This window comes from Enterococcus sp. DIV1307a (assembly GCF_050537425.1).
Classification (GTDB): domain Bacteria; phylum Bacillota; class Bacilli; order Lactobacillales; family Enterococcaceae; genus Enterococcus; species Enterococcus faecalis.
This window is the reverse complement of sequence record NZ_CP172914.1, coordinates 2465344-2523014: the sequence shown is the minus strand read 5'-3', so window position 1 is coordinate 2523014 and position 57671 is coordinate 2465344. Positions and strand designations below refer to the sequence as shown.

Below are 57671 nucleotides of genomic sequence, written 5' to 3'. Positions count from 1 at the left end.
GTGTATATGTGTATAAGTATGTGGAAACGTTGTGGAAAGTAGCCAAACTTCGTGCTAAAATAAGAAAGAAGAGAAAACGAGAAAGTAGTGGAATAGGTGAAAATTAAACTAGTAACAGTCGGAAAACTGAAAGAAAAATACCTGATTCAAGGCATTAATGAATATCTGAAACGTTTAAATAGCTATGCCAAGATGGAAATCATTGAAGTACCAGATGAAAAAGCCCCAGAAAAACTCAGTGACGCTGAAATGCTTCAAGTCAAAGAAAAAGAAGGCCAACGTATTTTGGGGAAAATTAATGACAACGAATACGTCTTTGTTTTAGCCATTAATGGCAAACAATTATCTAGTGAAGAATTTTCAAAAGAAATTGAACAATTAGGGATTAGTGGCAAAAGTAATCTAACCTTTGTCATTGGTGGCTCCTTAGGTCTCAGTGATTCAGTCCTTCAGCGAAGTAACCAACAAATTTCTTTTGGCCGCTTAACTTATCCACATCAGTTAATGCGTTTGGTATTAGTTGAACAAATTTATCGTGGTTTTCGGATTATGAAAGGGGAACCGTATCATAAATAGGAAGTAGGCTGGTTGCTCAGTAATTTCTATGAATCAAGTCATTGCTTGAAAAATATATGAAGTAAAATATCTTTAGTCTGTTTGTCTGATAGAAAATAAAAAAATTCAATCAAACTGGTTTGAGAGCAACGTTACCGTTCAAACAATAAATAAAAATGAGAGGAATGGCAAAAAACAATGGTCATTCCTCTCGTTTTTTTTAAAATTGTCCGATTGTTGTGCCTCAGAAACAGGTTCAGCACCCATGATTATTATTTTAAAATGAGAAAAATTAAGGGATTATCATAAAAATCAATATTTTTAACGAGAAAAGTTGAATAAGCTCTTGAATGAAGAAAACGCTATTGACAGTAACCAAAAATTACCTTAAAGTGAAAGCGTAAACATGTATAATATTTCATGTGACTAGGGAAAACTAGGCATGAAAAGTCTGTCTGAAGTAATTACTTTAGGTTGTCTTTTCATGCCTAATTTTTATATAGAATACTTAGTAGAGGAGGAAGTTGATTAAATTATCAGAAAAAAGTGTTTGGAAAAGTCGGATTGGTTGCTTAAAAATAGAAAGATATGGGGAAAAATATGATTAAAAAAATAATAGTCGTTGTTGCTTTCATGCTTACAGGCTTCTCGCTAACTGCGATGAGTGCATCTGCAGAAGAAATAACTGATTTATTTTTACAAAAAGAAGTGACATATTCTGGTGTGGAAGGAGGAAAAATTGGAGAGAATTGGAAATACCCTCAATTTGTTGGCGAAAAAGCTGTCGATGGCGATGAAACAACACGCTGGTCCGCTGATAAGCAAGAAGAACAATGGTTAATTGTTGATTTGGGTGAAGTAAAAAACATTGGCGAACTCGTTTTACAGTTGCATGCAGAAAGTCCTGTGTATGAAATCTTAGTTTCAACAGATGGTGAAAGCTATCAATCTATCTTTAAAGAAGAGAATGGGCAAGGTGGCCAACCTACTAAAAAATATATTGATGGCAATAATGTACAAGCACGTTTTGTAAAATATCAGCAGATGAAAATGTGGCAACACACAAATAAGCAATTTTACAGTTCAAGTATTATTTCGTTTGAAGCATATGAAAAAAAACGACTGCCAGAAGCGATTAAACTTTTAACAGAGAACCTGACTATTAGTGAAAAAAGAAAGCAACAGCTAGCCTTTGAAGTGTCACCAGCTGGAGTAGATATTACAGAAGATCAGATTGAGTGGTCAAGTAGTGATCCTACTATTGTGACGGTTGACCAAACGGGTAATTTAACAGCAGTTAAGAGTGGTGAAGCGAAGGTAACAGTCAAAATTAAAGGAACAGAAATTAGTGATACAATTCCTGTGACTGTTGTAGCAGAAAATAAACAATATGCGGAAATGCGAGCAAAATGGAAAATGCGATTGTTGGGTACAACGCAGTATGATAACGATGCAGATGTGCAACAGTATCGTGCCCAGATTGCTACGGAGAGTTTAGCATTGTGGCAAACGCTTAATCAAGCAGCAGATCGTGGGTATCTGTGGGAACGAAAACCATCGGATACAGTGTCTGCTGATTACACGACTCAATTTACCAATATTAAAAAATTAGCGTTAGGCTACTATGAACCATCAAGTGAGCTTTTTGAAAAACCGGAAGTTTATGATGCGATTGTTAAAGGCATTGAATTTATGATTGATACAAAAAAATACAATGGAACGTATTACACAGGTAACTGGTGGGATTGGCAAATTGGTTCCGCGCAGCCGCTAACAGATACATTGATTTTATTACATGATGACCTATTGAATACAGATGCAGAAAAATTAAATAAATTTACTGCTCCGCTGATGCTGTATGCAAAAGATCCAAACATACAATGGCCAATTTATCGTGCAACAGGGGCTAACTTAACAGATATTTCAATCACCGTTTTAGGTACTGGACTTTTGTTAGAAGATAATCAACGCCTAGTACAAGTACAAGAAGCTGTTCCGTCCGTTTTAAAAAGTGTTTCCTCTGGTGATGGCTTATATCCTGATGGTTCCTTGATTCAACATGGTTATTTTCCGTACAACGGCAGTTACGGGAATGAGTTGCTAAAAGGGTTTGGACGAATTCAGACTATTTTACAAGGTTCCGACTGGGAGATGAATGACCCTAACATTAGTAATTTATTTAATGTTGTTGATAAAGGTTACTTACAATTGATGGTAAATGGAAAAATGCCATCGATGGTTTCTGGTAGAAGTATTTCCAGAGCGCCAGAAACGAATCCTTTTACTACAGAGTTTGAATCGGGTAAAGAAACAATAGCTAATTTAACCTTAATTGCAAAATTTGCCCCAGAAAATTTAAGAAATGACATTTATACATCTATCCAAACGTGGCTTCAACAAAGTGGGTCATACTATCATTTCTTTAAAAAACCAAGAGATTTTGAAGCGTTAATTGACTTGAAAAATGTGGTGAATAGTGCGTCACCTGCCCAAGCGACACCAATGCAATCTTTAAATGTATATGGTTCGATGGATCGAGTCCTACAGAAAAATAACGAATATGCGGTGGGTATCAGTATGTATTCACAACGTGTCGGAAACTATGAATTTGGGAATACGGAAAATAAAAAAGGCTGGCATACAGCAGACGGCATGCTTTATTTATACAATCAAGACTTTGCTCAGTTTGATGAAGGATACTGGGCAACGATCGATCCATATCGATTACCAGGAACGACAGTTGACACAAGAGAATTGGTAAATGGTGCTTATACAGGGAAACGCAGTCCCCAGTCATGGGTAGGTGGCTCAAATAATGGACAGGTTGCCTCTATAGGAATGTTTTTAGATAAAAATAATGAAGGAATGAACTTAGTTGCTAAAAAATCTTGGTTCTTATTAGATGGTCAAATCATTAATTTGGGAAGTGGCATTACTGGTACGACAGATGCTTCGATTGAAACAATCCTCGATAATCGGATGATTCATCCACAGGAAGTGAAGCTTGACCAAGGTTCAGACAAAGATAATTCTTGGATTAGTTTAAGCGCAGCGAATCCATTGAATAACATTGGCTATGTTTTTCCTAATTCAATGAATACGCTTGATGTTCAAATAGAAGAACGCTCTGGTCGCTACGGAGATATTAACGAATACTTTGTTAATGATAAAACCTATACAAATACATTTGCTAAAATTAGTAAAAATTATGGCAAGACTGTTGAAAATGGTACTTACGAATATTTAACAGTGGTTGGGAAAACGAATGAAGAAATCGCAGCTCTTTCTAAAAACAAAGGCTATACTGTTCTAGAAAATACAGCAAGCTTACAAGCCATTGAAGCAGGTAATTATGTCATGATGAATACATGGAATAATGACCAAGAAATTGCAGGACTGTATGCGTATGATCCAATGTCGATTATTTCAGAAAAAATTGATAACGGTGTTTATCGCTTAACTCTTGCGAATCCTTTACAAAATAATGCATCCGTTTCTATTGAATTTGATAAGGGCATTCTTGAAGTAGTCGCAGCGGACCCAGAAATTTCTGTTGACCAAAATATTATCACTTTAAATAGTGCGGGGTTAAATGGCAGCTCGCGTTCAATCACAGTTAAAACAACTCCTGAAGTAACGAAAGAAGCGTTAGAAAAATTAATTCAGGAACAAAAAGAACACCAAGAAAAAGACTACACCGCAAGTAGCTGGAAAGCCTACAGCGAAGCATTGAAACAAGCACAAACTGTGGTAGATCAAGCAACAGCAACGCAAGCAGAAGTAGACCAAGCAGAAGCAAAACTACGCTCGGCAGTGAAGCAATTGGTAAAAGTGCCAACTAAAGAAGTAGATAAAACCAACTTGTTGAAAATCATCAAAGAAAACGAGAAACACCAAGAAAAAGACTACACCGCAAGCAGCTGGAAAGTCTACAGCGAAGCATTGAAACAAGCACAAACTGTGGCAGATCAAACAACAGCAACGCAAGCAGAAGTAGACCAAGCAGAAGCAAAACTACGTTCGGCAGTGAAGCGATTAACATTGAAAAATAGTGGGGAAAATAAAAAGGAACAAAAAAATGGGGGGAATAATGGACACTTAAATACTAGTGCGGGAGTTGATCAAACTGGTACGAAACAAGTTAAGCCATCAAGCCAAGGTGGTTTCAGAAAAGCTAGCCAATTTTTACCGAGCACAGGAGAAAAGAAATCAATCGCGCTTGTGATTATTGGCCTTCTAGTTATCGCCAGTGGGTGTCTTTTAGTTTTTCGTAAAAGTAAATCGAAGAAGTAAAAAATTACGGATTCACTAAAAACATAATAAAAAAGCAGACTTCCATACAAGAAGTCTGCTTTTTCATTAATTACTCCGCTTCCGCATTTTGCAAGTCAGCGACATCAGTCAGATAAGTGGCCTCATCCAACAAATCTTCCGAATGTGCAACATAAATCGCAGTGGCGCTATCACCAACCACGTTTAGGCTAGTAACGAGCATTTCGATTGGACGATTAATGGCTAAAATCAATGAATACGTCGCAATCGCAATCTCATTGTTATAGTTTAAACCAGTTAAAATAGTGAAAAGGATAATTCCGCCAGCGCCAGGTGCCGCCGGTGTACCAATAGATGACATTAAAGCTAAAATGGCAATCAAGGCAATATTAGCTGGTGTCACTTCATAACCAGCTACGCCCGCCACAAAAATAGCCGCAATTACTTGCATAATCGCTGTGCCGTTCATATTAATAGTCATTCCTAACGGCAAGACAAAGGCGGCAACATCGCTGTCGACACCTAACTCTTCAACCGTTGTTTTTGTATTTAACGGTAAAGTGGCTGCCGAAGAAGAAGTAGAAAATCCAAAGACCACAACTTTCATAATCTTTTTAATAAAAGGAACAGGATTTAATTTTGTCGCAAATAAGATAAATAATGGGTAACCGATCATCAAAAAGGCTAAGAGCGTCGCTGTCGTTGTTATGACGTAGACTAACGCTGGTTTTAAATAATCAATCCCGTAGGAAGCAAACGTCCGAACTAACAACATAAAGACGGCGATAGGAGCAAATTTAGTAATTACAAAGGTTAAAAATAACGTGACCATCGCATTGACTTCTTCAATTAATTTTTTGAAAACACGAATTTTATCCCCTAATGCATTAATACATAAACCAGTAATCACTGCCAACACAACAACGGCTAAAATTGCACCATTGTCGCTAAATGCAGAACCGATATTTTTCGTGACAGCATTGACAATCACCATTAATGGGTTGCCGCTCGTACTTACTTCGACAGGAGCTAGCGTTTCAGATAACGACACATTAAAAGCGCCAGTTAAATATACGCTATAGCCCACAATTCCTGCTGTTAGTAGAGCAATCAGTGACATCGATAAAAAGCCAAAAATCGTTTTATAGGAAATTCGTCCTAATTTTTGCGTATCGGTAATATGACAAATGGCTAAAGTAATTGAAGTAAAGACCATCGGCACAATCACTAATTGTAGGCCGTTGATAAATAGTTGACCAATAATATAGAAAAGCCCAATCGCAGATTGTCCTTTTTCAGGATCTGAAATATCTTGGAAAAGAATCTGATTGATTGTCTGCCACACAGCGCCTTGATTGCTGCGAATAAGGTACTCTCTTAAAAATAAAAAGCCGAGCCCAACGATTAACCCTCCCACCAATGAAATCACCATTTTTTTGGTAAATGAGATACCTTTCACTTCACGTTTTTTCTTTTCCACTTTGTTGCCTCCCAAATAAATTGATTAAGCACCGCGCAAAAAAAGCCTTGCACACAAAAAAAGGGCAAGACATCTCGTATCATTCACTATACAAAAATACAGAATTTTACAGAACTTTGCCTTGTTAGCCTCTCGGACTATCTTAAAGGTACTTTTCCACATACTAAGGGAAACTACGAGAATTGTCAATTCTTTTTTACTTAGGGGGGTGTTATTTTTGAAGAAAGAAAGTGATCTTTACCCTTTCCGCAGATACCGCAGCCAAAAAAGAACTACAACGGATTCTTTTGCAGTATAATAGAAAATAGAAACGAAAGAACAGGCACCAACACAAAGGAGGTATTTTTATGAAAGTCACTCAACTTTCTAGTGAAACCCTTGACCGAGCGCACGAACGTTTTGAAGAAACACTTGCGCAAATGACCGTTGCCGAAGCAAACACGATGCCCGCACCATTAATTAAGTCTGTTACTTGGCTAATGTGGCACACAGCCAGAGAATTAGACCTACAAATTTCCGCACTTAATCATAGTGAGCCGTTATGGCTTAGCCAACACTGGACAGAAAAATTTGCCTTGGATTTGCCAGATGAAACAGAAGACTGGCATCACACACCAGAAGAAGCGGCGAAAGTCGTGGTGGCAGAAAAGCAATTGCTTAGTGACTATTTGGCTGCCAGTGTGGCACTTACCAAAAGCTATTTAGACCAAGTCAAAGAAGAACAATTGTCAGACGTGATTGATAAAAATTGGACCCCGCCGGTGACTAGACAAGTGCGTTTAGTTTCAGCGATTGATGATGCAGTGATGCATTCTGGGCAAGCCGTTTATACACGAAGATTAGTCATTGGAAAATGATAAATAAGAAAAAACAAAAAATGCTTCTGCCTAAGCAGGAGTATTTTTTATTGAGAGAAAAAATACATAAAAATAATGAACGAAGGACTGTCCACTTTTTCCCTAGTTGAAACGTTGTATAAGTGAAAGGAGAAATCAGATGAAAAAGGAGGCAAATTTTGACGAAGTACTATTTTCTTTGGGGCAAGAAGTCATCCAAGTCTTGATTCGCCGAGGAGCAAGTCTTGAAGATGCACAAGATGCAGTGTCGCAAACATATACAACGATTTTTTCAATATTACCTGAAATTACATCAGAAAATCTACGCCCGTGGTTTTTCCGAGTAACATTTAATTACTACATTACGATGTATCGAAAAAAGAAACGAGAACGCACTTTTGTGGCAAACAGTCATCCTGTGCAATCAATAGAAAAAATGGAGGGGCAAGAGTTATTATTATTGATCGATTCCTTAAAAGATGAGGAACAAGAACTATTGCTTTTGAAATATTATTATCAATTATCGTATGCCGAGATTGCGTTGATTTTAGAATTATCTGTTGAAAATGTTCGCAAAAAATTGTATCGCACACGTCAAAAATTAAAAAAAGAACTGGAGGAATAGAAGTGGATTTAAAAAAAAGTATTCGTAAAGCGAAAAGAAAACAATTTATCGTGATTGGTGCCATAACCGTTGTTAGTTTTGCTGTATTGTTTGTCGGTTTTTTTGTGGGAATGGATAAACTTTCGACGAAAAACTATCATACCCTACTAGAAGTAATTAATGATCAAGAAATGATTGCTTCACCAAACACTCAATTAGATTCCCAAGTAATTGCTAATAGTTCGCCTTTTGGGGGCGAAGTTGTAACTAATCGTTCAAAAAATATTGATGGTTACACGGTGGAGTGGAGTAATTTACGTAGCAGATATAGCTTTTTCAGAAATTCGATTGACTGGAATGAAGTCTATCCTGGTAGCTATTATTCTTCTAAGAATTTTTATGAATACAACCGACAAACCAAGCAGAAAGTAGCATCTTTTTATAACCCAGCGATTACCAATTACTATGGTGGTATCAAAAACGAATTAAGTGAATTAGATAAGATGGAAAACCAAGTAGCGGAAGTGGCGATTTCTTTTGATAAACCTTATCCATATGAAGAAGTCCGCAAAATGTTACCGAGCAATATCAACTTAGTTTGGCTCTATGTTTACTCCGAAACGGTTAATGAAGCAGAAGGTCCTTCTGGTACGCTGCCTTATGGTTTTCAATTAAGCATGGACGATCACAACGAAATATTTGATCCTGAAAACGACAAGCAACACTTTTTTGAAACCTTAGAAAAATCCCCGTTGTTTGCTGACAACCAAGAAGGCCAAAAGTTTATCCAACAAAATAAAAATAAAAAAGTCGAAAAATTACCTATTTGGGGAGTCATGCTTACCGGACAAACTAAAAATTTCAAAGCCTTACAAAATGAACCTTTTGTTCGTGGGGCTTCAATTGGCGTGACCGCACCTATCGTTCCTTATATTCAGCCAGAGAAATAAACGTTCTTCAGAACTCTAAGCCTTCCGACTGATTTTGCTTCAACGATATTGTCAGTAAAAATAGAAAACGTTATAATAGAATGGATCACAGGAAGTGCTTCTACAATGCGTGGGAGCACTTTTTTTACTTATCTATGAGGAGGGCAAGTGAATGTTTTTTAATTTTATTGGGTTAACGTTATTTTTTGGTATCGGGATCTTAGTTGCGAATGGCGCCAAAATTGTAGCGAATAAAGGGAAAAAGAGTAAGGGGACCATTCTATTAATGGTGATGGAATTGCTCTTGTTAGGTATCTTTTTATTTGTGACTTTGCCAAGTAAAAATCTTTCAACCGTGTTATGGATTAATCTGATTGGCGCAGTGATTGCTAGTGGGGTGTTATTAAGTACACGCTTAGCTAGTAAAGTCGAAGTTCCTGGTATCCCAAAGGGCCGCAAAGAAGTAGGGAAGAATACCAACAAAACGGCTAACAAAGACTGGTCTGGCAAAATTTTGGGTGTTGCCGTTTTGGCAATGATTTTGTTGACTATTGTCAGTAGTATTACCAGAATCTCTTCTATTGATGAAATTTATCAAACGATTCCTTTAAAAACGGAAGAAAAAGCTGAAGTTTTAACTTCGGCGAAAGAAACACCCATTGCGATTGCACCACAAACGGCGAAACGAAAAATGTTACAGAAATTTTCTGTCATTCCCAATTCCAATATGTTTACTTTGGATGGTATAACGGCACAAGTTGTCAATGGCGAGTATGTTTATGTAGCAACAGTCGAATTTAATGGCTTCTTTAAATGGCTAAAACTGGGGGAGGTACCTGGCTATTTTATCATTAGTGCGACAGATATCAACGCACAGCCAGAATTTGTAGAAAAACCAATTGTTTATACTCCTTCAGCTTACTTTGGCAAAGATGCCGCACGAAAAATTTATTCCGCTTATCCAGGTTATGCAGCAACTGGCACAATCAATTTAGAGTTGGACGACCAAGGAAATCCTTACTATATTCAAACGCTTTACAAAGAGTATGGGGTTTCTGGTCGCATGCACTATAATGAATTTAAAACGGCAGTATTAAATGCTACAACAGGAGAAGTTAACGTTTATGACAGTCAAAAAGCCCCAAGTTTCGTTGATGCGCCGATTACTAGCTCAGCGGCGAATAGCTTAAATGAATTCTTTGGTCGTTACAGTCAAGGCTGGTGGAACCAGACAATGTTTGGTGCCAAAAAAGATGTCAAAATTCCAACTGAAAATGGTATTTATGCATCAGGACAAATTACGCCGATGATGAACAAGGAAGGGAACCAGTTGCTTTATTTTACGGACTTTACAAGTAGTGAAAAAGACCAAGATTCCGCTTTAGGTTACTCCTTAATCAATGCCCGAACAGGTCAAGTTACGTATTATCGTGATACTAAAGTCGGCATTATGGATAGTGATGGCGCCATTTCTATCGCTTCAAAAATTTATCCAGAAAAGAAATGGAAAGCTAGTATGCCAGTCCTTTATAACATTGATGGCGTGCCAACGTGGATTGTTTCGTTAATGGACAGTAAAGGGATTTTCAAAAAATATGTCTATATAAATGCTGTAGATAATGATATTGTAATTGATGCAGACACGGCACAAGGCGCACTAGACGCTTATCGAATTGAGTTAGTAACCAAAGGAAGTAACAATGAAAATACAGACAAAGCCAACTTGAAAACGATGCAAGGTAAAGTAGCTCGTGTCTCAGTAGTAGCTGGGGAAGCGCAAACGGTAGTTTCATTTTTACTAGAAGATGAAAAAACCATTTTTAGCGTAACGACTAATAACAGTCCGCTGGCGCTATTCTTAAAAGAGGGCGACCAAGTGACATTTAAAGCCGTAGTGACTGAAAATGCTAAAGCAGCGAATGTTGAAGAATTGAAAATTGCAGGATTAAACTAAATAAAACACCTCTTTTCTATAGAAAAGAGGTGTTTTATTCTTGGAAAAGAAGAAAAATCCACTTATTTCTGCTATGATAAGAGAGAAAAAGAATACGAAGGAGCTTCGCCCATGCGCAACATAAAATTAACCATTGAATATGATGGTAAAAGATACTCAGGTTGGCAACGACTAGGCAATTCAGAGAAAACGATTCAAGGGAAAATTGAAAGTATTTTAACACAAATGACGGGTGAACCGATTGAAATTATTGGCTCAGGCAGAACGGATGCCGGCACACATGCACGTGGTCAAGTAGCGAATTTTAAAACGACTAGTTCACTAACAACAACCGAAATGTTATCCTTTTTAAATCGATATTTACCTGGCGATATTGTTGTTAAAGAAGTTACAGAAATGCCTGAACGTTTTCATGCACGGTATAACGCCACAGGCAAACAATACAGCTACTATGTTTGGAATAGCCCAATTCCTAATGCCTTTGAACGGTATCATAGTTTTCACTTTCCCAAAGCGTTGGATCAAGAAAAAATGGAACAAGCTTGCCAAAAATTAATAGGGACCCATGATTTTATTGGCTTTTCAGCATTGAAAAAAACCAAAAAATCGACTACTCGAACGATTGAAAAGATTACGATTGAAAGAAACGGCGAAATGTTACAGTTCACTTTTGTGGGCAATGGTTTCTTGCATAAAATGGTCCGCATCCTCGTTGGGACACTTTTAGAAATTGGTGCAGGCACCAAAGAATTAGCGATAATTGATGAATTGTTCGCAACAAAAGTCCGAGAAGGCGCAGGTGAAACGGCTCCTGCACAAGGATTGTTTTTAGATGAAGTGTATTATAAATAAACAACTTTAGAGGTGGGGGAAAAGTGAATAAAGATTGGAAAAAACTAAAAGCGTCTAATGAAGGTATTCCAACATTTGAATCATTAATGCCATATACTTTAGAAGTTTTGAAAGATGGAGATGTACTGAACAGAAAGATCATTTTAAAGCGTATTATTCAGTTCTTAGATATTCCGGATGAAATTGCCTCAATGATGTATCCAAACTACCCTCAAGGAGATGGGATTTTAGCAAATCGTTTCAGCTTTGCTATCAGCGATTTGTATAAAGCTAGAGCTGTTGAACGGATTAAACGAGGTATGTATCAAATAACAGAACTAGGTTTGGATTTATTAAATAATTATGGTGAAAAAATCAATAGAAAACTTTTGGAACAACAACCTGCATATCAAAAATATATGCAAGAATTAGTCGAACGGAATAATCGTGTTGGAACGACTACTATCGAAGCAAGCGCACCAATTGAAAGTGCTAAAATAGACATTGAGGATATGATCAACAATCAAAATAATCAAATTGCGATTGAACTATTAAACAAAGTTCGACAAGTGGAGCCAGTATTTTTTGAAAAGTTAGTTATACATTTATTGGAGACAATGGGATATAGTGGAAAACACGGAACGGCAGTTGTTACATCCAAATCAAATGATGGTGGAATAGATGGCATCATCAATCAGGATCCATTAGGAACTAGTACTGTTTATGTTCAAGCAAAGCGATATCACGAAACTAATACCATTGGTCGCCCTGCTATACAAGGATTTTATGGCGCTTTAGCTGCTGTAAATGCAGATAGAGGAGTTTTTATAACAACTTCTAGTTTTAGTGCTAATGCGCACGAATTTGCCAAAAATCAAGGGATAGTTTTAATAGATGGTATTAAATTAACAGAGCTCATGTTAGAGTTTGGTGTTGGTGTAGAAATAGCCAAGACGTACAAGCTATTTAGAATTGATAATGATTACTTTGAAGATGAGCTTTAGCTTATTATAAATAACAAAAAAATAAATTTTCTTTAACCACACCAATTAAAAAGTTGAACTTCATCTAAAAAGTGCTAACGTTAAGAAGAGATTAACAATAGAAAGAGGTCATTTTTTTGCTATCTTTACTTATTTCTGTCAAAAAATTATTTTCATCTTTTTTAGGTATCTTAAAAAAAGAAGACACTCGTGCCTTGTTCTTTTTACTGGCAACCACGTTGTTGAGTGGGACTATTTTTTATTCAACAGTGGAAAAATTGTCGCCATTAGATTCGTTATATTTAAGTTTCATGACGTTAACCACGATTGGTTATGGAGATGTGCATCCAGTTACTGACTTGGGAAAAATTTTCACCATGATTTATGCTACAGTAGGCTTGGGGATTATGGCTATGTTTATTTCGGTCGTAGCAAAATCCTACTTGTATTCTAAACAAAGTCATCACCACCATCACCATAAAAACAAAGAACATTCAGCGGAAAAGTCTTCAGAAAAATAGACGAAATTGATGAGTTGACCAAGTGTTTCTCGAAAAATGAAAGTTTTTTGAGAAACACTCTTTTTTTATCTTAATAATTATGGTAGTATGTCCCAAACTGTATTTTATTTTAAAGGAGCGTGAAGTGAATGGTCAAAGCGATTCGGAAATTATCGTTAATTCAAAAAATCATGATAGGGATTGTGATTGGAACCACCTTGGGTTTCTTGGTGCCGGAATGGACCTTCATCAGCGTTCTTGGTGAATTGTTTGTGGGCGCCTTAAAAGCAATTGCGCCGATTTTAGTTTTTGTCTTAATTATTGCGTCGCTAGCCCAACAAAAGGCTGGGGCGAAAACATATGTTGGATCAATTTTAGTTGTGTATCTGTTAGCGACATTTTTGGCAGCTGTTGTTGCCGTGACGGCAAGCTATCTGTTTCCCGTTAAGATTGTCTTGGAGGCGGCGCAGGAAGCGCAAGCAGCCCCAACGCAACTTAGTGATGTTTTAAGCAATGTGTTAACAAGCGTTGTCCAAAATCCGATTCAAGCGATGATTGAAGGCAATTATTTATCTGTTTTATTTTGGTCCTCATTAATCGGTATTGGGTTACGTCAAAGTTCGGTCGCTACCAAGGATGTGATTGCCAATCTTTCAACAGGGATTACCACGGTCGTTCAAATGATTATCGGCATTGCGCCAATTGGAATTCTAGGTTTGGTGTTTCATTCGGTGGCAACAACAGGCATTGCAGGGTTAGCCAAGTATGGTCAGTTACTATTATTGTTAATTGGTACGATGGCCGTGGTTGCTTTAGTCGTTTATCCAGCGATTGTTTTTTGGAATATTCGGCAAAATCCGTATCCGTTAGTCTTTTTTGTATTAAAGGAAAGTGCGATTCCCGCATTCTTTACACGCAGTTCTGCGGCCAATATTCCCATTAATATGGAATTGGCGAAAGCAATGGATTTAAATGAAGAATCTTATGCGGTCTCTATTCCGCTAGGCGCAACGATTAATATGGGCGGCGCAGCCATTACGATTACCATTATGACATTGGCGGCAGTCCACACATTAGGCATGTCCGTACCAATCTATTTAGCATTATTGTTGAGCATCATCGCCGCTGTTTCTGCTTGTGGGGCTTCAGGAATTGCTGGCGGCTCCTTGTTGTTAATTCCGCTTGCATGTAGTTTGTTTGGCATTTCCAATGACATTGCCATGCAAGTCGTCGGCGTTGGCTTTATCGTCGGCGTAGTCCAAGATTCCATTGAAACAGCGTTGAACTCTTCTAGTGACTTGTTGTTTACCACCTCAGTTGAGTTAGCAGACCGACGTAAAAATGGTGAAATTATTGATGTCAAAGCATTAATTGGCAAAAGTCAATTGGTGGTCGAACAAGAAAATATTTAAAAGAAAGGAACAACCCGCTAAAATGCTGGTTGTTCTTTTCTTTAATAATCTCGGCCCCATTTTTTTCAGGGGCCACTGAAATTATCGACCATTTTGTGAAGAAAATCCTCTCTATAATAAAGGTATCAAGTAAATAGGAGGTACACGAAATGAAATGGTATCAACTTTCCTCAACAAAAGTAATCGAGCAGACTAAGACGAAGCAAACGGGTCTTTCTAGCGAAGAACGTCAGCAACGTTTACAAACGAATGGTCCAAATAAAATTGAAGAAAAACAACAACTGAAAACGTGGCAAAAGCTAGCCAAACATTTTACAGATTTACTAATGATGGTCTTACTCGCTGCCGCAATTCTAAAATTTGCCACAGGCGAAGTGGTCGAAGGAAGTATCATTTTTCTAGTGGTGCTTGTCAATGGCTTTGTCGGTTATTGGCAAGAGCGTAAAGCAGAAGAATCATTAGACGGCCTTAAACAGATGATGGGCCAAGAGGCAGTCGTTCTAATTGATGGACAAAAAACAACCGTTTCTTCTGAAACATTGGTTCTGGGAGATGTAGTCACGTTACAAGCTGGTGATGTAGTCCCAGCAGATTTGCGCTTATTTGATGTTCATAATCTGATGATTGAAGAATCAATTTTGACAGGTGAATCAGAAGCCGTGGAGAAAATTACCAGTTCCTTGAATGAAGAATTGCCAACAGGCGATCAAAAGAATTTGGCTTTTTCAGGAACACTTGTCCAAGCAGGTTCGGCCTTAGGTGTTGTAGTAGAAACAGGAGATTCCACTGAAGTTGGAAAAATTAATCACGCGTTGCAGTCAGTAGATCAAAAAACAACGCCGCTCGTACGGAAAATGCACCAATTAAACAAGCAAATTTTCCAAGGGATTATGGTCTTGATCGTGTTTCTGATTTTCTTTACCACTTTTCGTCATGGCATGGAATGGAGCCTCTTATTTTCTGCGATGATTGCATTAATTGTAGCAATGATCCCAGAAGGCTTACCTGCTGTGTTAACGATGATTTTATCGATGGGTGTTCATGAGATGGCTAGAGAAAATGCGATTATTAAAGGCATGCCTTCCGTTGAAACATTAGGTTCAATGACAGTTATCTGTTCAGACAAAACAGGAACACTAACTAAAAATGAAATGACGGTAATGGATGTAGTGACTGAAGAAATGACCATTGTCAAAGAGATTATGGCCAACTGTCAAGAATTGAAATTACAAGACCAACAAAAAATCGCCGACTTGCAAGGGAATCCTACCGAGTTAGCTTTACTACAATATGTTGATCAGGATCAACTGTCTTTACGCCCTGTAGAAAAGAAAATTCCGTTTAGTTCAAGTTACAAATACATGGCCACTCGCCATCCGCAAGCAGAAGGTTCAATTATTTATGTCAAAGGTGCGCCAGAAGTATTGTTACAACTTTCTACGTTATCTGATAATCAAAAAGGTGCTTGGCAAGCACAAGCTGCGCAATTAGCGCAAAAAGGACAACGGGTATTAGGTTTCGCTTATAAGGCAGTTACGTCACAACAGGAACTGACACATGAAACATTGTCAGGATTGACGTTTGCTGGACTGGCAGGCATCATCGATCCGCCAAAAGAAAGTGCCATTCAAGCCGTCAAAGAATCTCAAGAAGCAGGTATTTCCGTCAAAATGATTACCGGAGACCATAAAGATACAGCGCAAGCCATTGGCGAGCAAGTTGGTTTAAAGCATACGAAAAAAGTCCTTGAAGGATTAGAAATTGATGCTATGTCAGATGAAGAATTAGCTCAGCATGTTCAAAAAGTCGATGTATTTGCACGAACGACGCCAGAACATAAATTACGAATTGTCACGGCGTTACAAAACAATGGCGAAATTGTCGGAATGACCGGCGATGGCGTGAACGATGCGCCAGCACTAAAGAAAGCCGATGTCGGAATTGCCATGGGAATTAAAGGAAGTGAAGTAACCAAACAAGCCGCAGATATGGTTTTGGCAGATGATAATTTCCATACGATTGCTAAAGCCGTGAAAGAAGGACGCCGCATTTTTGATAACTTGAAAAAGACGATTACCTTCTTCTTGCCAACTTCTTTGGCACAAGGCTTAATTGTTGTCTGGGCGCTTTTAATGAATCATCCTCTACCGTTGACACCTGTCCAGATATTATGGGTAAACATGGTAACTACGATTACTTTGTCTTATGCATTAGGTTTTGAAAAAGCGAGTGCTGATACCATGAAACGACCACCAAGAGATGTCAACGAAGGCATTTTAACAAAGTACAGTATTTTTAGAATCGTCTATGTGTCGGTACTCATTATGGTACCAGGTTACCTTATGGCATTACAATTTGAGGGCCAAGCCTTACAGCAAACGTTCCTCTTACAAAGTATCGTCTTAGCGCAAGCAGCGTATATGATCAACTGTCGTAAGTTGGTTGATCCATCGTTAAGCACAGGCTTTTTCCAAAATAAAGTGTTGTTTGCTTCATTAGGAATCCTCTTTTTACTGCAAGCGCTAGTAGTTTACTGGCCAGTAGCGCAGCAATTAATTGGTACAACTTCTTTAAATGGCCTTCAATTAGCAATGATTTTCGTCCATGTTGTGAGTCTGTTTTTCCTTGTTGAAGGGGAAAAATATATAACCAAACGATTCATGACGAAAGAAAGCCAAAAAACTAGCGAATGTCCTCGCTAGTTCCTTTAAAAATAAGAATGAAGAGTGAGCTCTGCTAGTCGGCGGAGTTCATTTTTTGTTGGAATTAAAGAGAGATAAAAGACAGGAAAATCAAGATGATCCAAGGGGAAATTGGAAATAATTATGTCGGCTTCATTTAACGTCAACTGGCTTAGTTCCACATATTCAATGGCTTGTAATTTCACACGAGTACCTAAATAAGCAGCTAATTCTTGTTGCAAAAAAGCTTTCCAAGCAGGTTCCCCTTGAAAGAGGAAATAGGCGGTCATCGTTTGCGCCTGAATAGAATAACTGGCTTGTTTTTCTAACAAAGAAGCCAAACTAAGAAAATAAGTTGGTTCTTCAATCGTGGTGTAGCGAGATAAAATCTCCAAAAGTTCTTGGTTGCTCTTTGATAACGCAAGGTCCTCCGCGGCTTGTTCGGTCATTAATTCTTGATATTCCAATTGAAATTGCTCAGAAAGTGTTGGGGACTCGGTATATTTAATGAATAACAATAACAGATTATCCAATAAATTTGTTTGGATTAAATCTGGCCGGGCTTCTTCAGTGGACAAATTAGTGACAAACTGCTGTAACGACTTTCGCAGTTGACTGTAATGAGTGTGGAGCGCAGAAGCCAACGTTTCGCCATAGACATTATCGTAATTCCAACTTTCTAAGAAACAAAAGAAGGCGAAAAAACTTTCTTCTCCTTGCAAATAGATGCCTTCAGAAGCATAAAGTTTTGCCAAGGACGGTTGATAAAGTTGAAACAAGACATCTTTTGAGTCAAAAGAAAATTGACTCACTCGGCAATTGGCTTTGTTGCGAATCGTGTTAATAAAAAACCAACAAGCGCCAAAAATTTCTTCCGTTTCCACCGTCAACTCACTACTGTAAACTTGTTTCAAAAATTGAAAATAATGCTCCTCATGAATAGAATAATCGTCAAAAAAATAATTATTATGAGTAAAAGGCACCAACAAACGGTGATAAAAAATCCGAATATTGCTTTCTGCCCCGATTAGCTGAATGGTCGTTGTGGTTAATTGAATCGTTAAATGAAAATCACGTAAGGCCTGATTCATTTTTTTGATATGTCGCTTCAAAGTTTCATAAGAAACACCACTAGTGCTCAAAAAAGAAGTTGTCACTAACTCTTTCGTAAATAGTAGCTCTTTTAATAGCTGAATACTAATGGATTGAGGTAAAAATAATGACCAAAGCTCATTGGTTTGCGCATTCCCCTGATTGCGTAACCGAATACCACTGCTATCGGTTTCAATGGACCAGTCGGCGGGTAATTGACTGCGAATATACTGTAAATCCGAAAAAACGGTTCGCTCTGTCGTTTGGATTTGCGCGGCTAAACGCTTGGCTGTCAGCTGGGGAACATTTAACAACTGTTCCAACAAACGAATTTGCCGAAGCAAATCTTTTTCCGTTATCACACGTTTTAACATGGAGTACATGGCAAAACCTCCTTTTGCTTAAGAATACGGATAAAAAGGGGATTGGTCAATTAAAAAAAGAAGCGAATCGTCATTCGCTTCTTTTTATCCACTATACAAAAATATCAAATGTATGCAAAACGGCTGACAATAAAATGGTTACAACAGCCATTCCTGATACAAAGCCGACAGCACCAGGAACAAACGGAGGTAATCGTTTAGCAATATAGCTACCGACAGGGGCCGCACTGATTCCTGCTAAAACGGCGATGGTCAGGGAAAGCCAAAAGCCACCACCCATCATTAAAATCACACCAGGAACAATGCTGACCAGTGGCATAAACGTTGGATACCAACCTTCTTCAGCGAAATGTTTTCGATAAAGAAAAACACCAACAGCCGAAGCAATCATTTGTCCCATTAAAATGTCAGGAACCAAGCCAGAACCATTTGTAATATGATTAATATTGACAAACCAATCTGTTAAAACGCCTAGAATTACCAAACCTCCAACTAACTCATTTCCATAAAACCAAGCTTCGGAGAAGTCAGCAAAAGTGCGTCGTATTGACCATTGAAAGGTTTGCGTATTTTCAATTTTAGGTTGTTTTTGCCGCTTCTGAGCGATTGGTGCAACAGAAGGAACCATCCAAGGAAGTTGATGACAGATGGCTGAAACAATCCAGCCAACAAAAGTCATTGTGGTAACGTTGGAAACTGTCCCAGGTACATTTAAAAGGGGCATCAATTGCGCATTCAGCCAATTGGCAAACGGAAAGGTGAAAAGCGCACTCAACAGAGAAATCGTTCCTAATTTTTTCCAGCCAGGACCATAAACGAGCGTTAAAGCTGGCGGCGTGCCGACAACCACAATAAACGTTGGTAACCACAACACTTCTTTTGTAAAAAAGCGTGTAAAATCAAAAACATAAATAGTTAAAAAGAGGGAAAGTAGCTGAGAAGCAAGTACCCAAGGCCAAGCACCAGAGCCACCAGCAATTGCAAATCCCTGCCATTTTGAATTTTTTCGATAAAGTTGCCAAGCAATCAGACCGCCGATTAGTAAGAAAAGCGTTGTAAAAAGTCCACCGTAAAATTCCCCTTCCGTGAAGTTCATAACAAAATAGATAAATTTGTAAAATCCCTGCTGATTCACTTTGGTAACTACGTCATTGTAAGGAAAAAAGTTAGACACATGTCGAAAGCCATTCATGATCCAATACAGGAACATTCCCAAAAAAATTTTTACAACAAGAGCTAAAACGGCTTCGTAATTGATCGATTTATTTTTCATATGATCGCTCCAAAAAAAATGACATTTTACTAAGTTTTTGAAATTAGTTTATTTTAGCTACTAAAGCTTTTAGTGCTTCGTTAAAGACATTTGCTGGCGGATTAGTCAATCCAGCGCCAATCATACCAATCCCCGGTTCTTTATGAGCAATAGCAGTATTAATGACAGGCAGCATCCCTGTTTCTAAGACTTTTAAGACATCGATGCCTGAAGGAATCCCCATAAAATCTAAAACAGGAATCGTGACATTGGGATTTTCTTTCGTAGTAATTTCCAGCATTTCTTTTGAATAATTCAATGCTTCTGCCACTGTTCCGCCAACTAATGGGACAATTGCTGGTGCAGCTGCCATAGCAAATCCGCCAACACCATACGTTTCTGTAATAGCACTATCGCCCATATCCAAACCAGCATCTTCTTGTGTGTAACCAGCAAACATCGGACCAATCACCCGTTGGGCAGGCCCTGTAAACCAGTGATTTCCGCCAATCCCACTGACACGAATCCCAAATTCGACCCCGTTGCGACACATGGTGGTGACAATTGTACTATTCTCCACATTATGCCCAGCATCTAACGCACATTTAGCGGCGCCCATCCAAGTCGGACCAGAAAAATAGTCAGAACTGCCAAGAAATTCAAATACTTCTTTTAATTGTTCACGAGAAAAATCAGTTTGAACCATGTAAGGTGTTAATGCTTGGACTAACAACGTACTTCCGGCTACATTGCGATTATGGCACTCATCGCCCATATGCAAGGCTTGCGAAAGCATTAAGCGTAAATCAATGCCTTCTGGACAAAAAGTCATGGCATCATGAAGTAATGGACCTAAAACATCGCGCATCCAAATCAGGCGATCCACGACGGATTGATCATTTGCACCAAATCGTAAAACTTTCGCCAATTGTTCACTTAAATTAGTAAAAGCCGTGTTGCCGTACGTTTCATTTTTGATAATATGAACGTACATATTCGGAGAAGTCACGCCAGCCATAGAACCAACGGCATCATGTTCATGACAAGGAGAAAACGTAATCGCGCCAGAACGAGCAACCCGATCGGCATCAACTAGATCTTTTGCTAATCCTTCAAAAACAAGCGCTCCTTGAACGGCACCTTTCATCGGTCCGCACATATTTTCATAAGTAATGGGTGGCCCAGCATGTAAAATGGTCGTTTCAGTCATATCGGGCATGACATTAATTGCTTTATCAAATCCCACTAAAATAGGTTTTGATTGAATAATGCGGGTAACCGCTTCTTCGTTGGCTTGTTGGATTTTTTCATAAAGTGTTGGATTTTTTAATTGATCCAATAATTTCAATAGCTCTGGGTCACCATTGGCTGGCGGTGCCCAATTTACTTGATGTGAAGGAATCCCTTGTTTTTTCATATCTTCATGTATAAAGTCAATGCCTACATTGATCGTATCTAAAGGCTGCTTAAAAAGATCATTTCTGCTCATGTTCGTTCGCTCCTTTTACAAAAGTTTTGGTGGCTTCGCAAAGTTGATGACTGCTGTCGACAACGAGAATCTCTAAATCTTCTAAAATTTTCCGCTGTTCATGAATATCTTGTGGATCTTCTTCGGTCCCTAAAACATAGCCAATAATGGCTAACTCACGACCATCTGCTTTCGCTATTGCTTTGGCTTCTTTTAACGCCTCTGCTAACACGCCAACAGGATTTTCGTGAGAACCATAACCTAATTCAAAATCTAACGCTAAAACTGCCACTTCAGGATCTTTGGCTTCTTGAAGAATGCGAGTAATCCGAGAAGTCGGATCGATCATTGGATGTGGGCGGCCTTCTGTGAAACGATCATCACCAAAATCAATCAATGTATGTGCTTGGCTGTGGTCAGGATTTGCTAATTGTCGTTCAGGAATTTTATGAATATTACTATAAACATCATCAGAGACTTCTGTTAAAGCATATAAAAGTTCATCACAAAGAGTGCCACCACAGAACAACCCACGAACAAATTTTTGAGAAGGGGCTTGTTGCTGTTGGATGGCTGTTAACGTTGCGCCTGTCGGATTTTGATAGAGGCTGGTTTCCGCTTCCTGTGTTTGACTAAATTGAATCACCTTTTGAACTGCATCCAGAGAAGAAGTAGCAAAAGTGACGTTGTCTATTTTTCGTTCCGTTTGTTCACTGCCGATAAAATAAATAACAACTGGTTTAGTTGAAACAGCTAATTTTTTTAAAATTTTCTCTGTTACTTCTGGAGCAGGCGGTTTAGAAATAAGCAAAATTGCCTTAGTTTGTTCGTCAACCATTAAAGCATCCAGCCCGTCAAGCATCATCAGCCCACCAATTTCAGCAGACAAATCACGGCCGCCAGTACCAATTAATTGTGAAATCCCATAACCATATTTATGGATTTGGACACTAACTTCTTGGCTACCTGTACCAGAAGCGCCGACAATTCCAATATCTCCTGAACGTACCTCGTTAGCAAAACATAACCCGACGCCATTAATAATCGCTGTTCCACAATCAGGGCCCATCACAAACAGTTCTTTTTCGTGTGCTTTTTGTTTTAACGCTAATTCCTCGTCAACCGTCACGTTATCACTAAAGAGCATGACGTGTTTTTGCTGATCTAAAGCTTTATGCGCTTCTCGTGCGGCAAATTTTCCATTGACAGAAATTACAACTAAGTTGGCATCAGGCTCTTCATGAAGGGCTGAATCTAACGTCTTATAGGTTACTTCAGAAGAAGCGGTTTTCTTTTTCTTCGTAAATAACTCGTCGACTTGCTGTAAAATTTCTTCTGAGTTCGCTTGGTCATCAAGATCTAAAACAATTAATAAATCGCCCGTTGTAACATGATCCAAGGCGGGTGTATATAAACCAACATTCCGAATCACTTCAAGATTCATGTCGGTTCCCATCCCAATCATTGCGGTTTTAACTCCAGCCAGTTCATTGGCTCGTGTTGAAATGGTCATTAAAGTAACTGAATCAAAATAGGCGTTCTCTTTAATTACTGTTTGAATTGTCATGATTATTCTCCTCACAAAATAGTTTTAAACCAAAAATAATGCCGCAAAGTATGTCGCTTCCTGAAGTTGAGCCCACCTCCTCTAAAGCTGAAACCGCTTGAGCCATTTCGTTTGTATTTCCACTTTCAATTGATAAAAAAACACGCTGAACTAGCTGAGAAAATCGTTCGTTCACTGCTTCATGGATTTCCGCATAACTGACCGCATTCGTTCGTTCCTTGGCTAGCACAGCCAGCTGTTGGAAATTCGAGGGAAGTTGCTGTAATGCAGAAAAACTAGCAAGTAATCCTGTGATAAAATCATCGCCAGTGGGAGTTAAACCAATCCCCAATCCCAAAATCTTCGTTAAACAATCAAGAGCTATTTTAAAAGATTTTTGCGCCCAAGCCTGTTGAAAATGAATCATTTCTTTTTGAATCTGGGTCCGACTATAAGAATCAAAAAGAAAGGTTGACGACGAAGCAGGAAAAAGCGTTTGCCAAGGATTGAAACGAGTTTGCTGAATATACGTTAAAAAAATAGCTATTTTTGTTTTACTGGGTGTTAAATAAAGTGGCGTTGGTTGCCAAATTTGGGCATCGGCTAGGGTTAAGTGTCGTCGGCCTAACCGGATAAACAGGGGCTCAATTTGGACAGGTAAATCAGCGAAATGGCTAAGTTTTTTTTCATCGAGTATAATCGTGTTAGGTGCTATATGTTCGGGATGCGTTGAAATGGTCAAGAGAATTTCTTGGGTGTCTACATGACCATAATTAATAGCGTGCGTAAAACATTGCAAACTAGTCAATGTTTGATGAGGGAGTTTCGATAAAATCGTTTGGTCATAAGCTAAAATTTTTGTCATTCCAACGACCTCCTTTTTAATAGCGCTTTCACGACTTCATAATAAAAGAATCTAGCACGCTAAACAATTGCTAAAAATGACATTGATTTACAAGTTTGAATGGACAATTTGTACATTGGGAGGATAAATGATGTTAAAAGTGAGTGATTTATTAACGTTAGAAGAATTGCCTGGCATTACCTTAGTGGCAGGACATAAAAATCAGGACCAACCGATTTTAAAAGTCAATATTTTAGAAAATCCTGATATTTTAGATTGGTTAACAGCAGGTGAGCTGCTGTTAACGACAGGGTACATATTTAAAGATGATCGGAAATTACAGAAAAATTTTTTGAAAGAACTAGCCAAACACCATTGTGCTGCCTTAGGATTTAAAACCCAACGTTATTTTGAAGAAGTTCCACCAGACCTAATCAAATTAGCAGATGAAATGAACGTTCCTATTTTAGCAATTCCTTACAATTACACCTTTTCGCAAATTGCTGACGTGTTGAAAAGTCGTGTCACGTTAGAACAATTTGACATGAATGCGCAAGAAACCGCATTGCATAATAAAATTTACCAAATCTTAGAAACGGGAAGTAGCAGTTTTCATTTGCTGCAGGATCTAGCAGAAACCATTCAAAATCCTGTCTTGTTATTGAATGACCACTTTGAAGGAGTTAATTTTTTTGACTTGCCTAAAAATCCAATTCGTATTTCTAGCATTTTAGAAGATAGACAAGAAACCTCAGAGTTCCAAAAACAATTGCTGGAACAAAGTCATCCATTATTACGCTTTTATCAAGAACCGATTCATTTACAGTTGAAACTCCAGAACCAAGTGGTGCCAATTGAAATTTATCCAATTAAAAAGAAAAATGTTATTTTATATTATTTGCTCGTCTGGAACACCTTGGCCCCATTACGACCAGTCGACGTGGCTCATTTTAAAATCACAGCTCATTACTTACTTTTACAATTGCAATTGGAATACTCACGGAAATTTGAAGAATACCAACAACGAAACGAATTATTTTTTAAGCTGATTGCGCATGAAAAGAGGGATCAAGCTGTTTTCCAACAATTTCAACAATATTATCGCTTGGCAATAGATAAGCCCTATGCGATTTTGCTAATTTCATTAACCTTAAATGAACGCCAAAGGCAAGAAAGAATGTCTATTTTAGGCAACCAGCTAAACCAAGTTATCTTAGGGGACAAACAAAAAATTGTTTGTATTGAAATTGACAGTTCCTTTGTCTTATTAGTTGAAAATCCACCTGAAAAAGAAGGCGATTATCTGAAAATGATGCAACGCCTAGCAAAAAGTAGCATAAATCAGTTAATGAAAGTACAAGAAGATGTGGAACTTTTCCTAACAATAGGACCTAAGATTCAAGGTCTGACCCAGATTCATGAATCGTATCAACAAGCGATTGACGTTTTAGCCTTTCAACGCCAATTCATTGCAGAAAAACCTGAAATGAGGATTGCTTCCTACGCGAATTTTCATCTTAGACAGACACTACAACGTTATTTTTTAGAAGAAGGACAAGCAACCCTCAGAAACAAATATCTCCAACCATTGCAGAAAAGTGATCAACAGCAACATACCGACTTTGTCCATACACTGAATGTCTATTTTCAATCAAAACGAAACTTGTCTCAAACAGCCAAAAAGCTCTTTATTCATCGTAATACTTTGTTACAACGATTGGAGAAAATTGAACAGCTAGTGCTGTTGGATTTTGATAAGGAAGTGGATTTGTTGGCGCTGGAAGTGGCGTTATTTGTGGGAACTTAAGAAGCAATATAAGTGGCGGTTTTTAATTTAATGGAATATATATAGCTAAAAGAAACGATTATACAAGAAGGATAATTTAATCAATAAAAAATGGAATCTTTTCATAACCTCAATTTTTTCAAAAAAATAAATCCTTCCCAAAATCTTCAAACACAAACCACTAACTATCTGCTACTATAAAAGAAACAACTATCATTTGGAGGAAGTATGCGTAACAGAAAAATGTGGACAATTATCGTCAGTGGGTTATTTTTAAGTAGTATCATCGCGGGAATTTCAGGAGCATTTTTAATCATTGAAGGAGAGTTAACGACTCTGCTCTGGGAGGTATTGCCAGCGCAAATGAAGTGGCCAATCCTCTATTATTTTGTCTTGTGTGTGCTAGGAGCGTGGGTATTGAGTTATCTGAAGAAACGCTTCGGGCAAGTACCACAAACGGCGCATGAGGCGCTGACAGAATTGAAGGCGAAACAATCGGTCGATTATTCAGGTGTGTTTAGAAATTTATTGGCCGCCTTGGTAATTTTAATTTTCGGGGCTGGTGTCGGTCCTGAAGCCGCATTGTTGGGAGCAATTATTTCGTTGTCAGTCTGGCAATCTGATAAGTTACGGTACCTTTATTTTCATTATGACGAGCAAGAACAGCAAACATTTTGGACAAAAATCCAGCGCTTACTACATCCGCAACAGTTTGTTCAGCGCTACGATACGAGGCTCGCTCCTGTGGATAAAAAGAAACTGAAACAAGTGATGAACGGGTTATTTATTGTGAACGGGTTGGTGGTGTTTACCTTTTTAATGAAATTGGTGGGACACCCATCGTTTATTACGAAGTTAGGAACTGGAAAAATTGAAATGGCTTCGTTATGGCTGATTTTACCCGCTTTATTAACTGCTTTTGTGATTAGTAACGCCTATCAATGGTTGCAAGCTGCTCTGGCTAAACTATGCCAACCTTTTGAAGAAAAGCAAAGCATACTGGTAAGCTTTGGTGCAGCCTGTATTTTTCTTTTTGTTATTTTAATGCCAAGATTACTATTTTCAGGACAATCTTTTATGCATTTAGTTCCTAGTTTTGGTAGTCAACAAGCCTGGTATATCTTGGTGGTCGCTGCGATAATGAAACTAGTATTTTTACAAGTTTGTTTACACACGGGTTGGATAGGTGGCGATATTTTTCCCGTCGTTTTTTCAGCTATTTTAATCGGGTTTGCGGTCGCACAATTTTTCCCAACAATTGACTCGCTTTTTGTTGTCGCAATTTTTGCTACGAGTTTAACAACCCAAATCTTAGGAACGATTCTTGTACCAGGCATTTTTGTGGGGCTCTTTTTCCCCATCACGCTTTGGCCAGTTGTAGTCCTTGTGTTATTTTTACAATGGCTATTGAAAAATAAAATTATTAAGAGTAACTAGAAGATACTAAAAAGAGGGAATAAAATGAACCTAACCCATCAAGACTTCAATCTATTCAACCGAGAAATCTTCACATTTAAACAACTCAAAGAGCAACAAACATCAGCAGAAATCGATGCCTTAAAGCAAACCTACAAGCAACATTGGGAAAAGTGGAAAGCCTTAAACCTCGCAATCACCCAAGGTTTACCAGCTGAACTCGGCATCACTAAGCCGAAAATCGAAAGCTGGACCAACGGCTGGAATTTACGCAGTCATTTCTGGGCTGCATATCGCAGTGAGCAACGCCAAGCGGAAAATGCTTGTCTGGCGTTGTTATTAAATAAAAAGCAATTTCAAGTATATTTGATGTTTCAACATTACAAAAGTGAGGAGCGGGCAGGCTCAGTCGTCGCTTACAATCAATTGCTTAATCGTTTAGAAGCTTGGAGCCAAACCATCGACTGTGAAGGCTATTATATTTGGCCGCAGGAGGAGCATGAACTAGTGGACCATTTGCCTTTAAAAGATTATTTAGCAGATGAAAAACAACGGAAAATTCTAGAAGAGCGGATAGGCAATCGCTCATTTCAGATCGGTAAGTTGTGGTTTGCGACGGAAAAGCTTGAAACGATTGAAGAAAAAAGTTGTCAGGCGCTTCAAGAATTAGCGCCGTTGTATAACGCATTATCTGAAAAATGAACGAAACAACGTCTTTGACCAAGTACCTGGTCAGAGACGTTGTTTGTGTTTTTATTGATTTAAATCTGTTAGTAGTAGCTCGTTAGAAACAGCAAAAGTAGTAACTTCTGTTAAAGCTGGATCCAAAGTGTATTTTGTAAATGAGGTAGTACTTTCTGGTTGGACATACATGGTTAAATTAGTCACATCATATCCTGACCAATAATGTGTGAAATCAGACAGAGAATTACTTTGACCTAAATGGCCAATTCCCCGAGGAATCATCACTGTTTGGAAGGCGCGATAGAGTTGCATAATCCCTTCAGAGCTATCAAATTCTTGGAGATTGTCAGAATAGTATAACGCACGAATGAAGCGTGACGGCGAAGTGAAGTCTCCTGGGATTCCTAATAGTCCGTAAGAAGTCCCACCTTCAATTGGGTCAAGTGTTGCGCCTGATTTTAAAGTGTAAGGTTCTTTAATAGCGTAGTTGCGCATTCCGATATAGTTTCGTGCATTGGTTAAATGATAATTGTATTCTGGGCTGTTTGTGACTACGCCAATCGAATCATAAATGACGAACGCTCCGTTATCTGTTGGTTGCAAAACGATACTATTATTATTTTTATCATTAATGGTCCAGTGTAAAGTGAAATGAACTTCCCCCAATGAATCAAGTTGGAATTTTTGATCTAACAGGCCGATTTTTTCAAAAGCTACTTTTACTTCGTCAACGCTTTCAAAATTACTCAAAATATAAGCGAGTACTTCTTCTGCAATATGAGGTGTTAAACCACGATCTGCTAAACTTTCAGCAGGTGCTGTTGAAGATTCCATTAAATATTGAATATCACCAGATAAGCCGGCTTCGTTGATACCATCTGTGATAGCAAGACTGACGGTTTTACCATCGTTTGCTGGTTGATCTGTGCCTGACATTGCTAGTCCCATAAAGGCATATTTTGCCGTCCAAGGATTTAGTTGGCTGTTTAGAATTGTACCTTTTGGAAATTGAGCAATTAGAGTAGGGATTTTTGGTGCAATTGGATCTTCGTTGCCAAAAAAGTCAAACGTAAAATCCATCGTACGTCCATAAAAAATATCATTTGTTTTGGAAATAATCTTGATGCCTGTACACATAATAGTTTCCCCCAATTAATGTAAGTTTGTGAAGCCTGTTTACTAGTTAAGCATATCATACTCTAGGAAACAGCGGTGGCTAAATTCTTAAAATATTAGACAATTTTGTCTAAATGAGGTGAAAAAAATTTTTTAGCGATTTCCTTCACAAAACACCTTATTATCTTTCCGAAAATATGATATCTTTAGAATGGAAATTTCATGAAAAGAGGATGCGAATGTTTAAAAAGTACACACAAATGATAAGGGATGAATTTAAAGGGTATGATCAAAAAAAATTGAAAAAAGATTTCTTGGCAGGTTTGACTGTCGCAGCCGTCGCGTTGCCGTTAGCGTTAGCGTTTGGGGTCTCCAGCGGCGCGACTGCAGCAGCTGGCATGATCACGGCGATTATCGCTGGAATTGTGATTGGGAGCCTTTCGGGTGGGTTTTATCAAATTTCAGGACCAACAGGTGCGATGGCAGCTATTTTAATGTCAATTGCGGCAGTGCATGGCATGCAAGGGATTTTGTTGGCCACCTTTTTGGCGGGAATTTTCTTGCTTTTGGCAGGGATTTTGCGTTTAGGGAGCTTGACTTCTTTTATTCCGTCACCGGTCATTACCGGGTTTACTTCAGGAATTGCTATTATTATTGCGTTGGGGCAGCTTGATAATTTCTTTGGGGTTCGTTCAGAAGGCCACAATTTAATTGAGAAAATCAGCAGTTATCGTTCATTGGGCTTTGATTTAAGTATACCAACGACGGTTATGTCGATTTTAGTGGTGCTTGGATTAGTGTTCTTTCCGAAAAAGTGGAATGCGATGATACCAGCTTCATTGGTGATGATTATTTTAGCTACGTTAGCAACAGTGGTTTTTCAACTGCCAGTGGCCACTGTAGGGAAAATTCCGACAAGTATTTTTAGTGATACACGTTTGGAACTTGGTTCGCTTCAATTAAGTGCGTTTCAGGATATTTTGGTGCCTTCGATTAGCATTGCTATGTTAGGTATGATTGAAAGTTTGCTTTGTGGCGCTTCGGCTGGTCGCATGACAGGGAAACCATTAGACAGTAATCAGGAACTAGTGGCACAAGGAATTGGCAACTTAATTTTGCCATTTTTCGGTGGCGTACCTGCGACGGCAGCGATTGCCCGCACGAGCGTAGTGATTAAATCTGGTGCGCAAACACGTTTAGCGGGTATTTTTCATGCAGTCTTTTTATTGTTATCGATGTTGCTTTTATCGCCAGTCATGTCTAAAATTCCCATGCCTGCGTTAGCTGGTGTTTTAGTGGTGACAGCGTGGCGAATGAATGAATGGTCGGTGATTAAAGAATTCTTCCAGAAACGTTTCCACACAGCCCTATGTTTATTCTTCTTAACGATGGTAGCGACCGTTATTTTTGACTTGAGTTTAGCGATTGTTTTAGGGGTCTTAGCGGGTTGCCTGTTTTTCATTGCGAAAAGTGCCGTGATTACGATTAATGTCGAGGAAGTTGATTGGTCAAGAATGGGGCTAGTACCGACCGATTGTACGGAAAATTGGGTGGTGGTTTATTTGAGTGGCCCGTTATTTTTCATGTCTTCTGAACGATTGAAACAAACGTTACTGCAATTGGAAACAAAAAGTGGTGTAGTATTTTCAATGCGAGGAGTTCCTAGCATTGATAGTACGGCGTTAGATATTTTAGAAGAATTTTGTCTTGCAGCAGAAGGTCGTGGACAACAAGTTCAATTTGCCGCTCTGCAACCAGAAGTTGAAAAAATGATTCGAACCATTCAAGGAAATCAAGAGAAAGAATACCATTTCTCAGTCGCAGAATTTTTACAAACGGTGCATATTGCAGAACAATAATTCATTTTCAAATAAAATGTTCTATTTTCTATCGCGGGCTTAATGGGTGAAGAAATAAGAAAAATAAGTGGGGACTAAAACGAGTTTCTAGAGGAGTTCCTAAAAAAATAATAAAGAGAAAACTTCTAAGTATGAAGTTTTCTCTTTATTATTTTTTTTGTTATTTATTGAATTACTTCTAGCATAACGTCTTTTTGATCATCCGTAACATTGCCTGCGTAGTTAGGAGTGATTAAAGATATCGAACCATTTTTATTGTTGAATAAGTATAAAGTGCCCGATCTATTTTGTTCATCGTTTGAAGAAATATTAGTTCCTAAAATTAATTCTGTATTTACTTTAACGGTGCGAATACTGTTATCGGCCGCTGAAAATATTCTAATCTCTTTTGTAGGAATTGTATTTATAGATAGCTCATATTTATTAATGGCTTCTTTCACTTGACCATTTTCAGCCCCAAACAATTTAGTTCGGAAGGTAGCAGTTGGTGTTGAATTTAAGTTCTCTAACGTAATTGAAGTTGGCACATTCATTCCTTTAAAATTAAATACGAGTGGATTGTTTAAACTACTAAGATCGACAGCATAAGGTGTTGCTTCTAAAGAATTTGCTTCTTCGACATTTGTGGATACTTCATTTTTAGACTTTGCCGAAGCTTGAGTGGTACTGGCACTTTCTGAAGTTTGTTTTAGTTTATTATTAGAGCTTGTTTCTGTGCTAGAACTGTAATGATTAGCACTGCTTTTCATTGATGTTGTATGATTGGTAGAATTTTCTTGTTTTTTAGGTTCATTCGCTTTTTGAGAACTACAACCTGTTAAAAAAATAACTAAAATAACACAAAATAATTTTTTCATACTATTCCTCCTATAGACGCTATAACTAATTTTATCTTACTTGTTAATATAACAAAAGAAATAATTATTTTATTTTCACGAATGCTCAAATTGTTTAAATCTGTAGTTTTTATACTTATTTTTGTTGCATTTGCAACAAAAATAAGTTAAAGTAATGACAATCATAAAATATTAGCGAAAGGAAGTGTCCTAGTGACAGATATTTTAAGAGAAATTGGCATGATTGCGCGGGCTTTAGATTCAATCAGTAATATTGAATTTAAGGAATTATCTTTAACACGAGGACAATATCTTTATTTGGTCAGGGTCTGTGAAAATCCTGGAATTATCCAAGAAAAGATCGCCGAACTGATTAAAGTTGATCGAACCACAGCGGCGCGGGCGATTAAGCGTTTGGAAGAACAAGGCTTTATTTATCGTCAAGAAGATGCAATCAACAAAAAAATTAAGCGGATTTATGCCACAGAAAAAGGGAAAAACGTTTATCCAATCATTGTGCGCGAAAATCAACACTCGAATCAAGTTGCTTTGCAAGGCTTGTCAGAAGTGGAAATTTCACAATTGGCAGATTACTTAGTCCGGATGCGTAAAAATGTCAGCGAAGATTGGGAATTTGTCAAAAAAGGGAACACTCGAAATTATTAAGGAAAGGACGACTGATTGATGGGAGAAATAAAACAATTAACAATAGAAGATGCACCAGCGTTACAAGAAATCAGCATTGAAACTTATACAGATACTTTTGGACCGTACAATACGCCAGAAAATATGCAAGCCTATTTAGTAGAAGCCTACAATTTAGAAAAATTACAAAAGGAATTGGCTAATCCCCACTCTGACTTTTATTTTATCTTTGTCGATAATCAATTAGCTGGCTACATGAAATTAAATCGTGAGAGGGCACAAACGGAACCGATGGGGCCAGAAAAGCTCGAGGTTGAGCGATTGTATATTTTGCCTGCGTTTAAAGGAAAGAAGCTGGGAACACAATTGTTAGAACTGGCGGAAGAGAAAGCTCGTGAATTTAGTAAAAACGCACTGTGGCTAGGTGTCTGGGAACACAATGATGCGGCGCGGGCATTTTATAAAACGATTGGCTACCGCTATTATAGTCAACATTCATTTTTTATGGGAGACGATGAACAGACGGATTTTATTTTGTTAAAGGAATTATAGCAAGAAAATTTAGAAACAAAGATTTCTGATAAAATCAGAAATCTTTGTTTATTTTTTTGACTAAAATTAAGCATTTTTTTATTTTCAAAATGTTATTTTTTAAAACGTAAAAATTGAAAAAGAAGATTTTAAATCTGTGAAAAGTTGTCGATCTTGTGAGAAAACTCTTTTGTCAGCGTCTTTTTTTAGGATGGGTCTCTTCCTGAAAATCCACTTCAGTTTATCCGTTTTGTGTGTGTTTGATTAAAAAATGTTGTGTTGGATTTCATTTAACTGTATAATTTATTTATGTCATTTTTAATAATAAGCGTATTTTAGCATTGAAAAAGAGAAGTTGTACATAATATGTGAATAAAAAGATTTGTTTCTTATTTTCTAGAGTGAGAGGGCGATATAAAAAAGGTTGCTATTTTTTCGTTCAAAGTGAACAAAGAATCGTTTGTTATTTAGTTGGGGTAACTAATGATTCTTGTTATAAAAAGCGCTTACAATTCGTGTGGTGATAGTAGTACGCATGTTTGTGCAAAAGTGACAAAAAAGAGAAGGCAGGGTGTTTTAATAGAAAAAAATTTTTAATAAAAAGGAGAGTTTGTCGTGGAGAAAAATGTGTCTCAAGTAACAGCTCAAGAAGAAACAGCGATGAAAGCACGTGGCTACAATGAGGATTTGTTGCCAAGTAGCCCGAAACAACGGACGATGGGCGCGCGCAATTTTTTTACATTATGGATGGGTTCGATTCATAATATCCCGAATTATGCAGCAGTGGGCGGCTTTATTTTCTTAGGTTTATCGCCGCTGCAAGTTATGCTGGCAGTTGTGTTAAGCTCATTCATTGTAGCAACTTTCATGAATTTGAATGGCGTGGCTGGCTCTAAATATGGGATTCCTTTTGCGATGCACTTACAGTCTACTTATGGCAGTCTCGGGGCAAAACTGCCAGGGTTCTTAAGAGGTTGTGTGGCCGCGATTGCTTGGTTTGGTCTGCAAACATTTACAGGATCGCTGGCTTTATTAATTATTCTCGGGAAATTTTGGCCGAACTTTTTACAAATTGGTGGATCATTCCAGTTTTTTGGTCTCAGGCTACCTGAATTAATGGCGTTTACTCTTTTCTGGCTCTTAAATGTGGCAATAGGTTTCGGTGGTAGCAAAATTTTGAACCGTTTTACCGCCATTTTAAGTCCGTTGATTTATGTCGTTATTATTGGATTAACGATTTGGGCCATTCGAGCTGGGGGCGGTTTAACACCAATTTTGTCCTATCAAGTTTCTGGTGCGATTCGTTCAGTCAATCCACTGGTGGCGTATCTGATTATTTTTAACTCGGTTGTGGCCGTTTGGTCAGCGCCTGGTGCGAGTGTGGCGGATTTTACTAAGAATGCGCGCTCGACACGTGCTCAGGTTGTGGGGCAAACAGCAGGTTTAGTTGTTGGTTATGGGATTTTCGCTTTTTCTAGTGTGGTTATTCTGTTAGGTGGTTCGCTGTATTTTGGGATTCAAGAATGGAATATTTTAAACATTATTGATCGTTTAGATAATGTGGCGGTGGTGGTCTTAGCCATGTCGGTTTTCTTATTAACGACTATTTCAACGAATGCAACAGGGAACATCATTCCGGCAGGTTATCAATTGGCGGCGCTATTTCCTAAAAAAATGACGTATAAAAAAGGCGTCATGATTGCCAGTGTTATTAGCTTTCTTATTATGCCTTGGAAACTGATGGAAAACGCCGATAGTATTTTTATTTTTCTGAACGCAATTGGGGCTGTTTTAGGACCAGTCGCTGGTGTGATGATTGCGAATTATTATTTTGTTCAAAAGCAACAAATTGATTTAAATGCTTTATACGTAGATAAACACAAAAAAGAGGAAGCCAATCCTTTTTACGGATTAAACAAGCCGGCGTATGTCGCTACTATTCTGGCGTTGGTTCTTTCCTTAAGTGGTCAATTTATTCCACAGGTTAAAATCATTGCTGATATTTCGTGGTTTGTGGGCTTTGCCACAGGTTTTGTGCTGTACTTAGTGTTAAAAAAATGGACTTGGGATTCAAAAAAAGTGAAAGAAACAGCTTATCAGGAGGGAAAATAAATGCAAGCAGAGTTAGTGATTAAAAACGGGTTAGTTATTTTAGAAACTGGAGAAGTCATTACGGATGTCGCCGTTCAAGGAGGAAAAATCGTAGCGATTGGGCAAGACTTGTCAGGAGAACGTGTGATTGATGCGACGGGTTTAGTCGTTAGTCCTGGGATGGTGGATGCTCATGTTCATATTACCGATCCTGGTGGTGGTTACCGCGATGAATGGGAAGGGTATGTCACAGGAACAGCCGCTTGTGCCAAAGGGGGCGTGACGACCTTTATGGAAATGCCTTTAAATCAGATTCCAGCAACTGTGGATAAGACCTCTCTTGAGATCAAATACAAGGCAGGAGAAAATAAACTAAAAGTAGATGTAGGGTCATTTGGGGGCGTGGTCCCGACCAACTTGGCTGGTGGGATTCAGGAACTTGATGAAGGAGGCGTTTCTGGCTATAAATGCTTTTTGGGAACGTGCGGCGATCGTTCAATTGAAGGAGATTTTCAAAATGTCGACGATTATTCACTATATGAAGGAATGAAACAAGTTGCCAAGACTGGCAAAGTGCTAGCAATCCATGCAGAAAATGCGCCAATTACGGATAAATTAGGCGCGTTAGCTTATCAAAATGGCGAAACGACTTTAGCAGCATATGTAGCTACACGTCCTGTGTTTACCGAAGTTGAAGCGATTCAAAAAGCTATTTTATTTGCCAAAGAAACAGGTTGTCGGATTCATATTTGTCATGTGGCTTGTCAAGAAGGTGTGGAAGAAGTTTTAAAAGCCCAAGCAGAAGGGGTAGATGTGACTTGTGAAACATGTACGCATTATTTATATTTTACCACGGATGAACTTGATGCCATTGGTCCAGTTGTCAAATGTTCACCGCCGATTCGTGACGCGGACCAACAAGCCGCCTTATGGAACCACGTGCAAACAGGCGGAATCGCGTTTGTAACCTCTGACCATTCTCCTTGTACGCCAGACTTAAAAGATACAACCAATGCTTTTGAAGCTTGGGGCGGCATTTCTGGTGTTCAAAATAACGTCGATGTGTTATTCGATGAAGCTGTTCAAAAACGTGGTTTATCCTTGAAACAATTCGCGGATCTGATTGCAGCAAATCCAGCTGACCGTTATCACTTAGCACAAAAGGGCCGCATCAGCATTGGTAAGGATGCCGATTTTGTACTAATTAAACCTAATGCGCCGTATATCTTAAAAGCAGAAGATTTAGAATATCGAAATAAAATTAGTCCTTACATTGGTCGTGAAATTGGGGCCCAAGTGATTCAAACAATTTTAAGAGGCGAAACAATTTACGCACAAGAAACTGGAGTAACCGAGGCGTTTAACGGCGTATTTATCAAAAATTAAACACTTATTTTAGAAATGTAAAGGGACAGAAGCGTGATTGAATTAGCACCTCTGTCCACGAGTTAGAGGATGTTCATTGGCTATTTTGCACAAAAAAAGGCTTAATTTTGTTTGATAAGTACAATGAAGATAGCTAGGGAAACGTTTACAATCAGAGTGTAATCAGTCAGGAGGTTTTGTGATGGACTTGGAAAAAGTTTTAAAACAAAGAATCGAAGAGTTGTCAGCAATTGGGAGTGATCCTGCAGGAGGGATGACACGCTTACTTTATACAGATTCGTGGTTGGCAGCACAAAAGTATGTGCAAAGTCAAACTGAGGCGTTTGGACTGGAAACGCAATTTGACGAAGTCGGGAATCTGTTTTGTCGAGTGGCAGGAACGGAATTTTCTCAGGAAACGATTTTAACTGGGTCACATATCGACACCGTGGTTAATGGTGGGACCTTAGATGGTCAATATGGTGTTATTGCTTCCATGACGGCTGTTCAATATTTATTAGACAAATATGGGAAACCACGGCGTTCTTTAGAAGTGCTTTCCATGGCTGAAGAAGAAGGGAGTCGTTTTCCAACGGTTTTCTGGGGAAGCAAAAATGTCGTTGGTGAAGCCAAACGTGAAGAAGTAGTCGATATCTCTGACAACGAAGGTAAAAAGTTTGTTGATGAGATGCATCGCCAAGGCTTTGATTTTCGGCAGGAGCAAACTAGACGTGAGGACATTGAAGCATTTGTCGAAATTCATATTGAACAAGGCAATATTTTAGAGAACGAAAAGCTCCAAGTCGGTGTTGTTCATAGTATTGTAGGGCAACGTCGCTACACGGTTAACTTAAAAGGGCAAGCCAATCATGCAGGCACTACGCCAATGAGTTACCGTCATGATGCGGTATATGGCTTTGCTAAAATTTGTGCAGAAGCCATTGATCGTGCGAACGAAATTGGGGATCCGTTAGTTTTAACATTCGGCAAAGTTATTCCGAAACCCAATACAGTCAACGTGGTGCCTGGAGAAGTGGAATTTACAATTGACTGCCGTCATACCGACGCTGCTTTTTTACGACATTTTACCGGTGAATTAGAAGAACGGATGAAAACAATTGCTCAAGAATTAGGCTTAACGATTGCAATTGACCGCTGGATGGATGAAGCCCCTGTACCGATGAATCAAGCAATTGTAGAAGTTATTGAACAAAAAGCCAAAGAAGGCAAGTATCAGTATCGTATGATGCATAGTGGCGCTGGGCATGATTCGCAAATTATTGCGCCCCATTACCCGACAGCGATGATATTTGTGCCAAGTATTGGTGGGATTAGTCATAATCCAGCAGAAGCAACGGCATTTCCAGATTTGGTTGAAGGCGTCAAGCTTTTAGCAGATACCTTATATGAATTAGCGTATAAATAAGATAGAAAAGGAAGAATTGTGATGGGTTATAAAAATAATCGAGTTGGTTACCAAAAAGAATTGTTAACATCAAGAGCTGTGATAAAAAAAGACAATTACGCCATTATTCCCCATGATGGTTTGGTGCAAAATGCAGTACCTGGTTTTGAAAATGTCGATATTTCCATTTTGGGATCGCCTAAATTAGGTGCGACATTTGTGGATTACATTGCTACGTTTCATAAAAATGGTCAACAAACAACTGGTTTTGGTGGCGACGGGATTCAAACGTTGGTTTATGTCATTGACGGTCGTTTGCGCGTTTCAGATGGTCAAGAAACTCATGAACTTGAAGCCGGGGGCTACGCCTACTTTACGCCTGAAATGAAAATGTATTTAGCGAACGCACAGGAAGCGGACACAGAAGTTTTCTTATATAAAAAACGCTATCAGCCGTTGGCGGGCCATCAACCTTATAAAGTGGTTGGGTCAATTCATGACCAACAACCCGAAGAATATGAAGGAATGACAGACGTCTTGCTTTGGAGTTTATTGCCGAAAGAGTTTGACTTTGATATGAATATGCATATCTTATCTTTTGAACCAGGTGCTAGTCATGCCTACATTGAAACGCATGTCCAAGAGCATGGCGCGTATTTAATTAGTGGCCAAGGGATGTACAATTTGGACAATGAATGGTATCCAGTGGAAAAAGGGGACTATATTTTCATGAGTGCCTATGTGCCACAAGCAGCCTATGCGGTTGGCCGTGAAGAACCGCTAATGTACGTTTATTCCAAAGATGCCAATCGTGAACCAGAATTATAACGAAAAGCCGAATGTAAAGTAATGACCTCGGAACAATAGGATTTGAACACGCAGTGGTGAACGGTAGAGTCCTTTTTCTTGGTAGACGTTACTTTTATTCGGCTATTTTCCTGTTAATTATTTTTCTGAAAGTTCCAACGCTACCCGTAAGAGTAAACTCGTCTCAGGCTCTTGAATAGAGGTGTCTAATAATTTTTCACATTGATTCATGCGATATTTAATGGTGTTTCTGTGAAGGTAAAGAGCGTTGGCCGTTTTAGTAATTTCGCAATTGAAATCTAAAAAAACTTTCAAGGTTTTTCGTAATTCTTGTAACGTCGGTTCCGTCGGGTAGGCCAACTCTTTCAATTGTTGCTGGCAAAAGTATTCAACATCTTCAGTGCCAATCTTTTCAAAAAGTCCAGCTAGGCCTTTGGGATGGAACAATTGCACAGTCGCTGGTTTTTGAGCGTGTAAAGAAGCCTCTAATGTCGAGGAAGCTTCAATATAAGAGTTAGGCAAATCTTCTAGGTTTTCATAAGCATTGCCTAAAGCAAAGCGAATGGTAATAGGCAAAGCCTGTTGCAAACGTTCAGCGAGGTTTTGCAAAATCATCAAATGGTCATTTTTCTTAGATTGAAAAATCAAGATACTTTTATTTTGATTTTTTAATTTAAACAAGGCGACATCTGGCAGGATTTCCGGTAATTGTTCTTTGAGCCATTGGAAAATTAGTTGCCCTTCCGCTTGCTGATAACGAATATGGGTTTCATTTTCTGGTTTAGTCACGCCGTAGACAATCGCTAATTGATAATAATCGCTGTTGATTAAACGATAATTTTTCCAAAGTTCCAACCAATTTTGATGTTTACTCAGCGCTTCTTGATGTGTATCAAGCAAGCGGTCCAAAAAGTCTGTTTTGAGATGCTCAAAAGATTCAGCAATTTTCTGGTTTTTAAATAACATAAAAGTCAAAACTAAAATGGCCTGATCAATGGCAAATTCAGAAATAGGATAAGGAATCTGTTCAGGAGATAAGACCAATAAATAATAGGGAAAATAATCGTTCACACGAATTGGAAAGCCAGCTACTTGAATGTTTTCTTGTCGCTCATCCTGTAAACGAAAGATTTTCTTTTCTTGTGCCAATTGTTGAAAGTGGTCTTTTGATAATTGTTTGATAAAAAACTCCGCCGATTTTTGATTGCCATAAAAATAATTCGAGTGGGCAATCACCTGTTGCCAAGGACTTAATAAAATAATTGGCGCATTTAAAATTTTCGCAAATTCAGCGATGAAGCGCGTAGCATCAACATCTTGCATTAATAATGTTGAAAAACGCTTTTGGATGTCAAATGCTACAGACATCTGTTCGGTTTTGCTATCACGAAGATAGCCTACAATTTCATGCAACAACCCGCCTAGTGGCTGTGTGCTAGGAATTTTAATCAGGGGCAAATCAACGGCACTGGCATAGGCAACAATTTCTGGTGAAATTTCGTCAAGGAACCGCCCAACTTTGATTCCTAAAGCCGTACACTCTGCTTGTTTTAGCGAGTCAATAAAAGGTTTCAATTTTTCTTGATCATCTTTATAAATCATTGCCGTTGTTAAAATCATGACATTTTTAGGGATAAAATCAGCCACATCAGGTGTTTCCGTGATTTCTACACTTTCCAAGGGCTGTGTTAAGTTTGAGTGAGACGATAATAATTGTAAGTCAGAAAATCTTGGTAAAGCCAAGACCTCAGCTAATATTTTCATCACAACAACCTCCTTTTTTTATAGTATAGCGAAGAATAAAAAGGAGTACAAAAGATAGTTATTGAATATGTCTAAAAAACAAAGTCAAAATAGTGCAAATTGAACAATGAATTTCTGGGTTTTTCCAAAGATAATAAAAGAGAAGAATTAAAAATGAAGTGAGGGATTACTATGTATCAACAACCAAATTTTGTACGGCGAACAATCATGACGCCGGGACCAGTCGAAGCCCATCCATCGGTACTTCGTCAAATGGGTCAACCAATTTTAGGGCAATTTGATCCAGAATTTCTACAGATTATGGACGAAGTTCGGGAAATGATTAAAGTACCTTTTGCCACAAAGAATCAACAAGCCTTTGCCATTGATGGCACGTCACGTTCAGGCTTAGAAGCGGGGTTATTTGCATTGATTGAGCCAGGTGACAAAGTGCTTGTGCCTGCGTATGGCCGGTTTGCTTATTTATTAGGTGAAATTTGCGAACGCGCCCGGGCCGAAGTCATTTATTTAGAAAAGGACTGGCTCGCACCGTTTGAACAAACAACGGTGATTGAAGCGATTAAAGAACATCAACCAAAAATTGTTGCGATGGTCCACGGCGAAACGGCGAATGCACAAATGCAACCGCTGGATCAAATTGGCGCCTTTTGTCGGGAAAATGAAATTTTCTTCGTAGTAGATATGGTGGCGACTTACGGCGGTGTCGAAACAAAGGTCGATGATTGGAAGATTGATATTGCGGTAGCAGGCACTCAAAAATGTGTCAGCGTACCTTCAGGCCTTTCTTTGATTACCTACAACCAACGTGTGGCCGATTATCTGGCGGGCCGTTACCAAAAAGAGTTAGGACTTGGTGCGGATGCGCGGAATGAACGGTTCATTCAAAGTAACTACTTGGATTTATCGCAATTAGAAAAATATTGGGGACCAGAGCGCTTAAATCACCATACAGAAGCGACTACAATGATTTATGGGCTACATGAAGGGCTGCGCTTGTTACTTCAAGAAGGCATGGAAAATGTCTATGCACGCCATCGGAAAAACGATCGTATTTTAGTTGAAAGTCTGCAAAAAATGGGCTTAGAAATTTTCGGGAAGTTAGACACAAAAACACCAACAGTCATTCCTGTGGTCATTCCAGAAGGAATTGATGGTGAAAAAGTGCGGAGCTTATTACTGGATCATTTTAAAGTTGAAATTGCCTCTTCCTTCGGTGATTTAAAAGGAAAAATTTGGCGGGTCGGTAATATGGGTTACAGCAGTCGGGAAGACAATGTGTTGCATTTCTTAAGTGCCTTTGAGACTGTATTGAAACACCAAGGTTATCAATTTGAAGGCGGTAGCGGTAGTACTCATGCATTGGCTGAGTATTTAAACTAAAAAAGAAGGTAGGACAAAGGTCACTACGTAAAAAAGCGTAGTGCTTTTGTTCCTTGTGAAACGTTAACCAAAAAAATGATTGGTGGAGGAAAAGAAAATGACAGACAAGACAAAAAGTTCGTTGGCTTATTGGAAAAAAATCGTTATTTTACTATGTATGGGCTGGGTAACAATCTGGATTTATCGTTCCGCGCTTTCTCCTGTTTATCCACAAATTCGTGCGTCTCTAAATGGTAACGCTTCCGATACGGCCCTCGGGTCCATTTCTAGCTTTTATTTTCTCGGTTACGTAGTCATGCAGATCCCTGCAGGCTTCTTGGTAGACAAAATTGGGAAAAAACGTGTATTAATTCCAGGCTTTATCTTGTTTGCGCTGGCAGCATTACTGATTGCCCAAGCCCAAACGATTGGAACAATTTACTTAGGTAGCTTATTGGCAGGCTTAGGATGTGGTTCTTTCTATGGCTCGGCTTACTCGTTGACGTCGCAAAACATTCCTCAAGCCAAAAAAAGTTTTGCAACAGCTATTGTCAACAGTGGTTCAGCAGTTGGTTCAGGTTTAGGAATGATTTTATCTAGTTATTTAGTTGCCCAAAAAGGATTGCCTTGGCAAGTGATGATGTACATTTCCGCCTTTATGATTATTTGTATGTTAGTAGCTTTTCAAGTGATTATTCGCAATCATAAAGAAGACATGGCCTTGATTCAGCCAACCGTTGTTGATGAAAAAGATAACGGAGCGGTAAAAGAAAAAGTGCCCTTTAAAAAACTGTTTGCGCCACATATGCTATTTGCGTATATTTTATATTTTGGCACTTGTTATGCATATTATATGATTGTGACTTGGTTACCTAATTTTTTAAGTACCGAACGTGGCTTCCAAGGAGCGGCGATAGGATTATCCTCTTCGCTGGTCGCATTTGCCTCTATTCCAGGAGCGTTATTTTTTAGTCGGTTGGCGGATAAGTACATGCATAAAAAAGTTCAATTCATCGTTGTTTTAGAATTTTTAGCAACAGCTATGCTCTTGTTAACTGTACAAGTAAGTAATGCAACGTTGTTATTAATTGCTTTAATTATGTATGGGTTCTTAGGAAAATTAGCTGTAGAACCGATTATTATTTCTTGGCTAGGTGAAAATGCACCAAAAATTGGAATTGGCACTACTTTGGGCGTGTTTAACTTTTTCGGCATGATGTCATCTGTGATTGCCCCAGCTTTAACTGGGAAAATTTCAGACACAACGGGTTCGAAAGTCATGGGCTTTTATATCGCCGTCGTGATTTTACTAATTGGCACGATTCTTTTTATGCTTGTCAATTTAAAAAAACGCGGGGCAGATTCGTCTAATAAATAAAAAAACAACGCAAACTTATCTTTCGCTGAATAAGTTTGCGTTGTTTTACTTTTTGACAATCATATTAATCGCTTGTGCTAATCGCTCTTCTTGTTCTTTAGGATCTTTTTCAGGATTTTCAAAGCAATGCTTTAAATTTTCCGCAACAATCATCCCCATTACGCGATCAATACTAGAACGGACCGCACTCAACTGAGTGATAACATCGATACATTCTTTTTCTTCATCAATCATTTTTTGAATCCCGCGAATTTGACCTTCTGTGCGGCGTAAACGATTCAGCACTTTCTTTTTTTCTTCAGTCATTTTGCCCCTCCTTAAGAGTAGTGATTGGTTTAAAATATACCTACACGAGGTATTTTTGTCAACTATCTTTTCTTTGAATCTAAAAATGGCAGAAATCTCTTCAGTTGACAAGTCTAACTTTTTCATGTTAAATATACCCCATAAGGTATATAAGAGAAGGAGAAAAAAATGTTATTTCAATTGTTTAAAAAAACGCCAAGTATTTCAACAAAAGAACTGCAGTCACGTTTATCTAAAGAGATAACGTTATTAGATGTCCGAACACCTAGCGAATACCGCGCAGGGCATATTCCACAAGCGATTAATGTCCCACTTAACAAAATTCCCGCCTACAACAAATCCGCTAACGAAGTCTATGTGATTTGCCAGTCCGGCATGCGCAGCAAAAATGCGGCCAAAATTTTAGCGAGAAAAAACTATCACGTGATTAACGTTCGTGGTGGGATGTCCCAATGGTCTGGTCAAATTAAAGGAGGAAAATAAATGAAAATTGTAATTATCGGAGGCGTGGCTGGTGGTATGTCAGCAGCGACACGTTTACGTCGCTTAATGGAAGATGCTGAAATTGTTGTCATGGAAAAAGGCCCTTTTGTTTCATTTGCAAACTGTGGTTTGCCTTACTACGTTTCTGGCGAAATCGCAGAAAGAGAGCAACTGCTTGTTCAAACACCCGAAGCGTTAAAGGCACGGTTTAATTTAGATGTTCGTCCTCACCATGAAGTCGTGGCGATTGATCCAATAGAAAAAGTGATCACAGTGAAACATGAAACAGAAATTTTAACAGAACACTATGACAAATTAATTTTATCACCAGGGGCGAAACCTTTTGTGCCACCAATTACAGGATTGGCAGAAGCCAAAAATGTTTTTTCATTAAGAAATGTTCCTGATTTAGATCAAATTATGACAGCCTTGACACCAGAAACAAAACGAGCCGTCGTGATTGGCGCAGGCTTCATTGGCTTGGAAATGGCAGAAAACTTACAAAAACGCGGATTAGAAGTCACTCTCGTGGAAAAAGCGCCTCATGTTTTACCGCCATTAGACGAAGAAATGGCCGCTTTTGTCAAAGCTGAATTAAGTAAAAACAATGTTCAAGTAATTACGGGACAATCTGCGGTTGCTTTTGAAGAAGAAGGGCAAGTGATTCGCTTAGAAGACGGTCAAACATTAGCTTCTGATTTAACCATTTTGTCGGTGGGTGTCCAACCAGAAAATACCTTAGCAGTTGAAGCAGGTGTAGCAACTGGTTTACGTGGCGGTATTGTTGTTGATGAACGCTATCAAACGAATCAACCCGATATTTATGCGGTTGGGGATGCTATTGTAGTGAAACAACAAATCACTCAAGAAGATGCGCTGATTTCTTTAGCTTCTCCTGCCAATCGCCAAGGACGTCAAGTAGCGGATGTGATTGCTGGGTTAGAGAGAAAAAATCAAGGAAGCATTGGGACCGCCATTGTGCGAGTCTTTGATTTAACCGCTGCTTCAACTGGTTTAAGCGAACGGGCTGCTAAAGCTGCTGGACTAACAACAGATGTTGTGCATATCAGTGGAAAAGACCATGCGGGGTATTATCCTGGCGCAACAGATCTTCAGTTAAAATTAGTTTTCCATCCTACGACAGGGGAAATTTATGGCGCACAAGGAATTGGGGCAAAGGGCGTAGATAAGCGGATTGATATTCTTGCGACCGCTATTAAAGGACAGTTAACTATTTTTGATTTGCCTGAATTAGAGTTTACCTATGCGCCGCCGTTTGGTTCAGCGAAAGATCCTGTGAACATGTTAGGCTATGCAGCGATGAACCTTGTAGAAGGATTGAGTGAAAACGTTCAATGGCATGAGTTATCCAACGAATTAGCTAATGGGGCTGTTTTATTAGATGTCCGTAATCCCGCCGAACGAGCCAATGGTCAATTTAAAAATGCTGTGTCTATTCCTTTAAATGAGTTAAGAGAACGTTTGGAGGAATTAGACAAGTCAACGGAGTACATTGTTAGTTGTCACAGCGGTTTGCGTAGTTATATTGCAGAACGGATGCTAAAACAAGCAGGCATCTCAGCCAAAAATTTAGATGGTGCTTTTGCGCTATATCGAATGGTAAAACCGGAGGAACTAGAAAATGTATAACACGATTGGCATGCCTGAGTTTTATCAGGAAGCAAAACGAAAAAAATTACCGATTATTGATGTACGAGAAGAAATGGAATACCAACTGGGGCATGTCCCCCAGGCCATCAACTTACCTTTAAGTACTTTAACCGAAAATTATCAGCAATTAGATAAAAAACAACCCTATTACCTGATTTGTCAAATGGGGTCGCGCTCCGCACAAGCATGTGCGTTTCTCAGTCAACAAGGGTATCAAGTAACCAATGTTCTAGGCGGTACATCTGGCTGGTTGGGTCAATTAGAACAATAAAATAACAAAAAACGTTTATCCTTTTACACAGGATAAACGTTTTTTTGTTAGATAAAGATGTGTCAAAACTGTAAGAGGAATGATAGGAAGATGAAGGGACCAGTTTTTTTATTCATTATATACTAAATAAAATGACAAACTCGTCAACAGAAATCAAGGAGGAACAAATAAATGAAAAAGTCAGGCCAGAAGAAGCGAAATAAAAAAGTGTGGTTCGGTATTGGTGCCGCAGTGGTCGTCGTCGGATTTATCGGAGCAAAAACAGTTTTTTCTTCAAAAGAAGTTGAACCTGAATACACAACGTATACCATTACAGAAATGGCCTCATTAAAATTAGATGGTCAAGTGAGTTTTCTAGATACTCGGGATATTTTCTTTGATCCTTCTTTAGGAAAAATTGCCGAAATAAATGTTGAAAATGGTAAAGAAGTCAAGAAAGATAGTCCATTGTTAACGTACAATAACTCAGACATCCAAGCCACAGAAACAGAACAAGCGAATGCCGTTAATCGGAACAATCTTCAAGTCCAACAAGCACAAGAGAACGTTAACTTAGCCACTCAAAAATACAATGAAGCCTTAAACAAAGTTGCTGCAGCCAAGCAAAAATTAAACACCGCAAAAGAGGCTGAAGAGAAAGAAACACTAAATGCGGAAATTCAGCAATTGAATGAAGCCGTTAGTGCTGCGAATAGTGAAGTCGCCCAAGCTAACCAAGCCCTTCAATTAGCCAACAGTGATGCCGTCGGAGCAGCAAACACGCTTGAACAAACACGTGGCAAAGTTAACACAGTCGTTACAGCACCAATTGATGGCCAAGTCACTGTCGATGCTAGTGCCATGAGTAGTACCGACAAACCAGTCATTAAAATTGCAACACAAAAGAAAAATATTCAAGGAAAAGTAACCGAATATGATTACGATAAATTACAGACAGGGGAAGAAGTAACAGTGACGACCGTTGGTTCAGGCAAATCAGCGCCAGGCAAAATTGTTTCCATTGCGCAAACCCCAATAGCTAAAAATGAAGGCAATCCAGTAGTGAGTTATCAATTTACAGTAGAAGGTGATTTTCCTTGGGCAGAAGGCTTGTCTACTAGTATCGCTGTGCCACAAAAGCAAATGATTATACCGACAGCAGCAATCCAAAAAGAAGGCGAAAAAGAATTTGTCTATGTTTACAAAGCGGGCAAAGCGAAAAAAACACCGATTGAAACAGAAACAAATTTAGGTCGTAAAGTTGTCAAAAGTGGCTTGAACTGGAAAGACCAAGTGATTGCCAATCCCAATAAAGAATTAAAAGATAATCAAGATGTTCAGGTAGCTGCCAATGATTAAGCTAGCCCATATTCATAAATATTATTATTCCGAAGAAGAAACACTGCATGTGTTAGATGATATTAACCTCCAAGTAGACGCTGGAGAATTTTTAGCGATTATGGGTCCTTCTGGTTCTGGGAAATCGACTTTGATTAATTTGCTAGGCTTTATTGATAAAAAGTTTGAAGGAACGTATTTATTTGAAGACCATGAAATTGGCGACTTTTCTGATAAGGAACTATCCCGAATTAGAAATGAAGCAGTCGGCTTTGTCTTTCAGAATTTTAGTTTAATTGAAACACTAACAGTTGAAGAAAACATTGAATTGCCTCTTTTATATAGTGGGTTAACCCCAAAAGAAGCCAAAGATCGTGTCCACGAAGTTCTGACAAAAGTCGGCTTGCCAGATAAAGGCAAGAAGCATCCAAAACAACTTTCGGGCGGACAACAACAACGTGTGGCCATTGCGCGTGCGATTGTCAATCGGCCAAGTTTTATTATTGCAGATGAACCAACTGGGGCTTTAGATAGTAAAACATCGGAAGAAATTTTAACGCTCTTTCAGCAATTAAACAATGAAGGTGTCACCATTATTTTAGTGACACATGATGAAGAAACAATTGAATACTGCAATCGTTTGATTAAAGTTCGTGATGGAAAGATTTTAGAGGAGGTGCTGACATGAAACGTTCAATTATTTGGAAAACCGCCTTCCGTTCCATTTTGAAAAATAAGCGACGCAGCTTGTTAACGATGCTAGGGATTGTTATCGGGATCGCTTCGGTGATTACCATCGTGGCTATCGGTAACGGCTTTAAAGAAGACATGGTCGATAAATTATCTGCTGAAAAACAAAAAGAAAATGTGAAAAAGATTTCTTTTTCGGCCTACAACACTTCGGATATGTTTAGTGACCAAGCGATGTTTACCGACAATGATTTAGGGGTCGTGCGCATGGTTCCTGGCGTAGAAAAAATTGATTTTGATCAAAGAGAAGTTGATGGCGCCCAAAAAGGTACACTGAATTTTCAAGCAGGACCGAAAAATCTTTCTGTAACCTATGAACTTGCCGACAAAACCACCAAAGAATTGTTGGCGGGACGCCAACTGAATGATGGAGACAATGCAAAACTGGATAAAACAGTGGTGGTGGATGAACTGGTTGCCAAAGAACTCTACCAAGACCCGACTGCAGCAGTTAATCGAACTTTTCCATATAAAGATCAACTTTTTACCATTGTTGGCGTGACAACCAATACCAGCGGTGCCATTGGTCCAGGTAATGATGACTCATTGCTTTATTTTCCCAAAAAGACCTATGAACATTATTTCGGCAAGCTAAAAGATACATCTACGTTGAAGCTAACAGTAGCACCTGGCTACCAACCAGATCAAGTATTGAAAGAAACAATAAAAACTCTCTCTCAACAAGGAACCATGAAAAACAGCGGGACGTATCAAGAATATAATGTTAAAGATACCATCAAAGAAATGGGCTCTTTATTAAATAATTTAACCTTGTTTATTTCCGCAATTGCGGCTATTTCACTGGTAATTGCTGGGGTCGGCGTTATGAATATGATGTACATTTCGGTCTCAGAACGGATTAAGGAAATTGGTATCCGCCGTGCATTGGGCGGGACAGCCAGTGATATTAAAAAGCAATTCTTAACAGAAGGAATTGCCTTGACCTTAATCGGCGGAATTACTGGTTATCTTTTAGGAATGATTATTGCCTACTTAGCCTCAATGGCACTACCGTTTTCTGTTCGTCCAGATTTAATGACGGTTACATTAGCCATCGGGATTTCTGTCTTTATCGGGGTTGTATTTAGCTATTTCCCTGCCTCGGCCGCTTCAAAAAAAGACTTAATCGATATTATGAAATAAATATAAATAGCAAAGAAACAGCCACTTTTGGCTGTTTTTTTTAGTAAAAGTAGAAAAAAATCCAAAGATTTCAAGAGAAAATAGCTAACAAACGTCAAAAGGTTGATATTAGCTACCAACCTTTTGATGTTTGTTAGCTAAATAAAAAAAGAAAAAATTAAAAAAATAGCATGTTGAGGATTAAATAACAAATATTTTTTAAATAAGACTATTGGAAATCCTTTATAAATCGGGGATTACAGGAATGACTGTTAATGACTGATTTGATTGTAAATTTCTAAATTTTAATTCGAAAAAATTCCAGTATACTAAATATATCAAAACAAAACACGAGAATTGAGAAAATTTTGAACCAAAAAAGAATTAAGGAGGAATCAAGAATGAAAATAATGGTCATCACAAAAAATATTTTATCAGAAACTGCTTTTCAAAACCGCTTACAGCATTTAGATCACCAAGTTTTTTGTACGACGTGTCTGATTGGTGAAATTAAGGAAAGTCATTTGTTTTATCGAAAATTTGATGCCATCATTCTCAGCGAAACGATTCCTCGCAAAGAACAATATTTATATCTAAAGGAATTAGCCAGAGTTAAAACGCCGTTGTTTCTTCGCTCGGAAGACATTCCTACCTCGGAAGAATTGAGCATTAGCTATCAATATGGCATTCTCAATTGGTTACGATTGGATGCGACTTTGGATACATTAAGAGAAAATCTCCTTTTGGCAGAATTAAATAAACCCATCCAACGAGAAGATGAAAAGTTAGATGTAGAGGGGATAAAGCTAACAGCCGCAGAACGTGCACTACTGGCTGTCTTGTATAGTACGCCAAAAGAACACTTACCAATGGAACGCCTTTGTAAATTAATATATGACACAGAAGAAACAGCCAATAATCGAAAAAAAATGACCAAACAGCTGACAAAATTAAATAAAAAAATTCAAGTAGGGGGCTTTAAAAAACAAGGTATCCAAAATACACGGTATAAAGGCTACAAACTGCATCCGCAGTTGCTTCCTTACATTGGCGAATTATTTACTTAAAATAGAGAAGCACTTGACGAATGAAAATCACCATCACAGGATGACCCCTAAAAACCATGCTATACTAATACTGAATAGTATAGGAGGTGGGTCTGTATGAAAGACGGACTATATTGGGTACAACAATTAAAAGAACAGAAAGTAAGTCACACAGAACTCTTAAAGGATATTGAGAAAAAAGTCCAAAAGTTAAATCCAAAGATCAATGGCTTTGTAACCTTTGACAGCCAAGAAGCAGAAGCAACTTACCAAAAAAATAAACAGCAGGACACACTATTTGCTGGTTTGCCATTTCCTTTGAAAATGTTAGGCCAAGAAAAAGCGGGGTGGTCGGCAACGGCCGGCTCGCAACTTTTTAAAAATAGTACTGCAACAACGACCTCTAACTTTGTCAAACAAGCAGAAACGATTGGTTTGATGCCCTTAGGACAAACCAACGCCCCAGAGTTTGGCTTTAAAAATATTACGGATCCTGCGCTTTACGGGCCAGCCCGCAATCCTTGGAACCTGGAACATTCGCCAGGCGGTTCCAGTGGCGGCGCTGCCGCAGTTGTCGCTAGCGGGATTGTTCCTATCGCCGGCGCTAGCGATGGCGGTGGCTCCATCCGAATTCCCGCCTCTTTTAGTGGCTTAATTGGCTTAAAACCTAGCCGTGGCTCCATGCCTGTCGGCCCAGAAGGCTGGCGAGGCTGGCAAGGTGCCTCGATTGACTTTGCGTTGACTATTTCTATGAGAGACACCAAAGCATTATTTTATGACCTACGTGGTAGCCACAGTGGCGCCCCATACCAAGCGCCCTTGGCAGAATGGCAAACACACACTAAAAAACAACGGCTAAAAATTGCTCTGTGTACCGCTTCGCCTATCGGCTCAATGATTTCGCCAGAAGCAACACAAGCGGCGAAACAAGCGGCTGATTTTCTGGCAGCCGCTGGCCATGAAATCATTGAAATTTCTTATCCAGTCGATGGTGCAGCGCTGATTCGCTCCTATTATCAAATGAACGGCGCAGAAACTACAGCGATGATGAACAGCATTCAACAGGGGCTCGGGCGCCCAATTCGTAAAGAAGAAATCGAACCTTTTTCATGGACCATGCATCAATTTGGGCAAAAGATTCCAGCAGCCACCTATGTTCATTCATTACAGTTGTGGGATCAAGCAGCAGTAACGATGGAAGAACTTTTTCAAAAATTTGATCTGTTTTTATCACCAACAACGGCTTTTTCAGCACCAAAAATTAACGAAGATTTGCAAAGTGAGCACATTCGTCAACGAATGGCGCAAGCAGCAGAATTAACAGAAGCAGAGTTAGCTGAATTAATCTATGATTATTTTGATAAAAGTTTACAGCTAACACCATATACTCAACTAGCGAACTTGACAGGACAACCAGCCATCAGCTTGCCCACACATGTTACGGCAACGGGGTTACCCTTAGGTATTCAATTGCTGGCTGCTCGTGGACGTGAAGATCTCTTATTCCAAGTAGGCGAACAGTTTGAGCAAGAAGGAAAATTTAAATTACCAGAAAGTTACCGCTAAATAGGGTGTTATTGTGACCAAATTTCAGATAAAATAGACACAAGACAAAAAACTGAGGTGGAAAAATGCTGTACGTAGTGAGACATGGTGAAACAGATTATAATGTGGCCCGTAGAATTTGTGGTCATGCGGAAGCGCAATTGACCGAAAAAGGCTATCAACAAGCGGAATTGGTAGCTGAAAAAATTGCCAAACAAGGAATTCAAATCGACCGTTTACTGGCGTCGCCTTTAAAACGGGCGCAAGAAACAGCACGTAAAATTGCGGAACGAAATCAATTGACGATTGAAACAGAACCTCGTTTAATTGAGATGAATTTTGGCATTTATGATGGTGAACCGATTGAAACAACGGCTTTCCAAGAAAATCGTTCTGAGATTTCCTTGCCGTTTCCAGAAGGGGAATCAGTCCTAGATGTCGCGGGTCGAATTTATCCCTTGATTGAGGAAGCCTTGGCTTCAGAGGAAACTTACTTATTTGTTTGCCACAATGCGGTTATGCGAGTCATTGATAACTACTTCAATGGTAAAAAAATCCAAGATTTCTTGGACTTTCATTGTGAAAATACACAACTTGTACAATACGGAGAATAAAAATCAAGTCTTTAATCTTTTGGTTAAAGACTTGATTTTTTTTATGGTAAATAAGAAACCGCTTCCGTTTTAATGTATAATAAATTAACTTTTGGATCAAAAAAGAAATGGGGAAAAGACTATGAGAATTGATAATATTCATCAAGCGTTAAAACAGTTTCACGTACAAAATCCAAGTAGCAAAGCAACCTTGTTGCCCGCAACGGCTTCGCAATTAAGTCAGGCCTCTGGCTATACCCGAACCGCTGTTAGTGAAGAGCTTTCAGAATTAGTGAGAAAAGACCAAGTCGTTAAAGTTAAATCTAGACCAGTGTTATTTTTTGATAAAGACTACTTAGAGGAACAGTTTCCTTTTTTTAAAAGTAGCACGTGCTACGATTCCCTCGCTTCGCTGCAAGAGGACATTTATCAACAGACAGAACAGATACATAAGAAAAAGCAGCTACTGAAAATGAATCCATTTGCGAACGTAATTGGTTTTGATGGGAGCTTAGCAGACGCCATCAAGAAGTTGAAAGCCGCTATTTTATATCCGCCTAATGGCTTGAATATTTTACTTACTGGAGAATCTGGGGTGGGGAAAACCTTAATTGCGGAACAATTACACCAATTTTATCAAGTTAAAATGAACCAAGAAGTTCCGTTTATTTATTTTAATTGTGCAGAATATTTCAACAATCCAGAATTATTAACTTCGCATCTGTTTGGCTATAAAAAAGGCAGTTTTACTGGTGCCGTCAATGACCAAAAAGGCTTAGTGGAGTTGGCAGATGGCGGTTTTTTATTTTTAGATGAAGTCCATCGATTAACGAGCGAAGGCCAAGAAAAATTGTTTACAGTTTTGGATAAAGGGTATTTTACACGGATGGGCGAAGCCGAAAAACAAAGAAATGTATCGATAAAATTTATTTTTGCAACAACCGAAGCAGTCAATCAACATTTTTTGAAAACGTTTTTAAGAAGGATCCCTGTGACATTAGCCATTCCAGCTTTAGCCGAGCGCTCTTTGAAAGAAAAAATTCAATTGATTTTGTCCTTTTTCTTAGAAGAAAGTCAACGGATTCAAAAGAATATCCATATTCGTTATGAGGCGTTGAAACAATTAACGTTTACTCATTTTGAAGCCAACGTTGGCGAATTGAAAGCGGCGATTCAATTTATGAGCGCACAAGCCTATTTAGAAGTGTTCGATCAATTAACGGAAACTATTTGCATTGAAGCAAACGAGGGAACAGTCAAAGAGCAACCTGATGTAGAAAGTCTGCTGGCTTTTAATGAGTGGATACCTAACGATGGCCTCACGATTCAATACAACCATTTTTATTTAAGCAGTCAAGAGTTACTCAAATCGGAAAGTCTGAAAAATGATCGTTTTTATAATTTTCTATTGAAAGAATATGCGGATTTGAAAAAATTAACTCTTTCGACAGAGGATGCGCTAGCAATCATGCAAAACAAAGTCGAGCAACTTTATGATATGGATATTTTTGCTCAAGAACCGCTAGCCATAGAGGCCATTGACGAAACATTGCAGCCAAAAATTCAAGAAGCCATTGTCTTTTTTGAACAATTAATCCAAGAAAAATTGACAGAGGATTTCCAGAATATTTTAATTGTCCACCTTTATTCTGCTGTTTTTTATTCTGCACAAATGAATGAAACATTTTATTCAGATACCAAAAATATCTATTCTGGCAAAGTAACCCAGTATCAAGCTGCTAAGACCATGGTGGACTTTCTACAAACGTTGTTTGGGATTTCTTTTGCTGATACGGAAATCCTCTTTTTTGATCTATTTATTCGTAAAGTCACAGCTAAAAAAAGAGCGCACTCAGTTGAAGAAAACTGTGGCGTTATCGTCGTTGCACATGGTGCCGCGACGGCTAGCAGCATGGTTGAGTACACCAACCTTCTGTTCTCAACAACGGTCATGCGTGCAGTTGATATGCCAATTAATCAATCAGTGGAAGAAACATTAGAAAAAGTCCGTACAATTGTGAAGCAAAATCAGTATAAAAAAATTATTTTAATGGTGGACATCGGTTCCTTGGTTTACTTTGGTAATGCTATCAGTCAAACGTTTCAAATGGAAGTGCTGCTAATTAGCAATATCAATCTCTTAACATTGCTAGAAGTGGCCCGAGAAGTCATTTATGAATCGACGGCGTTTGAGTATCTATTACCAGTCTTAAAAGAAAAAAATCATCGCGCCTTGATTTGCAGTAAAGGTCGCTTCAACGAGGCAAAAGTTCTCATTATTTCCTGTCTAACTGGCATGGGGACTGCTATTAAAATTGAACAGTTGTTACTAAAAACTTTTCCCAATGAATTACTAACGAATGTACGCATCATTACTTTAGAGAAAAGAGAAGTGGAAGACATTGATCGCTTGCATTCTTTTGTTCGGAAAGAAGAGAAAATCGTTGGCATCATTGGCACCGTAAAGACAGAAGTGCCAGATATTCCGTTTATTTCTTTACAAGATTTACTATCGAAGCGGGGCATTCAGCTAGTTTTCGAATTATTAGGCCATCATTTAGAAGAAAAACAAAACCAAGAGTTACTAAAAAAAGTTTCAGCTAAATATATTCAAGGATTATCAATCGAAGCTATTACAGACTTACTAACGGTTTTGAATCCTACAACCATTTCGATCGAATTAGCTAAGATTTATTCAGATATTTGCTTACAAACTAAAATAAAAAGTGACGAAAAGATTTTACTTCGTTTTATCATTCATTGTGCCTGTATGTTAGAACGGCAATTGTTGAATCCAGAATATGACCCGACAGCTTATGAAGTGTCATATCGAGAGTTGCCAGAAGCAGTATCTGTCATAAAAATGGCGTTTCGACCGCTTGAAGTGTCCTATAATCTGTTGATTCCACCTTTGGAAGTGCGCTATATTTATGAATTGCTCTTTGAAAAGGCTTAATTCAAACGGAAATGAAAGTTGGCACACTTATTGCTTTTAATAAAATGATTAATTAGCAAAGGAGTTTGTTTATGGAAAATGAACCAATTTTACTTTTAACACACAATGGTTGGGGCTTGGAATTAGTCAAAAGCGTCCAGATGATCGTTGGAGAAGTCACAAATGTACATGAAGTAGCATTACAAGCAGAGGATTCACTGGGGGATTATTTAGAACGAGTCACAGAAAAAATTGACCAATTAAAGTGGCACAACCAGTTGCTAATTTTAACAGATGTTAAAGGGGGCACACCTAGTAATGTTGCATTGCGTTTATCAAAAGATTATGACCTCCTGATCGTGTCAGGATTATGCACATCGTTATTATTAGAATCCGTCATGAAACAAAGTGGTCCTGGATTTCGTTTACAAGATGCAGAGATGATTCAACAAGCAGCAGTAGACAGTTGTCAAATTTTAGAAATTCCAAAATAAGAAAGTACAGGTGAACAGAATGTCAAAAATCGTATTAACAAGAGTCGATAGTCGTTTAATCCATGGACAAGTAGTGACTAAATGGTTACAACAATCAGGTGCAAATGAAATTTTGGTAGTGAGTGATGAACTAGAGCAAGATGAATTTTTACAAAGTATTTATTTAATGGCGGCGCCTCCAGGGGTTTCTGTAGTAATTAAAGGGATTGAAAGTGCCAAAGAATATTGGGAATCGCAAGAAAAGGAAGAGAAAAAGGTGTTATTTTTAGTGCCAGATTTAACGACCTTAAAAGCGATGGTGGACCAAGAAATTATTAAAGAGGAGATTCAAGTTGGTGGCTTAGGTGGCGGACCAAATCGGAAAAATGTTTTAAAAAATATCAATTTATCTGAAGAAGATGTTGCAATTTTGACTGAACTTTTAACGAAGGGCATTCATGTTTTCTTCCAAGCGATTCCCGAAGAAAATCCCCTACCAATTCAAAAATTAATTGAAAAATATCAATCACTATAATCAGAGAAAAAGGAGAGAATCATATGGGCGTTTTAGGTGTTTCAATTATTATGGGACTTTATTATTGGTTTGCACGTTTGCGTTTTGGGTATACATTTTCAGGCATGCTGTCTCAGCCATTAGGTGCAGCGTTGGTGGCTGGTTTAGCAACAGGAAAACTTAGTGAAGCAATGGTTGTGGGGGCGGGGATTCAACTTGTTTATCTCGGAGTCACCTCCACACCGGGTGGCAATGTGCCTAGTGATCCGGCTTTAGCTTCAGCAATTGCGATTCCAATTGCTTTAGGTGTGGGAATGAATGCCGAGGCGGCTGTTGCACTAGCTGTTCCTTTTGGTGTGTTAGGCGTCTTTATGGATCAATTACGGCGGACCATCAATGCGACGTGGGTGCATATGGCTGATAAATATGCAGAAGAGTTAAATTATGGGGGGATTTACCGAGCTGCGTTTGTTTATCCAGCTTTAGCGGGATTTTTAATTCGCTTTCCGTTGGTTTTTGCGGCGAACTTTTTTGGTCAATCTGTGGTGAATAAAGTCTTAGAAGTTATCCCAGCATGGTTGATGCACGGCTTTGAAGTAATGGGTGGTATTTTACCAGCGTTAGGCTTCGCCTTAACAATTATGGTAATTGGCAAGAAAAATTTGATTCCTTATTTTTTAATCGGTTTTGTTGCAGTAGTATATTTTGGCGCAGAAGTTATGGCCGTCGCTATTTTAGGAATCTGTATTGCCTTTTTAGTTAGAAACAAGGCATTGAGTGAGGAGGCAGCATAATGGAACAAATGACACAAGCAAATGAACAACAATTGGAACAGAAAAAAATTACTAAAAAAGAATTATCCAAAGCCTTTTGGATTTATCAACTAGGCTGTGAATTATCAAATTCTTATGAACGTCTTCAAAGTTTAGTTTTTTGTGCATCGATGATTCCTACAATTAAAAAACTTTACGCAGACGATGAAGAACAACAAAGAGAAGCTCTGAAACGTCATTTGAATTTTTTTAATACTGAAGGAACAGTAGGAGCTTCCATTCAAGGGATTGCAATTGCTATGGAGGAAGAAAAATCCAATGGCGCAGCGATCTCTGATACGGCGATCACATCGATTAAAACTGGGCTGATGGGTCCGCTGGCTGGGATTGGCGATTCGATTATTTGGGCAGCATTAATGCCGTTAATCATTTCCATTTTTATTCCAATGGCTAAAGGAGGTAACGTGATTGGAAGTATCGGTCCGTTGGTTCTGTACACAGCCATTACGTTATACATCAGTTGGACGTTAGTAAATAAGTCCTATACATTAGGGCGTAATTCAATCTTAAGTTTGTTAAAAGACGGCAAAATTAAGCAAGTCATTTATTCAGCAAATGTTTTAGGAATGATGATGATGGGCGCTTTAAGTGCGAGTTATGTTAAAATTGCTAGCCCGATGACGTTTAAAGTTACTGGCGGTGCCACGATTGTTTTACAAGATATCCTAGATCAAATTATGAAAGGGTTACTTCCTTTAGCAGCAGTCCTGGCTATTTATTTCTTCATGGTAAAAAAAGGTCCACGTTACGGTATCATTATCGGCACGATTGTCTTAGTTAGTTTGGTCACTTCATTCTTTGGTTTGTTATAAAGGAGAAAATAATGAATAGTTACGAAAAATTCCACTTAAAAGAAGTCATCAATGCTTCTGGGAAAATGACCATTCTAGGTGTCTCCAAAGTTTCGGAGGCAGTCCTAGCAGCTCAACGATTCGGCGGCGAACATTTCTTTGAAATGAGTGAACTTAGTGTACAAACAGGGGCCTTTTTAGCCAACTTGTTGAAGGCAGAAGATGCACAAATCGTTTCCTCGGCTTCGGCGGGGATTGCCCAATCGGTGGCTGCCTTGATTGGAAAAGGCAGCTTGTACCACGCGTATCATCCTTATACAGAAAAAATCGAACAGCGGGAGATTGTTTTACCTAAAG

At 38.6% G+C, this 57671-nt stretch carries 48 protein-coding genes (1 of these 48 running past the window's edge); 38 read left to right on the top strand and 10 right to left on the bottom strand.

The features are described from left to right. The first annotated feature begins 96 nt into the window (after positions 1–96). Positions 97–576 (top strand): 23S rRNA (pseudouridine(1915)-N(3))-methyltransferase RlmH, encoded by a 480-nt coding sequence (gene rlmH / locus IGL90_RS12315; protein ID WP_002355021.1) that lies wholly within the window; start codon positions 97–99, stop codon positions 574–576. Between the two features lie 579 nt (positions 577–1155). Next, positions 1156–4848 carry a polysaccharide lyase family 8 super-sandwich domain-containing protein gene (locus IGL90_RS12310; RefSeq protein WP_082153345.1) on the top strand — a complete coding sequence of 1231 codons (3693 nt, stop codon included), beginning with the start codon at positions 1156–1158 and terminating at the stop codon, positions 4846–4848. A gap of 70 nt (positions 4849–4918) precedes the next feature. Here the strand turns inward: IGL90_RS12310 and IGL90_RS12305 are convergent, their stop codons facing one another. After that, positions 4919–6322 carry a dicarboxylate/amino acid:cation symporter gene (locus IGL90_RS12305; protein WP_025190632.1) on the bottom strand — a complete coding sequence of 468 codons (1404 nt, stop codon included), beginning with the start codon at positions 6320–6322 and terminating at the stop codon, positions 4919–4921. A gap of 332 nt (positions 6323–6654) precedes the next feature. Between IGL90_RS12305 and gst the strand changes: the two genes are divergently transcribed. From gst to IGL90_RS12260, 9 genes are all read left to right on the top strand, one after another. Further along, complete coding sequence (gene gst / locus IGL90_RS12300) at positions 6655–7164, top strand: DinB family glutathione transferase (protein ID WP_002409189.1); 510 nt, start codon at positions 6655–6657, stop codon at positions 7162–7164. Between the two features lie 139 nt (positions 7165–7303). Then, positions 7304–7768: an RNA polymerase sigma factor gene (locus tag IGL90_RS12295; protein ID WP_002383292.1), complete on the top strand. Its 465-nt coding sequence runs from the start codon at positions 7304–7306 to the stop codon at positions 7766–7768. A gap of 2 nt (positions 7769–7770) precedes the next feature. After that, positions 7771–8697, top strand: a complete 927-nt coding sequence (locus tag IGL90_RS12290; RefSeq protein WP_002378932.1) for an anti-sigma factor — start codon at positions 7771–7773, stop codon at positions 8695–8697. A 151-nt stretch (positions 8698–8848) separates the two neighbouring features. Beyond that, positions 8849–10630 carry a hypothetical protein gene (locus tag IGL90_RS12285; RefSeq protein WP_048737594.1) on the top strand — a complete coding sequence of 594 codons (1782 nt, stop codon included), beginning with the start codon at positions 8849–8851 and terminating at the stop codon, positions 10628–10630. Between the two features lie 111 nt (positions 10631–10741). Then, on the top strand, positions 10742–11482 hold the full coding sequence (gene truA, locus IGL90_RS12280; RefSeq protein ID WP_002355033.1) for a tRNA pseudouridine(38-40) synthase TruA: 741 nt from the start codon (positions 10742–10744) through the stop codon (positions 11480–11482). 23 nt (positions 11483–11505) lie between these two features. Continuing rightward, positions 11506–12465: a restriction endonuclease gene (locus IGL90_RS12275; RefSeq protein ID WP_002368392.1), complete on the top strand. Its 960-nt coding sequence runs from the start codon at positions 11506–11508 to the stop codon at positions 12463–12465. A 116-nt stretch (positions 12466–12581) separates the two neighbouring features. Continuing rightward, positions 12582–12965 (top strand): potassium channel family protein, encoded by a 384-nt coding sequence (locus IGL90_RS12270; protein WP_002367385.1) that lies wholly within the window; start codon positions 12582–12584, stop codon positions 12963–12965. Between the two features lie 128 nt (positions 12966–13093). Further along, positions 13094–14356, top strand: coding sequence for a serine/threonine transporter SstT (gene sstT / locus IGL90_RS12265; protein WP_002355037.1), 1263 nt, complete (start codon positions 13094–13096; stop codon positions 14354–14356). 149 nt (positions 14357–14505) lie between these two features. Then, positions 14506–17058, top strand: coding sequence for a cation-transporting P-type ATPase (locus IGL90_RS12260; protein ID WP_010777972.1), 2553 nt, complete (start codon positions 14506–14508; stop codon positions 17056–17058). Between the two features lie 5 nt (positions 17059–17063). On the opposite strand, the gene IGL90_RS12255 is transcribed toward IGL90_RS12260, so the two are convergent. From IGL90_RS12255 to IGL90_RS12235, 5 genes are all read right to left on the bottom strand, one after another. After that, entirely contained in the window at positions 17064–18503 is a 1440-nt protein-coding gene (locus IGL90_RS12255) for a helix-turn-helix domain-containing protein (protein WP_161796742.1), read from the bottom strand. Positions 18504–18603: 100 nt separating this feature from the next. Next, entirely contained in the window at positions 18604–19785 is a 1182-nt protein-coding gene (locus tag IGL90_RS12250; RefSeq protein ID WP_048737590.1) for a hypothetical protein, read from the bottom strand. 43 nt (positions 19786–19828) lie between these two features. Beyond that, positions 19829–21253, bottom strand: coding sequence for a DUF1116 domain-containing protein (locus IGL90_RS12245; RefSeq protein ID WP_010823246.1), 1425 nt, complete (start codon positions 21251–21253; stop codon positions 19829–19831). After that, positions 21240–22799 (bottom strand): acyl-CoA synthetase FdrA, encoded by a 1560-nt coding sequence (gene fdrA, locus IGL90_RS12240; RefSeq protein WP_002390990.1) that lies wholly within the window; start codon positions 22797–22799, stop codon positions 21240–21242. Before fdrA ends, IGL90_RS12245 begins: the two co-directional genes overlap by 14 nt. After that, a complete protein-coding gene (locus tag IGL90_RS12235) occupies positions 22777–23643 on the bottom strand; it encodes a DUF2877 domain-containing protein (RefSeq protein WP_002368383.1) in 867 nt (288 codons plus the stop codon). Before IGL90_RS12235 ends, fdrA begins: the two co-directional genes overlap by 23 nt. 127 nt (positions 23644–23770) lie before the next feature. Here IGL90_RS12235 and IGL90_RS12230 point away from each other — a divergent pair, with 127 nt between their 5' ends. From IGL90_RS12230 to IGL90_RS12220, 3 genes are all read left to right on the top strand, one after another. Then, positions 23771–25429, top strand: a complete 1659-nt coding sequence (locus tag IGL90_RS12230; protein WP_002378925.1) for a PucR family transcriptional regulator — start codon at positions 23771–23773, stop codon at positions 25427–25429. Between the two features lie 207 nt (positions 25430–25636). Next, positions 25637–26845 carry a hypothetical protein gene (locus tag IGL90_RS12225; RefSeq protein WP_002378924.1) on the top strand — a complete coding sequence of 403 codons (1209 nt, stop codon included), beginning with the start codon at positions 25637–25639 and terminating at the stop codon, positions 26843–26845. A 24-nt stretch (positions 26846–26869) separates the two neighbouring features. Further along, the gene (locus IGL90_RS12220) at positions 26870–27526 is read left to right on the top strand and encodes a glucose-6-phosphate 1-dehydrogenase family protein (protein ID WP_002367365.1); all 657 of its coding nucleotides are present in this window, start codon (positions 26870–26872) and stop codon (positions 27524–27526) included. A 51-nt stretch (positions 27527–27577) separates the two neighbouring features. Here IGL90_RS12220 and IGL90_RS12215 read toward each other — a convergent pair whose 3' ends face one another. Continuing rightward, positions 27578–28645 (bottom strand): choloylglycine hydrolase family protein, encoded by a 1068-nt coding sequence (locus tag IGL90_RS12215; RefSeq protein WP_048737588.1) that lies wholly within the window; start codon positions 28643–28645, stop codon positions 27578–27580. A gap of 176 nt (positions 28646–28821) precedes the next feature. On the opposite strand from IGL90_RS12215, the gene IGL90_RS12210 reads away from it, so the two are divergent. Next, a complete protein-coding gene (locus tag IGL90_RS12210) occupies positions 28822–30483 on the top strand; it encodes a SulP family inorganic anion transporter (protein WP_002397597.1) in 1662 nt (553 codons plus the stop codon). A 164-nt stretch (positions 30484–30647) separates the two neighbouring features. Here the strand turns inward: IGL90_RS12210 and IGL90_RS12205 are convergent, their stop codons facing one another. After that, positions 30648–31340, bottom strand: coding sequence for a hypothetical protein (locus IGL90_RS12205; protein ID WP_048737586.1), 693 nt, complete (start codon positions 31338–31340; stop codon positions 30648–30650). Between the two features lie 192 nt (positions 31341–31532). On the opposite strand from IGL90_RS12205, the gene sylA reads away from it, so the two are divergent. The 6 genes from sylA to allE all read left to right on the top strand — a co-directional run bounded on the left by sylA (position 31533) and on the right by allE (position 38184). Continuing rightward, positions 31533–31985 (top strand): transcriptional regulator SylA, encoded by a 453-nt coding sequence (gene sylA, locus IGL90_RS12200; protein WP_010823229.1) that lies wholly within the window; start codon positions 31533–31535, stop codon positions 31983–31985. A gap of 18 nt (positions 31986–32003) precedes the next feature. Then, on the top strand, positions 32004–32516 hold the full coding sequence (locus IGL90_RS12195; RefSeq protein ID WP_010825525.1) for a GNAT family N-acetyltransferase: 513 nt from the start codon (positions 32004–32006) through the stop codon (positions 32514–32516). A 594-nt stretch (positions 32517–33110) separates the two neighbouring features. Then, complete coding sequence (gene allW / locus IGL90_RS12190; RefSeq protein ID WP_016614926.1) at positions 33111–34607, top strand: allantoin permease; 1497 nt, start codon at positions 33111–33113, stop codon at positions 34605–34607. After that, the gene (gene allB / locus IGL90_RS12185) at positions 34608–35972 is read left to right on the top strand and encodes an allantoinase AllB (protein WP_010825523.1); all 1365 of its coding nucleotides are present in this window, start codon (positions 34608–34610) and stop codon (positions 35970–35972) included. Between the two features lie 181 nt (positions 35973–36153). Then, positions 36154–37377, top strand: a complete 1224-nt coding sequence (gene allC / locus IGL90_RS12180; RefSeq protein WP_010825522.1) for an allantoate deiminase — start codon at positions 36154–36156, stop codon at positions 37375–37377. Positions 37378–37398: 21 nt separating this feature from the next. Next, positions 37399–38184, top strand: a complete 786-nt coding sequence (gene allE / locus IGL90_RS12175; RefSeq protein ID WP_002384779.1) for a (S)-ureidoglycine aminohydrolase — start codon at positions 37399–37401, stop codon at positions 38182–38184. A gap of 117 nt (positions 38185–38301) precedes the next feature. Here allE and IGL90_RS12170 read toward each other — a convergent pair whose 3' ends face one another. Continuing rightward, positions 38302–39927 carry a PucR family transcriptional regulator gene (locus tag IGL90_RS12170; protein WP_002393997.1) on the bottom strand — a complete coding sequence of 542 codons (1626 nt, stop codon included), beginning with the start codon at positions 39925–39927 and terminating at the stop codon, positions 38302–38304. 171 nt (positions 39928–40098) lie between these two features. Here IGL90_RS12170 and IGL90_RS12165 point away from each other — a divergent pair, with 171 nt between their 5' ends. Together IGL90_RS12165 and IGL90_RS12160 are read left to right on the top strand one after the other, a co-directional pair. Next, the gene (locus IGL90_RS12165; protein ID WP_002355061.1) at positions 40099–41307 is read left to right on the top strand and encodes a pyridoxal-phosphate-dependent aminotransferase family protein; all 1209 of its coding nucleotides are present in this window, start codon (positions 40099–40101) and stop codon (positions 41305–41307) included. A 97-nt stretch (positions 41308–41404) separates the two neighbouring features. After that, the gene (locus tag IGL90_RS12160; RefSeq protein ID WP_002368361.1) at positions 41405–42664 is read left to right on the top strand and encodes an MFS transporter; all 1260 of its coding nucleotides are present in this window, start codon (positions 41405–41407) and stop codon (positions 42662–42664) included. 45 nt (positions 42665–42709) lie between these two features. Here IGL90_RS12160 and IGL90_RS12155 read toward each other — a convergent pair whose 3' ends face one another. After that, complete coding sequence (locus IGL90_RS12155) at positions 42710–42970, bottom strand: metal-sensitive transcriptional regulator (protein WP_002355063.1); 261 nt, start codon at positions 42968–42970, stop codon at positions 42710–42712. A gap of 168 nt (positions 42971–43138) precedes the next feature. On the opposite strand from IGL90_RS12155, the gene IGL90_RS12150 reads away from it, so the two are divergent. From IGL90_RS12150 to IGL90_RS12080, 15 genes are all read left to right on the top strand, one after another. Continuing rightward, positions 43139–43453, top strand: coding sequence for a rhodanese-like domain-containing protein (locus tag IGL90_RS12150; protein ID WP_002365287.1), 315 nt, complete (start codon positions 43139–43141; stop codon positions 43451–43453). Then, on the top strand, positions 43454–45103 hold the full coding sequence (locus tag IGL90_RS12145) for an FAD-dependent oxidoreductase (protein ID WP_048737581.1): 1650 nt from the start codon (positions 43454–43456) through the stop codon (positions 45101–45103). Next, complete coding sequence (locus tag IGL90_RS12140) at positions 45096–45395, top strand: rhodanese-like domain-containing protein (protein ID WP_010712853.1); 300 nt, start codon at positions 45096–45098, stop codon at positions 45393–45395. Before IGL90_RS12145 ends, IGL90_RS12140 begins: the two co-directional genes overlap by 8 nt. Before the next feature lie 171 nt (positions 45396–45566). After that, positions 45567–46733 carry an efflux RND transporter periplasmic adaptor subunit gene (locus tag IGL90_RS12135; protein ID WP_002361088.1) on the top strand — a complete coding sequence of 389 codons (1167 nt, stop codon included), beginning with the start codon at positions 45567–45569 and terminating at the stop codon, positions 46731–46733. Beyond that, entirely contained in the window at positions 46726–47400 is a 675-nt protein-coding gene (locus IGL90_RS12130; protein ID WP_048737579.1) for an ABC transporter ATP-binding protein, read from the top strand. Before IGL90_RS12135 ends, IGL90_RS12130 begins: the two co-directional genes overlap by 8 nt. After that, entirely contained in the window at positions 47397–48605 is a 1209-nt protein-coding gene (locus tag IGL90_RS12125; RefSeq protein WP_010817655.1) for an ABC transporter permease, read from the top strand. Before IGL90_RS12130 ends, IGL90_RS12125 begins: the two co-directional genes overlap by 4 nt. 380 nt (positions 48606–48985) lie before the next feature. Further along, complete coding sequence (locus IGL90_RS12120; RefSeq protein WP_002359135.1) at positions 48986–49651, top strand: helix-turn-helix domain-containing protein; 666 nt, start codon at positions 48986–48988, stop codon at positions 49649–49651. Positions 49652–49747: 96 nt separating this feature from the next. Continuing rightward, positions 49748–51196, top strand: coding sequence for an amidase (locus IGL90_RS12115; RefSeq protein WP_048737577.1), 1449 nt, complete (start codon positions 49748–49750; stop codon positions 51194–51196). Between the two features lie 65 nt (positions 51197–51261). Further along, positions 51262–51789, top strand: a complete 528-nt coding sequence (locus IGL90_RS12110) for a histidine phosphatase family protein (protein ID WP_002359138.1) — start codon at positions 51262–51264, stop codon at positions 51787–51789. A 121-nt stretch (positions 51790–51910) separates the two neighbouring features. Next, a complete protein-coding gene (locus IGL90_RS12105) occupies positions 51911–54724 on the top strand; it encodes a sigma 54-interacting transcriptional regulator (protein WP_033592976.1) in 2814 nt (937 codons plus the stop codon). Positions 54725–54795: 71 nt separating this feature from the next. Further along, positions 54796–55197 carry a PTS sugar transporter subunit IIA gene (locus IGL90_RS12100; RefSeq protein WP_010827793.1) on the top strand — a complete coding sequence of 134 codons (402 nt, stop codon included), beginning with the start codon at positions 54796–54798 and terminating at the stop codon, positions 55195–55197. A gap of 19 nt (positions 55198–55216) precedes the next feature. Then, the gene (locus IGL90_RS12095) at positions 55217–55711 is read left to right on the top strand and encodes a PTS system mannose/fructose/N-acetylgalactosamine-transporter subunit IIB (protein ID WP_002355078.1); all 495 of its coding nucleotides are present in this window, start codon (positions 55217–55219) and stop codon (positions 55709–55711) included. Between the two features lie 23 nt (positions 55712–55734). After that, entirely contained in the window at positions 55735–56484 is a 750-nt protein-coding gene (locus tag IGL90_RS12090; RefSeq protein ID WP_002355079.1) for a PTS mannose/fructose/sorbose/N-acetylgalactosamine transporter subunit IIC, read from the top strand. Continuing rightward, positions 56484–57335 carry a PTS system mannose/fructose/sorbose family transporter subunit IID gene (locus tag IGL90_RS12085; RefSeq protein ID WP_048737575.1) on the top strand — a complete coding sequence of 284 codons (852 nt, stop codon included), beginning with the start codon at positions 56484–56486 and terminating at the stop codon, positions 57333–57335. Before IGL90_RS12090 ends, IGL90_RS12085 begins: the two co-directional genes overlap by 1 nt. Positions 57336–57346: 11 nt before the next feature. Then, on the top strand, positions 57347–57671 hold the 5' end (the start) of the coding sequence (locus tag IGL90_RS12080) for a DgaE family pyridoxal phosphate-dependent ammonia lyase (RefSeq protein ID WP_375368734.1). It continues 779 nt past the right edge of the window; 325 of the gene's 1104 nt are visible here — the first part of the coding sequence; its start codon is at positions 57347–57349; the stop codon falls past the right edge of the window.

Excerpts from the sequence above, each read along its gene's own strand:
- IGL90_RS12310 (WP_082153345.1), top strand. The coding sequence starts at position 1,156 with ATGATTAAAAAAATAATAGTCGTTGTTGCTTTCATGCTTACAGGCTTC.
- gst (WP_002409189.1), top strand. The coding sequence starts at position 6,655 with ATGAAAGTCACTCAACTTTCTAGTGAAACCCTTGACCGAGCGCACGAA.
- IGL90_RS12295 (WP_002383292.1), top strand. The coding sequence starts at position 7,304 with ATGAAAAAGGAGGCAAATTTTGACGAAGTACTATTTTCTTTGGGGCAA.
- IGL90_RS12285 (WP_048737594.1), top strand. The coding sequence starts at position 8,849 with ATGTTTTTTAATTTTATTGGGTTAACGTTATTTTTTGGTATCGGGATC.
- truA (WP_002355033.1), top strand. The coding sequence starts at position 10,742 with ATGCGCAACATAAAATTAACCATTGAATATGATGGTAAAAGATACTCA.
- sstT (WP_002355037.1), top strand. The coding sequence starts at position 13,094 with ATGGTCAAAGCGATTCGGAAATTATCGTTAATTCAAAAAATCATGATA.
- IGL90_RS12260 (WP_010777972.1), top strand. The coding sequence starts at position 14,506 with ATGAAATGGTATCAACTTTCCTCAACAAAAGTAATCGAGCAGACTAAG.
- IGL90_RS12255 (WP_161796742.1), bottom strand. The coding sequence starts at position 18,503 with ATGTTAAAACGTGTGATAACGGAAAAAGATTTGCTTCGGCAAATTCGT.
- IGL90_RS12250 (WP_048737590.1), bottom strand. The coding sequence starts at position 19,785 with ATGAAAAATAAATCGATCAATTACGAAGCCGTTTTAGCTCTTGTTGTA.
- IGL90_RS12245 (WP_010823246.1), bottom strand. The coding sequence starts at position 21,253 with ATGAGCAGAAATGATCTTTTTAAGCAGCCTTTAGATACGATCAATGTA.
- fdrA (WP_002390990.1), bottom strand. The coding sequence starts at position 22,799 with ATGACAATTCAAACAGTAATTAAAGAGAACGCCTATTTTGATTCAGTT.
- IGL90_RS12235 (WP_002368383.1), bottom strand. The coding sequence starts at position 23,643 with ATGACAAAAATTTTAGCTTATGACCAAACGATTTTATCGAAACTCCCT.
- IGL90_RS12230 (WP_002378925.1), top strand. The coding sequence starts at position 23,771 with ATGATGTTAAAAGTGAGTGATTTATTAACGTTAGAAGAATTGCCTGGC.
- IGL90_RS12225 (WP_002378924.1), top strand. The coding sequence starts at position 25,637 with ATGCGTAACAGAAAAATGTGGACAATTATCGTCAGTGGGTTATTTTTA.
- IGL90_RS12220 (WP_002367365.1), top strand. The coding sequence starts at position 26,870 with ATGAACCTAACCCATCAAGACTTCAATCTATTCAACCGAGAAATCTTC.
- IGL90_RS12215 (WP_048737588.1), bottom strand. The coding sequence starts at position 28,645 with ATGTGTACAGGCATCAAGATTATTTCCAAAACAAATGATATTTTTTAT.
- IGL90_RS12210 (WP_002397597.1), top strand. The coding sequence starts at position 28,822 with ATGATATCTTTAGAATGGAAATTTCATGAAAAGAGGATGCGAATGTTT.
- IGL90_RS12205 (WP_048737586.1), bottom strand. The coding sequence starts at position 31,340 with ATGAAAAAATTATTTTGTGTTATTTTAGTTATTTTTTTAACAGGTTGT.
- IGL90_RS12195 (WP_010825525.1), top strand. The coding sequence starts at position 32,004 with ATGGGAGAAATAAAACAATTAACAATAGAAGATGCACCAGCGTTACAA.
- allB (WP_010825523.1), top strand. The coding sequence starts at position 34,608 with ATGCAAGCAGAGTTAGTGATTAAAAACGGGTTAGTTATTTTAGAAACT.
- allC (WP_010825522.1), top strand. The coding sequence starts at position 36,154 with ATGGACTTGGAAAAAGTTTTAAAACAAAGAATCGAAGAGTTGTCAGCA.
- allE (WP_002384779.1), top strand. The coding sequence starts at position 37,399 with ATGGGTTATAAAAATAATCGAGTTGGTTACCAAAAAGAATTGTTAACA.
- IGL90_RS12170 (WP_002393997.1), bottom strand. The coding sequence starts at position 39,927 with ATGAAAATATTAGCTGAGGTCTTGGCTTTACCAAGATTTTCTGACTTA.
- IGL90_RS12165 (WP_002355061.1), top strand. The coding sequence starts at position 40,099 with ATGTATCAACAACCAAATTTTGTACGGCGAACAATCATGACGCCGGGA.
- IGL90_RS12160 (WP_002368361.1), top strand. The coding sequence starts at position 41,405 with ATGACAGACAAGACAAAAAGTTCGTTGGCTTATTGGAAAAAAATCGTT.
- IGL90_RS12155 (WP_002355063.1), bottom strand. The coding sequence starts at position 42,970 with ATGACTGAAGAAAAAAAGAAAGTGCTGAATCGTTTACGCCGCACAGAA.
- IGL90_RS12150 (WP_002365287.1), top strand. The coding sequence starts at position 43,139 with ATGTTATTTCAATTGTTTAAAAAAACGCCAAGTATTTCAACAAAAGAA.
- IGL90_RS12145 (WP_048737581.1), top strand. The coding sequence starts at position 43,454 with ATGAAAATTGTAATTATCGGAGGCGTGGCTGGTGGTATGTCAGCAGCG.
- IGL90_RS12140 (WP_010712853.1), top strand. The coding sequence starts at position 45,096 with ATGTATAACACGATTGGCATGCCTGAGTTTTATCAGGAAGCAAAACGA.
- IGL90_RS12135 (WP_002361088.1), top strand. The coding sequence starts at position 45,567 with ATGAAAAAGTCAGGCCAGAAGAAGCGAAATAAAAAAGTGTGGTTCGGT.
- IGL90_RS12130 (WP_048737579.1), top strand. The coding sequence starts at position 46,726 with ATGATTAAGCTAGCCCATATTCATAAATATTATTATTCCGAAGAAGAA.
- IGL90_RS12125 (WP_010817655.1), top strand. The coding sequence starts at position 47,397 with ATGAAACGTTCAATTATTTGGAAAACCGCCTTCCGTTCCATTTTGAAA.
- IGL90_RS12120 (WP_002359135.1), top strand. The coding sequence starts at position 48,986 with ATGAAAATAATGGTCATCACAAAAAATATTTTATCAGAAACTGCTTTT.
- IGL90_RS12115 (WP_048737577.1), top strand. The coding sequence starts at position 49,748 with ATGAAAGACGGACTATATTGGGTACAACAATTAAAAGAACAGAAAGTA.
- IGL90_RS12110 (WP_002359138.1), top strand. The coding sequence starts at position 51,262 with ATGCTGTACGTAGTGAGACATGGTGAAACAGATTATAATGTGGCCCGT.
- IGL90_RS12105 (WP_033592976.1), top strand. The coding sequence starts at position 51,911 with ATGAGAATTGATAATATTCATCAAGCGTTAAAACAGTTTCACGTACAA.
- IGL90_RS12100 (WP_010827793.1), top strand. The coding sequence starts at position 54,796 with ATGGAAAATGAACCAATTTTACTTTTAACACACAATGGTTGGGGCTTG.
- IGL90_RS12095 (WP_002355078.1), top strand. The coding sequence starts at position 55,217 with ATGTCAAAAATCGTATTAACAAGAGTCGATAGTCGTTTAATCCATGGA.
- IGL90_RS12090 (WP_002355079.1), top strand. The coding sequence starts at position 55,735 with ATGGGCGTTTTAGGTGTTTCAATTATTATGGGACTTTATTATTGGTTT.
- IGL90_RS12085 (WP_048737575.1), top strand. The coding sequence starts at position 56,484 with ATGGAACAAATGACACAAGCAAATGAACAACAATTGGAACAGAAAAAA.